Source organism: Georgenia alba (assembly GCF_042665525.1).
GTDB lineage: Bacteria > Actinomycetota > Actinomycetes > Actinomycetales > Actinomycetaceae > Allobogoriella > Allobogoriella alba.
The window spans coordinates 341076-397390 of record NZ_JBHTCQ010000003.1; the positions used below are offsets into that span (position 1 = coordinate 341076).

The 56315-nt window shown below is 73.1% G+C and carries 51 protein-coding genes and 1 tRNA gene (2 of these 52 cut by a window edge); 20 read left to right on the forward strand and 32 right to left on the reverse strand.

Annotation, left to right across the window (positions count from 1 at the left end):
* Both guaB and ACFQQL_RS15490 read right to left on the reverse strand, forming a co-directional pair.
* Positions 1-514, reverse strand: the beginning of a protein-coding gene (guaB, locus tag ACFQQL_RS15485; protein WP_382395990.1) for an IMP dehydrogenase. Its footprint begins 1079 nt before the window's first position; only the first 514 of its 1593 coding nucleotides appear in the window; it begins with the start codon at positions 512-514; the stop codon falls past the left edge of the window.
* Positions 515-592: 78 nt separating this feature from the next.
* Entirely contained in the window at positions 593-1615 is a 1023-nt protein-coding gene (locus tag ACFQQL_RS15490; RefSeq protein WP_382395992.1) for a MerR family transcriptional regulator, read from the reverse strand.
* A 241-nt stretch (positions 1616-1856) separates the two neighbouring features.
* Here ACFQQL_RS15490 and ACFQQL_RS15495 point away from each other — a divergent pair, with 241 nt between their 5' ends.
* Positions 1857-2159 (forward strand): WhiB family transcriptional regulator, encoded by a 303-nt coding sequence (locus ACFQQL_RS15495; RefSeq protein ID WP_382395994.1) that lies wholly within the window; start codon positions 1857-1859, stop codon positions 2157-2159.
* 163 nt (positions 2160-2322) lie between these two features.
* Here ACFQQL_RS15495 and ACFQQL_RS15500 read toward each other — a convergent pair whose 3' ends face one another.
* The 3 genes from ACFQQL_RS15500 to ACFQQL_RS15510 all read right to left on the reverse strand — a co-directional run bounded on the left by ACFQQL_RS15500 (position 2323) and on the right by ACFQQL_RS15510 (position 4625).
* The gene (locus tag ACFQQL_RS15500; protein ID WP_382395996.1) at positions 2323-3279 is read right to left on the reverse strand and encodes a metallophosphoesterase; all 957 of its coding nucleotides are present in this window, start codon (positions 3277-3279) and stop codon (positions 2323-2325) included.
* A 198-nt stretch (positions 3280-3477) separates the two neighbouring features.
* The gene (gene groES, locus ACFQQL_RS15505; RefSeq protein WP_382395998.1) at positions 3478-3774 is read right to left on the reverse strand and encodes a co-chaperone GroES; all 297 of its coding nucleotides are present in this window, start codon (positions 3772-3774) and stop codon (positions 3478-3480) included.
* A gap of 218 nt (positions 3775-3992) precedes the next feature.
* Positions 3993-4625 carry a hypothetical protein gene (locus ACFQQL_RS15510; protein ID WP_382396000.1) on the reverse strand — a complete coding sequence of 211 codons (633 nt, stop codon included), beginning with the start codon at positions 4623-4625 and terminating at the stop codon, positions 3993-3995.
* A 120-nt stretch (positions 4626-4745) separates the two neighbouring features.
* Here ACFQQL_RS15510 and ACFQQL_RS15515 point away from each other — a divergent pair, with 120 nt between their 5' ends.
* The 3 genes from ACFQQL_RS15515 (at position 4746) to ACFQQL_RS15525 (ending at position 8202) form a co-directional block, all read left to right on the forward strand.
* Positions 4746-5972 carry a class I SAM-dependent methyltransferase gene (locus tag ACFQQL_RS15515; protein WP_382396002.1) on the forward strand — a complete coding sequence of 409 codons (1227 nt, stop codon included), beginning with the start codon at positions 4746-4748 and terminating at the stop codon, positions 5970-5972.
* A 69-nt stretch (positions 5973-6041) separates the two neighbouring features.
* The gene (locus ACFQQL_RS15520; RefSeq protein ID WP_382396004.1) at positions 6042-6956 is read left to right on the forward strand and encodes an LLM class flavin-dependent oxidoreductase; all 915 of its coding nucleotides are present in this window, start codon (positions 6042-6044) and stop codon (positions 6954-6956) included.
* Positions 6957-7071: 115 nt separating this feature from the next.
* Positions 7072-8202, forward strand: a complete 1131-nt coding sequence (locus ACFQQL_RS15525; protein ID WP_382396006.1) for a glutamate--cysteine ligase — start codon at positions 7072-7074, stop codon at positions 8200-8202.
* A gap of 145 nt (positions 8203-8347) precedes the next feature.
* Here the strand turns inward: ACFQQL_RS15525 and ACFQQL_RS15530 are convergent, their stop codons facing one another.
* Complete coding sequence (locus ACFQQL_RS15530; protein ID WP_382396008.1) at positions 8348-11284, reverse strand: discoidin domain-containing protein; 2937 nt, start codon at positions 11282-11284, stop codon at positions 8348-8350.
* Between the two features lie 180 nt (positions 11285-11464).
* Between ACFQQL_RS15530 and ACFQQL_RS15535 the strand changes: the two genes are divergently transcribed.
* Genes ACFQQL_RS15535 through ACFQQL_RS15560 form a run of 6 tightly spaced genes read left to right on the forward strand, consistent with a single transcriptional unit; the run spans position 11465 to position 17856 of the window.
* Positions 11465-12988, forward strand: a complete 1524-nt coding sequence (locus ACFQQL_RS15535) for a sulfatase family protein (protein ID WP_382396010.1) — start codon at positions 11465-11467, stop codon at positions 12986-12988.
* Between the two features lie 41 nt (positions 12989-13029).
* The gene (locus ACFQQL_RS15540) at positions 13030-13938 is read left to right on the forward strand and encodes a carbohydrate ABC transporter permease (protein WP_382396012.1); all 909 of its coding nucleotides are present in this window, start codon (positions 13030-13032) and stop codon (positions 13936-13938) included.
* Positions 13935-14855, forward strand: coding sequence for a carbohydrate ABC transporter permease (locus tag ACFQQL_RS15545; protein WP_382396014.1), 921 nt, complete (start codon positions 13935-13937; stop codon positions 14853-14855). Before ACFQQL_RS15540 ends, ACFQQL_RS15545 begins: the two co-directional genes overlap by 4 nt.
* Positions 14855-15469 (forward strand): hypothetical protein, encoded by a 615-nt coding sequence (locus tag ACFQQL_RS15550; RefSeq protein ID WP_382396016.1) that lies wholly within the window; start codon positions 14855-14857, stop codon positions 15467-15469. The genes ACFQQL_RS15545 and ACFQQL_RS15550 overlap by 1 nt, the downstream gene beginning before the upstream one ends.
* 35 nt (positions 15470-15504) lie before the next feature.
* Positions 15505-16824, forward strand: a complete 1320-nt coding sequence (locus ACFQQL_RS15555; protein WP_382396018.1) for an ABC transporter substrate-binding protein — start codon at positions 15505-15507, stop codon at positions 16822-16824.
* Between the two features lie 3 nt (positions 16825-16827).
* Positions 16828-17856 carry a LacI family DNA-binding transcriptional regulator gene (locus ACFQQL_RS15560; protein ID WP_382396020.1) on the forward strand — a complete coding sequence of 343 codons (1029 nt, stop codon included), beginning with the start codon at positions 16828-16830 and terminating at the stop codon, positions 17854-17856.
* Here the strand turns inward: ACFQQL_RS15560 and tsaD are convergent.
* From tsaD to ACFQQL_RS15580, 4 genes are all read right to left on the reverse strand, one after another.
* Positions 17853-18896 carry a tRNA (adenosine(37)-N6)-threonylcarbamoyltransferase complex transferase subunit TsaD gene (tsaD, locus tag ACFQQL_RS15565; RefSeq protein WP_382396022.1) on the reverse strand — a complete coding sequence of 348 codons (1044 nt, stop codon included), beginning with the start codon at positions 18894-18896 and terminating at the stop codon, positions 17853-17855. The two genes, ACFQQL_RS15560 and tsaD, sit on opposite strands and share 4 nt — an antisense overlap.
* A gap of 121 nt (positions 18897-19017) precedes the next feature.
* Positions 19018-19761 (reverse strand): succinate dehydrogenase/fumarate reductase iron-sulfur subunit, encoded by a 744-nt coding sequence (locus tag ACFQQL_RS15570; protein ID WP_382396024.1) that lies wholly within the window; start codon positions 19759-19761, stop codon positions 19018-19020.
* The gene (locus ACFQQL_RS15575) at positions 19758-21794 is read right to left on the reverse strand and encodes a fumarate reductase/succinate dehydrogenase flavoprotein subunit (protein WP_382396026.1); all 2037 of its coding nucleotides are present in this window, start codon (positions 21792-21794) and stop codon (positions 19758-19760) included. The genes ACFQQL_RS15570 and ACFQQL_RS15575 overlap by 4 nt, the downstream gene beginning before the upstream one ends.
* Before the next feature lie 6 nt (positions 21795-21800).
* Positions 21801-22511 carry a succinate dehydrogenase cytochrome b subunit gene (locus ACFQQL_RS15580; RefSeq protein ID WP_382396028.1) on the reverse strand — a complete coding sequence of 237 codons (711 nt, stop codon included), beginning with the start codon at positions 22509-22511 and terminating at the stop codon, positions 21801-21803.
* 215 nt (positions 22512-22726) lie between these two features.
* Between ACFQQL_RS15580 and ACFQQL_RS15585 the strand changes: the two genes are divergently transcribed.
* A complete protein-coding gene (locus tag ACFQQL_RS15585) occupies positions 22727-23350 on the forward strand; it encodes a malonic semialdehyde reductase (RefSeq protein ID WP_382396030.1) in 624 nt (207 codons plus the stop codon).
* 31 nt (positions 23351-23381) lie between these two features.
* Here ACFQQL_RS15585 and ACFQQL_RS15590 read toward each other — a convergent pair whose 3' ends face one another.
* Genes ACFQQL_RS15590 through glmS form a run of 11 tightly spaced genes read right to left on the reverse strand, consistent with a single transcriptional unit; the run spans position 23382 to position 33440 of the window.
* A complete protein-coding gene (locus ACFQQL_RS15590) occupies positions 23382-23822 on the reverse strand; it encodes a DUF1801 domain-containing protein (protein ID WP_382396032.1) in 441 nt (146 codons plus the stop codon).
* A gap of 3 nt (positions 23823-23825) precedes the next feature.
* Positions 23826-24707, reverse strand: a complete 882-nt coding sequence (locus ACFQQL_RS15595) for a sulfurtransferase (RefSeq protein WP_382396034.1) — start codon at positions 24705-24707, stop codon at positions 23826-23828.
* Positions 24700-25242: a ribosomal protein S18-alanine N-acetyltransferase gene (rimI, locus tag ACFQQL_RS15600; protein WP_382396036.1), complete on the reverse strand. Its 543-nt coding sequence runs from the start codon at positions 25240-25242 to the stop codon at positions 24700-24702. The genes ACFQQL_RS15595 and rimI overlap by 8 nt, the downstream gene beginning before the upstream one ends.
* Before the next feature lie 3 nt (positions 25243-25245).
* A complete protein-coding gene (gene tsaB / locus ACFQQL_RS15605) occupies positions 25246-26004 on the reverse strand; it encodes a tRNA (adenosine(37)-N6)-threonylcarbamoyltransferase complex dimerization subunit type 1 TsaB (protein ID WP_382396038.1) in 759 nt (252 codons plus the stop codon).
* A 29-nt stretch (positions 26005-26033) separates the two neighbouring features.
* Entirely contained in the window at positions 26034-26780 is a 747-nt protein-coding gene (locus tag ACFQQL_RS15610; RefSeq protein WP_382396040.1) for a hypothetical protein, read from the reverse strand.
* Positions 26777-27280, reverse strand: coding sequence for a tRNA (adenosine(37)-N6)-threonylcarbamoyltransferase complex ATPase subunit type 1 TsaE (tsaE, locus tag ACFQQL_RS15615; RefSeq protein ID WP_382396042.1), 504 nt, complete (start codon positions 27278-27280; stop codon positions 26777-26779). The genes ACFQQL_RS15610 and tsaE overlap by 4 nt, the downstream gene beginning before the upstream one ends.
* A complete protein-coding gene (alr, locus tag ACFQQL_RS15620) occupies positions 27277-28479 on the reverse strand; it encodes an alanine racemase (protein ID WP_382396044.1) in 1203 nt (400 codons plus the stop codon). The genes tsaE and alr overlap by 4 nt, the downstream gene beginning before the upstream one ends.
* 22 nt (positions 28480-28501) lie before the next feature.
* Positions 28502-30079: an NAD(P)H-hydrate epimerase gene (locus ACFQQL_RS15625; protein WP_382396046.1), complete on the reverse strand. Its 1578-nt coding sequence runs from the start codon at positions 30077-30079 to the stop codon at positions 28502-28504.
* A gap of 40 nt (positions 30080-30119) precedes the next feature.
* A complete protein-coding gene (locus ACFQQL_RS15630; protein WP_382396048.1) occupies positions 30120-31202 on the reverse strand; it encodes an L-idonate 5-dehydrogenase in 1083 nt (360 codons plus the stop codon).
* Positions 31199-31570, reverse strand: coding sequence for a holo-ACP synthase (locus ACFQQL_RS15635; RefSeq protein WP_382396050.1), 372 nt, complete (start codon positions 31568-31570; stop codon positions 31199-31201). The genes ACFQQL_RS15630 and ACFQQL_RS15635 overlap by 4 nt, the downstream gene beginning before the upstream one ends.
* 19 nt (positions 31571-31589) lie before the next feature.
* On the reverse strand, positions 31590-33440 hold the full coding sequence (gene glmS / locus ACFQQL_RS15640; RefSeq protein WP_382396052.1) for a glutamine--fructose-6-phosphate transaminase (isomerizing): 1851 nt from the start codon (positions 33438-33440) through the stop codon (positions 31590-31592).
* 114 nt (positions 33441-33554) lie between these two features.
* Here glmS and coaA point away from each other — a divergent pair, with 114 nt between their 5' ends.
* Positions 33555-34520, forward strand: coding sequence for a type I pantothenate kinase (gene coaA, locus ACFQQL_RS15645; protein WP_382396054.1), 966 nt, complete (start codon positions 33555-33557; stop codon positions 34518-34520).
* A gap of 92 nt (positions 34521-34612) precedes the next feature.
* Here coaA and ACFQQL_RS15650 read toward each other — a convergent pair whose 3' ends face one another.
* Positions 34613-35473: a DedA family protein gene (locus tag ACFQQL_RS15650; RefSeq protein WP_382396056.1), complete on the reverse strand. Its 861-nt coding sequence runs from the start codon at positions 35471-35473 to the stop codon at positions 34613-34615.
* A 120-nt stretch (positions 35474-35593) separates the two neighbouring features.
* Positions 35594-36943, reverse strand: coding sequence for a phosphoglucosamine mutase (glmM, locus tag ACFQQL_RS15655; protein WP_382396058.1), 1350 nt, complete (start codon positions 36941-36943; stop codon positions 35594-35596).
* A gap of 179 nt (positions 36944-37122) precedes the next feature.
* On the opposite strand from glmM, the gene ACFQQL_RS15660 reads away from it, so the two are divergent.
* On the forward strand, positions 37123-37956 hold the full coding sequence (locus tag ACFQQL_RS15660) for an SDR family oxidoreductase (RefSeq protein ID WP_382396060.1): 834 nt from the start codon (positions 37123-37125) through the stop codon (positions 37954-37956).
* 239 nt (positions 37957-38195) lie between these two features.
* On the opposite strand, the gene rpsI is transcribed toward ACFQQL_RS15660, so the two are convergent.
* The 3 genes from rpsI to ACFQQL_RS15675 form a co-directional block, all read right to left on the reverse strand.
* Complete coding sequence (gene rpsI / locus ACFQQL_RS15665; RefSeq protein ID WP_382396062.1) at positions 38196-38687, reverse strand: 30S ribosomal protein S9; 492 nt, start codon at positions 38685-38687, stop codon at positions 38196-38198.
* Between the two features lie 42 nt (positions 38688-38729).
* Positions 38730-39173 carry a 50S ribosomal protein L13 gene (gene rplM / locus ACFQQL_RS15670; RefSeq protein WP_382396064.1) on the reverse strand — a complete coding sequence of 148 codons (444 nt, stop codon included), beginning with the start codon at positions 39171-39173 and terminating at the stop codon, positions 38730-38732.
* 225 nt (positions 39174-39398) lie between these two features.
* Positions 39399-41078 carry an ATP-binding cassette domain-containing protein gene (locus ACFQQL_RS15675; protein ID WP_382396157.1) on the reverse strand — a complete coding sequence of 560 codons (1680 nt, stop codon included), beginning with the start codon at positions 41076-41078 and terminating at the stop codon, positions 39399-39401.
* Between the two features lie 91 nt (positions 41079-41169).
* Here ACFQQL_RS15675 and ACFQQL_RS15680 point away from each other — a divergent pair, with 91 nt between their 5' ends.
* Both ACFQQL_RS15680 and fdhD read left to right on the forward strand, forming a co-directional pair.
* Positions 41170-41712 (forward strand): DUF5709 domain-containing protein, encoded by a 543-nt coding sequence (locus ACFQQL_RS15680; protein WP_382396066.1) that lies wholly within the window; start codon positions 41170-41172, stop codon positions 41710-41712.
* A 95-nt stretch (positions 41713-41807) separates the two neighbouring features.
* Positions 41808-42653, forward strand: coding sequence for a formate dehydrogenase accessory sulfurtransferase FdhD (gene fdhD, locus ACFQQL_RS15685; protein ID WP_382396068.1), 846 nt, complete (start codon positions 41808-41810; stop codon positions 42651-42653).
* Here fdhD and truA read toward each other — a convergent pair.
* The gene (truA, locus tag ACFQQL_RS15690) at positions 42650-43564 is read right to left on the reverse strand and encodes a tRNA pseudouridine(38-40) synthase TruA (protein WP_382396070.1); all 915 of its coding nucleotides are present in this window, start codon (positions 43562-43564) and stop codon (positions 42650-42652) included. The genes fdhD and truA overlap by 4 nt on opposite strands.
* A 252-nt stretch (positions 43565-43816) precedes the next feature.
* Between truA and fdhA the strand changes: the two genes are divergently transcribed.
* On the forward strand, positions 43817-45034 hold the full coding sequence (fdhA, locus tag ACFQQL_RS15695) for a formaldehyde dehydrogenase, glutathione-independent (RefSeq protein WP_382396072.1): 1218 nt from the start codon (positions 43817-43819) through the stop codon (positions 45032-45034).
* Positions 45035-45090: 56 nt separating this feature from the next.
* Here the strand turns inward: fdhA and nrfD are convergent, their stop codons facing one another.
* Genes nrfD through selD form a run of 4 tightly spaced genes read right to left on the reverse strand, consistent with a single transcriptional unit; the run spans position 45091 to position 51359 of the window.
* Positions 45091-46065, reverse strand: a complete 975-nt coding sequence (gene nrfD / locus ACFQQL_RS15700; protein WP_382396074.1) for an NrfD/PsrC family molybdoenzyme membrane anchor subunit — start codon at positions 46063-46065, stop codon at positions 45091-45093.
* Complete coding sequence (locus tag ACFQQL_RS15705) at positions 46062-47069, reverse strand: 4Fe-4S dicluster domain-containing protein (RefSeq protein ID WP_382396076.1); 1008 nt, start codon at positions 47067-47069, stop codon at positions 46062-46064. Before ACFQQL_RS15705 ends, nrfD begins: the two co-directional genes overlap by 4 nt.
* Entirely contained in the window at positions 47062-50358 is a 3297-nt protein-coding gene (gene fdh / locus ACFQQL_RS15710; RefSeq protein WP_382396078.1) for a formate dehydrogenase, read from the reverse strand. The genes ACFQQL_RS15705 and fdh overlap by 8 nt, the downstream gene beginning before the upstream one ends.
* On the reverse strand, positions 50358-51359 hold the full coding sequence (selD, locus tag ACFQQL_RS15715; protein WP_382396080.1) for a selenide, water dikinase SelD: 1002 nt from the start codon (positions 51357-51359) through the stop codon (positions 50358-50360). The genes fdh and selD overlap by 1 nt, the downstream gene beginning before the upstream one ends.
* 110 nt (positions 51360-51469) lie before the next feature.
* On the opposite strand from selD, the gene ACFQQL_RS15720 reads away from it, so the two are divergent.
* From ACFQQL_RS15720 to ACFQQL_RS15735, 4 genes are all read left to right on the forward strand, one after another.
* Positions 51470-51564, forward strand: a tRNA-Sec gene (locus ACFQQL_RS15720).
* 26 nt (positions 51565-51590) lie between these two features.
* On the forward strand, positions 51591-52907 hold the full coding sequence (gene selA / locus ACFQQL_RS15725; protein ID WP_382396082.1) for an L-seryl-tRNA(Sec) selenium transferase: 1317 nt from the start codon (positions 51591-51593) through the stop codon (positions 52905-52907).
* 1 nt (position 52908) lies between these two features.
* On the forward strand, positions 52909-54693 hold the full coding sequence (locus ACFQQL_RS15730; protein ID WP_382396084.1) for a SelB domain-containing protein: 1785 nt from the start codon (positions 52909-52911) through the stop codon (positions 54691-54693).
* A gap of 127 nt (positions 54694-54820) precedes the next feature.
* On the forward strand, positions 54821-55612 hold the full coding sequence (locus ACFQQL_RS15735; RefSeq protein WP_382396086.1) for an ROK family protein: 792 nt from the start codon (positions 54821-54823) through the stop codon (positions 55610-55612).
* 33 nt (positions 55613-55645) lie between these two features.
* Here ACFQQL_RS15735 and ACFQQL_RS15740 read toward each other — a convergent pair whose 3' ends face one another.
* Positions 55646-56315: the 3' portion of an SDR family oxidoreductase gene (locus tag ACFQQL_RS15740; RefSeq protein ID WP_382396088.1), read on the reverse strand. Its footprint extends 137 nt past the window's final position; 670 of the gene's 807 nt are visible here — the last part of the coding sequence; its start codon lies off the right edge, out of view; its stop codon occupies positions 55646-55648.

Sequence of the window (56315 nt, forward strand, 5' to 3'; positions counted from 1 at the left end):
GCAGGTCGCGGTTGGTGATGATGCCGATGAGGCGATCGTCGGCGTCGACCACCGGGAAGCCGGAGACCCGGTACTGCCCGGCCCGGGTGTCCAGGTCCTCCAGCGTCGCGTCGGCACCGATGGTGACCGGGTTGGAGATGATGCCGGTCTGGGTCCGCTTGACGAGGTCCACCTGGTAGGCCTGGTCCTCGATCGAGAGGTTGCGGTGCAGCACGCCGATGCCGCCCTGCCGCGCCATCGCGATCGCCATGCGGGACTCGGTCACGGTGTCCATGGCCGCACTGACCAGTGGCACGCGCAGGGTCAGCTCGCGGGTGAGCCGCGCGGTCGTGTCGATGTCCGCCGGCGAGAGGTCGGAGTACCCGGGCAGGAGCAGCACGTCGTCGTACGTGAGCCCGAGGCGCCCGAACGGGTCGTGGGCCTCGGCGGGCTCGGCGGGTCGCGGATCGGCCTGGGGCAGGCGAGGCTCCGCGGCGGGGGTGAATGCGCTCGACTCGGTCACCGTCTCTGCCATGTCACGATCGTACGCGGCACGGCGGGAGCGCCGTAGGGCGCGTCGGGGTGGCGACGGACACAGCCCCGACGCTCTGCGTCAGGCGGCGGCCCGGGCCGCTGCCGCGAGCTCCTCGACCGCGGCCGCGAGCGTGCGGACCCGGTGCACCCGCGGGAGCCACACCTGCGGCGTCTCGTCACCGAGCAGGTAGATCGTGAAGGCGTCCCGGTCCGACGCGGCACGGACGAGCTCCTCGGTGCCGGAGGCGTCGCCGAGGACGGCGAGCACGCCGGCACGACGGCGCTCTGCGGCACCCAGGATCTGGTCCGCGTCCGTCATGTCCTCCACCGCGAGCACCCGCGCGCGGACGCCGATCTCGGCGAGCCCTCCGGCCAGCACGTGCGCGGCGAGCCGCTCCGGCTGGGCCGCGCACAGCAGCACGAGGTGGGCACCGTCGTGGGTGGCCGACTCGGCCGCGTGGCGCACCGCCCCGAGCAGTGCCGCCCGCAGCACGGCCTCCGGTTCCACGCCCGGCAGGTCCGTCTTGTCCCGGCGTCCGAGCATGGCCAGGGCAGGTTCGGCGACGGTGGTCCACGCGCGCACGACGCCCTGGTCTGCAACCTCCTGCTCGAGCATGCGCTCGACGCGTTGCGCGTCCGGCTCGACGGCAGCGGCCGCGAGGGAGAGCGCGTCGACGAGGAGACGCTCGCGGCGACGCGGCTCGGGCGGCGGGGGCTCGGGGACCAAGGCCGTGGGGTCGGCCGGGTCGAAGGCGACGGCGGCGCGCGCGGCGTCCGAGGGCGCGACGCCCTGCAGGGTGAGCTGCCGCATCCGCTCCAGGCGTGCGACGTCGTCGGGGGTGTACTTGCGGTGCGCGCCGGCCACGTGCGCGGAAGGTCCGAGGCCGTAGCGCCGGTCCCACGTGCGCAGCGTGGACGCAGCGACCCCCAGCCGGCTCGCCACTCCCGCCACGGTCAGCGGTGCGGCCGGCGTCTGTCCGTTGTGCGGGCCCTCGAGACCCTCGGGCGCGTCGTCGCGTGTCGACCCCTCGTCCGCCGCACGGCCGTTCTGCGGGGTCGCGTCGCGTCGGGAGGGACCGACGTCGCCGCGTTCCGTCGTCATGGAAACGATCCTGACGCGATCACGCAACGGGTGCCAACAGGACGCGCCCAACCGCTTTCTCCCACGCCCCTCAGCACCCGCACGAACACCGCACGCCTTCCGCACGAGATTCTCCCGCGAAGAGGGGGTTGAACAAGCTACGCACCGGTTGCTAGGTTGTTCAGCACATTGTTCAACGCGTTGTTCAGCACGTTGTTCAGGTGCATGGCTTGTGCACCACCCGAACGAGAGGATCGGTGACATGGCTGAGCTGTCGAGACTTCCCGGACCCGTGATGGATCTCTGGGAGTGGCAGTACGAGGGTGCGTGTCGTGATGCCGACCCGGACCTGTTCTTCCACCCGGAGGGCGAGCGCGGCGGCACTCGGCGGCGACGTGATGCGGCGGCCAAGGCCGTGTGCGCCACATGCCCCGTCCTCGAGCAGTGCCGCCAGCACTCGCTCGCCGTCCGCGAGCCGTACGGCGTGTGGGGTGGCCTGAGCGAGGACGAGCGGCAGGAGATTCTCGCCCGACGCCCGGCGGTGAGCTACCCCGCCGCATCCTGACCCGCCGCGGGATCGTGCCGGCGGAGCGCCGGTGCCGTGGAGGGCCGGCGTCGTGAGATGACGTCGGATCGGCATCGAGCGTCGCGGCGCACGACGAGGCCCCGGCCGATGGCCGGGGCCTCGTGCTGCATGTCGGGCCCTGACCCGCTCGGGCCCGTCGCCGCTACCGCGGCTCGGCCGCGGGCCGCCCGTAGGGCAGCAGGCGGCTCGGCTCGCGGCCATGCCCCTCGACCACCAGGCCGTGGTGCCCCACCTCCACGGCCGCGAAGGAGTTGGAGTCGAGCTCGACCATGCCCTCGAACGTGACGAAGTGCGTCCCGCCCGCGAAGCCGTAGTTCCCGGCATGGTTGTGGCCGTTGAACCACGCCACGACGTTGTCGAACCCCGCGACCAGGTCGACCAGCTCGTGGTCGTTCCAGGCGTTGTGCTCGTTCGCCGGGTAGACGGGATGGTGCGAGCTGAGGACGACCGGTTCGCCACGGCGCCGAGCTCCCTCGAGCGTCCGCTCGAGCCACGCGAGCTGCTCGGCACCGACCGCGCCGTTCCACGTCTGGGCGTTCGGGGCGCCCTGCTCCTCCAGGCGGGCGAGCATCTCCTCGGCGAGAGCGTGCTTCTCGGAGCCGGCGGGATTGCCGTACGTGCTCACGTCGTTGGTGTCCACCACGACGAAGCGCCAGCCGTCGCGGCGGAAGTGGTGGTAGGAGGCCGGCATGCGCAGGGTCTCGAGCACCTGCTCGCGGGGCAGCATGAAGTCGTGGTTGCCCAGGACGTGGTACTTCGCCATGCGCAGCCGCTCGAAGATCGGGACCACGACGTCGAAGCTCTCCGGAAACTCGTCGATGAAGTCACCGAGGTGCAGGGCGAACCGCAGGTCGGCGTCGTTGAGGACCTCGACGGCCTCCTCGAGCTTGCCCACGGACGCGCGGTAGTGCCGGCTGCCGAGGTCGGGCTTGTCGGCGTACTGACAGTCGGCGATCACACCGAAGCGCAGTCGGTGGTGCCAGGCCTCGGCGGGTGCGGCGCTGCCGAGGGTCACGCCGGCGACGCCGAGCGCCCCCAGGCCGAGGACGGCACGCCGGCTCGGACTGCCGGCCGGGGTGGGGCGGGACGCGGAGGACATCACGGTCTTCCGGGACGGAGGACGGCCCTGAGGACGGCTCTGGCGCATGGCAGCCAGTTCATGGCAGCCGGGTGACCCCGAGCCGTCGTCCGCGGGACACCCGGATGAACACTTCTCGTCCATCGCGGAACGAGCCACACCCACGACGAAGCCCCGGCCCGCATCGGGCCGGGGCTTCGTGCTGCGAGTGCTAGCGCGTCACTTGTCGACGACGGCCAGGACGTCGCGCGCGGAGAGGATGAGGTACTCCTCGCCGGCGTACTTCACCTCGGTGCCGCCGTACTTGCTGTAGATGACGACATCGCCCTCCTTGACGTCGGGCGTGATGCGGTTGCCGTTGTCGTCGACACGACCCGGACCGACCGCCAGGACCTTGCCCTCCTGGGGCTTCTCCTTGGCGGTGTCCGGGATGACCAGACCGGACGCCGTGGTCTGCTCGGCCTCGAGGGTCTGCACGACGATACGGTCCTCGAGCGGCTTGATGGAGACCGACACTGCGGACCTCCCCTTCGCATGAGATGGGACGGACATGGGTACATCACCGTCGCCGTGCGGCCGCCGTCGCGGGTGTCGGACGCACCGTCTCGGTGAAGACTGCCGCGACCCGAGGGTCGCGCCGCCAGTAAATCTAGGCCGCCGTTAGCACTCGGTCAAGGTGAGTGCCAACGTGTCCCCGGGCGCCCGCCTCACGGCGAGGTCCCGCCGGTCGCCGGTCAGTCACCCAGCAAGCCGTCGCCGTCGATCAGCCAGTGGTGCCGCAGGCTCAGTGCCCGCTCGAGGGCGGCCAGCACGCCGGCCACGCCGAGTGCGGTGTTCAGCCATGCGGGCAGGGTCACCGGCGAGGTGAACGTGCCCAGGTGGTCCGCGACCACGGGGATCCGGCTGAGCTGCTCCATGGCCTGCGGCAGGCCCAGGAGCAACGCGGCTACCAGCACGACCACGGCCCCGGTCGCGAGCGCCCGGCTGAGGCCCGGCCTGCGCTCGGCCAGGCGGGCTCGCCACGCCTCGCCGGTCCGTGGCGCCGGATCGAGCTGCCGCTCCTGGCCCGAGGTCAGGACCAGATGTGCCCGCCGCATCCCGTAGGTGCTCGAGGCGGCCTCCACGGCGCCGTCCGGGACGGGGAAGGCGGCCGGCATCTCCGCCACTGCGACCTGCGAGCCGTCCCGGTAGAACCGTGCGCGGCCCTCGAGGTCGAAGAAGTCGACGTCGAGGGCGTACTCGTGCCCCGCGTGGTCGAGCGTGAAGACGGTCCGCCACAGCACGTGCCAACCGCGGTAGGGCTTGAGCGGGCTGCCGTCGCCCGGCTTGACCTTCTTCAGCTGCCACCTGCGCCGCCAGCCTCGCAACGGCCCTCCTTCCGTCTCCGGTGACCGTACGACGCCGGTCCGCCGCACCGGATCCCCCGAACGATGTACCACCCGGGCACCGCGTCGGGCGCGGGACCGCCCGGCACCTAGGATCGACCGGTGGACTCCGCAGCCCTGGCCGGTCTGAGGCGCCTGCTCGAGCCCGACGGCTGGGCGCTCCTCGAGAAGCTCCCGCCCTACTCCGAGGACTCCGCGATGCGACTGTCCGAAGGGCTGCGAGCGCGCGGGGTGGACCCGGAGCTCGTCGCGGCCGCGCTGACGCAGTCCCGCCTGCGCGCCCGTGCCACGGAGAAGTTCGGCGACTTCGCATCCGGCATGCTCTTCACGCAGGCCGGGCTGGAGCAGGCCACCCGCCTCAGCGTGGGCGCCCACCATGCCCGGCGCTACCGCGCGGCCGGCGTGAGCCTGGTCGCCGACCTCGGCTGCGGCCTGGGCGGGGACGCGATGGCGCTGTCCGCCCTGGGGATCCCCGTGCTTGCCGTCGAGGCGGACGAGGCGACAGCGGCCCTGGCCACCGTCAATCTCCGGCACTTCCCGACGGCGACGGTCCGGCACGGCGACGGCCTCACCCTGGACCTGGCCGCCGAGGGGGTCGACGCCGTGTTCGCCGACCCGGCCCGACGTGCCGGGGGTCGGCGGGTCTTCGACCCGGCCGCCTACGCGCCGCCGCTGCCGGAGGTGCTCGGGCTCCGGCAGGACGTGCCGGCGCTCGGGGTGAAGGTGGCGCCGGGCGTCCCGTACTCGGCGCTGCCGGGCGACGTGCACGCGCAGTGGGTCAGCGTGGACGGCGAGGTCGTGGAGGCGGGGCTGTGGTTCGGCCCGCTGGCCCCCGAAGGGCCCGGGCGTTCGGCCCTGGTGCTCGCGGGCGACGAGGCACACGTGCTCACCGAGTCCGGTGACGTCTCGGGCACCGCGTCCGGCGCGCCGGACGCGCCGGCGCGCTCCGCCGTCGTGCGAGAGATCGGCGAGTACCTGTACGAGCCCGACGGAGCGGTCATCCGGGCCGGGCTGGTCGCCCGCACCGCCGAGGACCTCGATGCCGGGGTGGTCAGTGACGGTATCGCCTACCTCACGTCCGACTCCCCCACCACGACGCCGTTCGCCACCGGCTACCGGGTGCTGGACCACTTCGTCTTCAGTCTCAAGCGGCTGCGCGCCTACCTGCGGGAGCGCGACATCGGGCGGCTGACGATCAAGAAGCGTGGGACCGCCGTCGTGCCGGAGAGGCTGCGCAAGCAGCTCTCCCTCGCCGGGGACGGCGAGGCCACCGTGGTCCTGACCCGGCTCGCGGGCCGGCAGAGCGTGCTGGTCGTCGAGCCGCTCTGAGCCACCGCGCACGTCCGGCCCGGACCACGCCTTGACCTCAAGAGTGCTTGAGGTACCACGCTGGCGCACATGACGCTCCAGGTCGGGACCGGGCTCCCGGCGGCGATGGGCACCGCCGGCTCCTGTAGCACGCCGTCCGTGGCGCAGGCCGCCCGCGCCGTCGAGCAGCACGGGTTCGAGTCACTGTGGGCCGCGGACGTCCTGATCGGGGACGGGACACCGTCCTTCGAACCGGTCCTGGAGCTCGCCGCCGCGGCCTCGGTCACCGAGCACGTCCGGATCGGCACCTCCGTCCTGGCGGCACCGGCCCGACCGCTGCCCTGGCTGGCGGTACAGGCGGCGACGATGCAGCACCTCTCCGGCGGCCGCTTCCTGCTCGGTCTGGGCATCGGAGGTTTCCCCGGGTCGCCGTTCTGGCAGAACCTCGGCATCGTGCCCCGTGGCCGCGGTCGTGCCCTGGACGGTGTGCTCGAGCGACTGCCCCGTCTGCTGAAGGGCGAGCCGGTCACCCTCGACCCGGACGTGCCTCCGCTGCTGATCGCTCCGTCCGCCTCGATGCCGACCGTGCTCCTCGGCGGATCCGCCCGCGCCTTCGACCGGATCCTGACGTACGGCACCGACTGGTTCCCTTCGCTGGTCGCACCGCAGGACCTGGCACCGTCGATCGCCCGACTGCACGCGCTGGCCGACGGTCGCGGCGTCGCGCGGCCGAGGGTCACCGTGGGCGGCCACTGCGTCATCGGCGAGGACGACGGCGCCCGCACCGCGTACGACGCCCTGGTCGCCAGCCTGGTCGAGGAGCACGGGATGCCGCCGGAGGTGGCGGCCCGTGTGCCGATGCACGCGCGGACGCCGCTTGAGCTGGCCGAGATCTTCGCCGCCTACGAGGCCGCGGGCGCCGATCGCGTGGTCACCGGCGCGGACAACGCGGGCTGGTTCGAGCAGCTCGAGTTTCTCGCCGAGGCCAGCTCCCATCTGCGCTGAGCCGAACGCCCGGGCATGTCGTCGTCGAGGCGACGCGGCCTCCCGGACGTCCCGGATAGCGACCGGCCGGGCGGCACGCCGGGCCGGTCGTCGCCGGGCGCTGCACACTGGGTGCGTGAACCTGGACTTCGCCCGGTCGCGGCGCTCGTCCGTCGGCATCGAGTGGGAGCTGCAGCTCCTCGACGCGGACGACGGCGACCTGCGCCAGGCCGCCGAGACGGTCCTCGCCGGGCTGTGCGGCCCCGATGGCGATCCGCATCCGCACGTGCACCCGGAGCTGCTGCTCAACACGGTCGAGCTCGTCTCCGGCGTGTGCCGCACCGTCCGCGACGCGGTCGATGACCTCGAGCGCGCACTCAGCGACCTGCGGGCGGTCACCGACCCGTTGCGCATCGAGCTGGCCGGCGGCGGCTCGCACCCATTCGCGCGACCGACGTTCCAGAAGGTCACCAACCGCGAGCGGTACGCCCGTCTCATCGACCGCACCCGCTGGTGGGGTCGGCAGATGCTGCTCTTCGGCGTCCACGTCCACGTCGGCATCGAGGACCGCACGAAGGTGCTGCCGATCATGCGGGCCCTGCTCACCCGATTCGCCCACCTGCAGTCGCTCGCCGCCGCCTCGCCGTTCTGGGACGGTCAGGACACTGGCTACGCCTCGAACCGCGCGATGATGTTCCAGCAGCTGCCCACCGCGGGTGTCCCGTACCAGTTCGACGCGTGGGAGGAGCTCGAGCACTACGTGGCGGACATGACCAAGACCGGGGTCATCGAGACGTTCTCCGAGCTGCGGTGGGACATCCGCCCGTCGCCGCACTTCGGCACGGTCGAGGTCCGGGTGTGCGACGCCGCCACCAACGTGCAGGAGCTCCGCGCCACCTCCGCGCTGACCCACTGCCTCGTGGAGCACTACTCCTCGATGCTCGACGCCGGGAAGGACCTGCCGACGGCACCGCGCTGGTTCGTCGTGGAGAACAAGTGGCGCTCGGCGCGCTACGGCATGGAGGCGCTGCTCGTGCGCGACTCCACGGGCGAGGAGGAGCCGGTCACCGACACGGTGGCCGGGATGCTCCGCGAGCTCGAGCCCGTCGCCGACCGGCTCGACTGCCTGGAGGACCTCGCGCTCGTCCAGCACATCCTCGACGACGGCGCCTCCTACCAGCGCCAGCTCCGCGTCGCCGAGCGGTCCGGCCTGGACGCGGTGACCGAATCGCTGGTGGCCGAGATGAAGGCCGGCCGGCCGCTCTGAGGTCCCGCAGCCTCCCAGCGCCCTCCGAGCGCTCCGGGGGCGTGCCTGCCCGAGTGACCCGATCCGCTCGTCGGCGCTCGCCCCACTCGGCTGGAACATTCGTCTTGAAGACCAAGACGAATGTTCCAGCCGAGCGCATGCGTGCCTACGGGGCGTGGCCCACGTTCAGCTCGGCGGCCGCCGCCACGCCGGCGGTGCCGTCCGTGGCAACCAACCGGACGTACCGGGCGGTGGTGGGCTCCCAGGTCGCGTGCTGCACGGTGCCGTTGCCGGGCCAGCGTCCCTCGGCCACCGTGACGAACTCGCCGGCGGCGGACCGGACCTGGACCTCGTACGCCGTGACGTGGCCGTTCTGGTTCCCGTCCTGGCGCGGCAGGTAGCCGAGCGCCTGGGTGCGGTACTCCCGCCCGAGGTCGAGCGTCACGGTGGCCGGCAGCGGGTCCTGGGCGCCGGGCGCCGAGTGCCACATCGTCGTCTCGTCCCCGTCGATCGCCCGGTCAGGGGTGTAGTTGGGCCCGTGCACGCTGCTGGCCTCGGCGCCCATCTCCTCCTGCGGGACCGTGTGGTCCATCTCCGGCGGAGGAAGGCACGGCGAGCGCTCCAGGCTCGGCGTCGGGGTCACGGCCGGCCCGGCGCCGCTCACCACGCCGATCTCGGCGGCGGTCGCCGTGGCGCTGCATGCTCCGTCGGCCGTCGCCTCCAGCCGCACGTAGCGGGCGGGCACCCGGTCCCAGGCGGCGACCTTCGTGGAGCTGCTGAGGTCCCAGACGCCCTCGGCCACGTCCGTGAAGGACGTCCCGTCCCGGCTGACCGAGATCCGGTGGTCGGTGACCATCCCGGAGGTGTTGCCGTCCAGCCGCGGCTGGTACGTCAGCCCCTGCACCTGCTGCACGGAGCCGAGGTCGACGGTGACCGACTGCGGCAGGCCCGGTGACGGGCCGAACCGCGAGCTCCACACGGTCTCCGGCCGGTCGTCCACGGCGTGCTCGGCGCCGTAGGTCCAGCCGCGGTCGAACCCGTGCTCGGTGGTGGCGGTCGCCGAGAGGCCGTCCCGGGGCACGAACCTGGGCCGCGGTCCGACCGGCCGGACGGTCACGTCGTCGAACTGCGCGTTGTCCCAGGCGCTGACCCCCAGCACGGCGTTGCCGGTGCGCTGGCCGTGGTCGTTCACGGAGCCCAGGCGCTCGCCGTCGAGGAAGGCGGTGAGCCGCTCACCGGCCATCCGCAGCTCCAGCTCGTGCCAGGTGCCGACGTCGAGGGACTCGGGCCCGGAGGTCAGCTCCGTCTCCAGGCGGGTGGCGTGGTCCCGGGAGACCAGCGCCCACCCGTCGGTCCCGACGCGCAGGTGGTACCCGCTGGCGGCGGTGCCCCACGACTGTCCGGACAGCCGGCCGCCGAGCTCCACGTAGCCGCCGTCGTCGCTCTCCTCCAGCAGGACGTCCGCGGACACCGCGTAGTCCCCCCACCACCGCGGGTCCCCGAACGCGGTGCTGAGCGGCACGTCACCGACCAGACCCCAGTTGATCGGCGCCTGCGAGACGATCTGCCGGTAGCAGGTGCCTGCTCGGCCGGCCCCGCACGGCTCGGCCTGGAAGCCGCCGCTGAGGTCCGAGAAGTATCGGGCGAGCCCGCCGTGCCGGACGTCCTCGAAGTCCTCCGTGAAGGCCATGTCCATCCGCTCGTGGACGGTGCCGCCCGGGACGCCTGCCCCCCGCCCCTGCCCGCTCGTGGTGGTCAGGCTGTACAGGTGCCCCGGCTCGAGGGTCAGGCGGATCTCGCCGTCGACGGGCGTGAGGGTCCCGACGTCGGCGAACGTCTCGCCGCCGTCCGCCGCGACGTCGCTGCGCCACAGGTGCAGATCCCCGGCAGGCAGGTCCTGCGGCCGTAGGGCGATCGTGGTGGGCTCGGTGACATCCATCGCCTCGACGACGGCGCTCCAGTCCTGCCCCGACGGCGAGGCGAGGCTGACGATCGAGGCCCCCGACTCGAGCCGCCGGCTCCCGGTGTCGAGGTAGCGCCACCCCGGCTCGACGAACTGCGTGGTGTGCGCGAAGGACCAGATGCTGCTCCCCACGTCGTAGAAGCCGGACCACGGCCACTCCGCGACCATCAGGCCGGTGTCCGCGAGCGGGAGGTTCGCGTACCAGGCCGAGATCGGCGACCACGTCATCAGGCCCGTCATCCGGCCGTCGATGTACATCCGGTTGAGCGCCCTGGCCAGCGGCGCCGCGCCGGCGTCGTGCGCCATCGAGCTCAGCTCCCCGATCCACAGCGGCTTGCCGAGATCCCGTGCCGTCTCGGTGCTGGGGCAGTCGCGGTACTCGGTGCGTCCCCCGCAGGGCGAGTGTGGGCTGAGGATGTCGACCGCGTCGTTGAACTGCGGGTTCTCCGCCATCGAGTCGGCCACCCGCCATCCGGCGTGCGGGTGGTCGTCCGCGGCGAGCACCTCGATGCCGGGGTGGTGCTCCTCGAGGGCGGCGGCCCACCGGACGTACCAGTCCTCGTCGTAGCCGCTCTCGTTCCAGCCGCCCATGTAGTCGATCTCGAGACCGTGCTGCTCCGCGCAGTCCAGCCAGGTGAGCAGGTAGTCGATGTTGTCCTGCGACCAGAAGCCGCCCTCGAACCAGCCGGGCGCGCCCCACTGCAGGCCGGCCAGCTTGATGTCCGGGTTGCGCTCGACCGCCTCCCGCATGAGCCACCACTGGTAGCCCCGGTCACAGTCGACCTGCTCGCGGGTCGGCATGTGGCTGGGCTCCGCGCCGGACGTCGAGTTGGTGTCCGCGCCGATCTCCACCTTGAGGATCTGCAGCGCCGCGCCGTAACCAGGACTGAACAGGTAGTCCAGGATCTCGGACCGTTGCGGCTCGGGGTAGTCATGGAGCAGGCGGGAGGACGCACCCGCGCTGACCGCCCCGGCGCCGTCGAACACCCGGCCGCCGCTGTCGCCATCGACGACGACCGTCTCCGACACCGGCGGGCCCTGCGCCGGTGCGTCCGTCGCGGGCGCGGGGCCGGCCAGCGCCACGGCGCAGCACAGCATCGTCCCCAGCGCGGCTGCCGTCGAGCCGAGCTTCTGTCGCATGGGCAGTCGTCCTTGACCGGTCGCCAGTGGTCTGACCTCTGATGTCTAGCCGACCCTTGTCCGGCTGTCAAGAATCGGCTCGGGTCCGCAGGGCTGCCGAATCCCTTGCCGCGCGCGCCAGCGCTCCGGTAGCGTGCGAAATGAAACGCTTCATTTGCGCGACGACGGGCAGACGACGGCATGGCACCAGACACGACGCACCAACCACCCAACGTCCTGTTCGTCATGACGGACCAGCAGCGGTTCGACACCATCGGGGCGCTCGGGAACGACCTGATCCACACCCCGAACATGGACCGGCTGGTGGCCCGCGGGGCCACGTTCACGAACGCCTACTCGACCTGCCCGGTCTGCGTGCCCGCCCGGTACACGATCCGCACCGGGTACGAGCCGCCCACCACCGGGCTGTTCGCGAACACCGAGGACCCTGCGACGCACGGCCGGGTGGCGCAGCAGTGCGGGGACTTCCTGCCGGAGGCGATGCGACGGCGCGGGTACCGCACCTTCGGCGTCGGGAAGTTCCACACCCAACCCTGGGACGCGCCCGTGGGCTACGACGTGCAGCTGCACAGCGAGGAGCTCTACACCACCGCCGGGCAACGCCGAGGTGATGCCTACGCCTCCTGGATCGCCGCCGAGCACCCGGAGTACGACTGGGTCGAGGCCCTCATGGGCGAGCGGACCGAGATGTACTACGCCCCGCAGATGAGCCCGCTGCCGGCCGCGCTCACCGTCGAGTCCTGGGCTGCCGACCGTGCGGTCGAGCTCATCGAGCGCGACGACGGACGGCCGTTCTTCGGCCTCGTCTCCTTCATCGGCCCGCACCCACCGCTTGCCCCTCCCCTGCCGTTCAACCGCCTGTACGACCCCGACCGGATGCCACCGCCGCAGCTCGGCGACATCGCCGTGGACCACCTCGACCAGCACATCCCCTGGATGAACCACGCGGTGTACGCCGAGGACGTCTCGGAGACCGCCGCCCGGGTTCTCAAGGCCCGGTACTACGGCGAGATCACCTACATCGACCAGTGCCTCGGCCGGATCCTCGACGCCGTGGAGGCACGGGAGGACGCCGAGAACACCGTGATCTGCTTCTTCTCCGACCACGGCGACCACATGGGCGACCACCACGCGTGGCAGAAGGAGAGCTTCTTCGAGGCCTCGACCCGGATCCCGTTCCTGCTGAGCTGGCCCGCGCGGGTGCCGGCAGGGTCCACCTCGGACAGCCTCGTGTGCCTCACGGACCTGTTCGGCATCGCGACCACGGCCGCCGGGCGGCCGGAGCTGCGCCAGGGCAGCGACGTGCTGGCGACGCTCCTGGACGGCGCGCCCGGCCGCGAGACTCTCTTCGGGTACTACGGGGAGCCGGGGACGGACCAGTTCAAGGCGATGGTCCGGACCGGGCGGCACAAGCTCATCTGGATGGCCAACGGCGGTCACCACCTGCTGTTCGACGTGGCGGCCGACCCGGGCGAGCTGCGGCCGCTGCAGGCCACCGAGCCGGAGGTCGCGGCGCACCTGCTCGACCTCCTCCGCCGGCACCTCGCCGCGCACGGGGTCGCCGCGGCCCTCGCGGACGGCGAGCTGGCCACCTTCCCGTACCGCGTCTGGCCGCGGGAGCGCATCCACCAGTTCGACCGCTCGCGCGGCGTCACGGGATTCCCCAGCCATCCACGCGACGTCCTCGCCGCGGTGGGGCCCTGAGCCGGCGGCGACAGCTCGCCAGGAGTGCAGAGGAGGAGATCGTGCCCCGGGACCGGCATCGCACCAGCCGTGGCTGGCACCGCCGCGAGGACGCGGTCGGCTACCTCATGCTGCTGCCCGCTTTCGTGCCCTACGCGATCTTCGCCGTCGTCCCGATCGCGTGGCTCGTGTACTACAGCTTCTTCCGCTGGAACGGCTTCACCGACCCGGAGTTCATCGGCGCCGAGAACTATGCCCGCATCCTCACCGACGGCGAGTGGTGGGCCTCGGTATGGACCACCCTGAAGTTCGCCGCCGGCCGGCTGCTCATCGAGATCCCGCTCGGCCTGGTGCTGGCCTACGTCCTCTTCCGCGGCGTCCGTGGCGGGCGGATCCTGCGCACCTTCTACTTCCTCCCGCACGTCCTGGCACCGGCCATCATCGGCGTGATCTTCACGTTCTTCCTCGCGGAGGTGCGCGGACCGGTCAACCAGATACTGCTGCGCCTGGGGATCATCGACGCGCCGATCAGCTTCCTCGGCGACGCCCAGAACGCCCTGGTGAGCCTCATCGGCGTGGGCTCCTGGACGAACGTCGGCATCATCATGCTGCTCTTCTTCGCGGGCCTGACCCAGGTTCCGCGTGAGCTCATGGAGAGCGCGGCCGTCGAGGGGGCCGGTGAGCGTCAGATCTTCCTCCACATCGTGCTGCCGCTCATCGCGCCGATGACCCGCGTCGTCGTCCTCATCACCATCATCGGGATCCTGCGCAGCTTCGACATCGTCAAGACGCTGACCGACGGCGGCCCGGCCGGGGCGACGGACGTGATGTTCACGCACATCTACCGGTACTTCTTCGACCCGCAGGCCGTACCGCAGATGGGGTACGCGTCCGCTCTCGGCGTCGCCGCGAGTGTCATCGTCGCGATCGCCGCCGTCCTGCACATCCGGCTCTCCCGGGGGCAGCGATGAGCAGCCCGCGAACCGCCTCGGCAACCACGCCCGCCGACGGGCGGGGCGGCGTCGGTGTGTCCGCGCGGCGGCGCAGCCCGTCGCGTCTCGTGCTGCGCACGGTCCGGATGGTGCTGCTCGTCGGGCTGGCCGCGCTGATGATGACGCCGCTGGTGTACTCGCTGCTCGCGTCCGTCACGCCGCTCGACCAGCTGCTCAGCCGGGCCGGGTCGCTGCTGCCGGAGAGGTGGGAGTGGTCGAACTACGTCGACGCCTGGACCCGCGGGAACTTCGCCCGCTACTTCCTCAACAGCGTCATCGTGACCACGGCACTCGTGGTCGCGGACACCATCGCCTCAAGCATGACCGCCTACGTCCTGGCCCGGCGCCGGCTGCGCGGTCAGCGTCTCCTCGAGGGGCTGTACATGGTGACGCTGTTCATCGGCATGACGACCGCGATGCTGTACCCGCAGTACCAGATCGCCCAGGCTCTCGGGCTGGACAACCTGGCGGGCATCACCCTGGTGGAGCTCGCCGGTGTCATGGTCGTACACATCCTGCTCATGAAGGGCTTCCTGGAAGGTCTGGGTCCGGAGCTGGAGGAGGCCGCCCGGCTCGACGGCTGCGGCTTCTTCGGGATCTATCGCCGCATCGTCCTGCCGCTCATGTCGCCCATCCTGGCGACGACGATCATCCTCGGTTTCCAGGCGTCGTGGAACAACTACCAGGTGCCGCTGACCTTCTCGCTCTCGGCGCCGGAGCTGCGCACGCTCGTCGTCGGTGTCAACGCCCTGCAGTACGACGCCGTCCAGGGCCTGGCGAGCTACAACACCGTCCTCGCCGGGGCGAACCTGGCGCTGATCCCGATCGTCGTCGTGTTCCTGCTTCTGCAGCGCCAGTTCGTGCACGGCTGGACCGAGGGCGCGGTGAAGGGCTGATGGTCGCCAGCGGGGTCTACCGCGTCCTCGACACCACGTGGACGCTGGCCCGCCTCGGCCTGGTCTGGTGGCTGTGCCTGCTCCTGATCGTCCCGGCGCCGGCGGCGACCGTGTGGCTGCTGCACGCCGCCCGCGGACAGCTCCGGGGGGAGGTCGCCCAGGACCTCGGGACCACGCTCCGGTACATCGCCCGCATGACGCTGCCCGCGCTGCGCCTCGGGCTCATCCACCTCGGCCTGGCCGTCGTCACCGTCTCCGCGCTGCTGGGGCCCTCACCCGGAGGGGTCCTCGACGTCGTGCTCCCCCCGGTCGCGGTCGGCGTGACCCTGACCTGGCTGCTGGTCCTCCCGTGGTCCTTCGTCGCGCTCGAGCAGGACCCGGGCGCGGGCGCGCTCGACGCGCTCCGGCACGCCTACCGGTGGGCGCTCGCGCACCTTCTGGCGGCCGCCCTGACCTGCACGGCCCTGGCCGCCGCCGCGCTCCTGATGTGGTCGGTGCCCGCCGAGGTCGTGCTGCTGCCCGGCGTGGCCCTGCCCGCCGTCCTCGCCCTGACCGTCCGCTCGGTGCAGGACCGGGCGGAGTCCCATCCGCACGCACGACGAACAAGGGTGTGAGAATCGTGAACCGGACAAGATCAGCCGCAGTACGCGTGGTCGCAGCCGCGGCCGGCGCGGCCGCGCTCCTGGCCGCATGCTCCGACGGCGGAGGTGGCGGTGGGGACGGCCCGACGGTCGTGACCGTGTGGGATCGAGCCGGTGCCGAGGCGGACGCCCGGCAGCCGTTCATCGAGGAGTGGAACCGGACCGTCGGCGCCGAGGAGGGCATCCGCATCGAGTACGTGCCCCAGGCGATCGAGCGGTATGAGGAGATCGTCCGGCAGGGCTTCCAGACCGACCGCGCCCCGGACGTATTCCACGCGCCGAGCGCCCTGATGGGCGGCTTCGTCGCCGCAGGGTGGGTGGCCCCGATCGACGACGTCGTCTCCGAGGACGTCCTGGCCCAGGCGGAGCCCTACCTGCAGGACACGAGCGAGCTGGTGTGGGGCGGGCGCCCGTACGGCATCCCGACCGTGCGCTCCAACGTCCGGATGATCATCAACCGCGAGCTGTTCGAGCAGGCGGGACTCGACCCGGACCAGCCGCCCGAGACCTTCTCCGAGGTGGAGGACGCGGCGCGGGCGATCACCGAGTCCGGCGGCGGGGACGCCTACGGCGTGGCGCTGCCGGTCGGCTGGATCGGGTTCAGCCAGTGGGTCGTGGACCTGGTGCCGATGGCGTCGAACCCGGACCTCGCCCAGAACGGCTTGTTCGACATCAGCACCGGTGAGTACGTGTCCCAGGACTACGAGCCGGTGGTCCGGCACTACCAGCGGCTCATCGACGAGGGCTGGGCCTACCCGGGCGCCACCGAGCTCGACATCGACACCGCGGCGTCCGCGTTCGCCGAGGGTGAGGTGGGCATGATCCTGCAGGGAGGGGCGTTCACCTCCGCCGTGGCCCAGCTGGACAGCGACGTCGAGATGTCCACCGGGCCGATCCCGGTGGCCGACGGCGAGGAGCTCGCCCAGGTGCCCATGAACGCGGGATTCCCGTACTCGATCTCCTCCACCGCCGAGGACCCGGAGGCGGCCGGGCGCGTGCTGGAGGTCTTCGCCGGCGAGGAGATGCAGTCGGCGCTGGCCGAGGAGGGCGTCCCACCGCTGGACGAGAACGCCTGGGAGGTCGCGGTCCAGGCCAACCCCTACCTCGAGCACTTCGCGCTGGACGATCTCGACACGCAGTGGCCCAAGCACCCCGGCGGGGTCATCGAGCTCGAGGGTGAGCCGGTCCCGGAGACCATCGAGCGCCTGGTGCTCACCCCGGACGCCGACGTGCCCGGGGAGCTGGACGGCCTGTCCCAGCGGTACCAGCAGGCGTTCGAGGAGGCGATCGAGAACGGGACGGTCGAGCGCGACGAGTTCGTCCAGTAGCGCATGGGTCGTCCGAGGAGGCCGAGCCTGGCGGACGTCGCGGCCCGTGCCGGGGTGTCGATCGGGACGGTCTCGCACGTCCTCAACCACCCGGAGCGGGTTCGCGCGGCGACCCGTCTCCGGGTGCGGGAGGCGATCGCCGAGCTGGGGTTCGTCCGGAACGCCAACGCCCACAGCCTGGCTGGCGGCGGTGCCCGGACGATCGGGCTCGTCATCCCGGACATCGGCAACAGCCTGTTCGTCGACATCGCCCGGGCGGCCCAGGAACGGGCTCTCGAGAACCGGACGAGCCTGCTGGTGGCGGACAGCAACAACGACGACGCGCTCCAGGACCGCCACCTGGAGTTCTTCGCCTCGGCCCGTGTCAGCGGCATCCTGCTCGCTCCGATGCGCGACCCGGGCATCGCGGTGCGGCGCGTCCGCCGGCTCGGCATCCCCGTGGTCCTCCTCAACTACGCCTGGGACGACGACGAACACTGCTCGGTCGTGATCGACAACCGGCGCGCGGGCGAGCTGGCCGCCCGGCACCTGCTCGAGCTGGGGCGGCGGCGGCTCGCGTTCGTCGGCGGGCACGACGAGCTGCAGCCGGTGCGCGACCGCCGCGAGGGCGTACGCTCCGTCGTCGCCGCCAGCCGCGGGCTCGCGACGCTCGTCGAGATCCCGACCGAGGACCTCGTCGCCACGGGCGGCGTCCACGCCGCCGCGGCGCTCCTCGGCCTGCCGGACCTGCCGGACGGCGTCATCGCGGTCACCGACCTGCTCGCCATGGGCCTGCTGCAGACGCTCGTCCAGCACGGCGTCGCCGTCCCGGACGACCTGGCCCTCATGGGATCGGACGACAACGCCAGCGCCTGGGGCGGCTCGGTGCCGATGACCAGCGTGCAGATGCACGGCCGCGCGCTGGGGGCAGCGGCGACGGCCCTGCTCACCGAGGAGATGACCGACGCCGACCACGAGCACCGGCGGGTCGAGGTCGCCCCGACGCTCGCCGTGCGCGAGAGCACCGCCGGTCGCGCGCCGGCGGATGCCTAGACCCGCACGGTCGCCAGCGGCATCCCGGAGTCGGTGGCCAGGTCGAGTGAGGAGGGTCCGGCACCGGAGCGCACCAGCGCCGACCCGAGCGCCGCGATCATGGCACCGTTGTCGGTGCAGTAGCGGATCGGCGGGATCCGGACCGTGATGCCGCGCTCGGCGGCACGCTCGGCGGCCAGCTCGCGCAGGCGGGAGTTGGCGGAGAACCCGCCGCCGACGACGAGGGTGTCGCAGCCGTTCCGCGCGCAGGCGTCGAGCGACTTGCTGACGAGGACGTCGGCGACCGACTCGGAGAAGCCCGCCGCGACGTCGGCCGCCGGCACCTCCTCGCCACGGTCCTCGCAGCCCTCGACGTACCGTGCGACCGCCGTCTTCAGCCCCGAGAAGGAGAAGTCGTACGCGTAGCGGTGCTTGTCCTTCCCGGCGCTGAGCCCACGCGGGAACCTGATCGCCTCCCGGTCCCCCTCCCGGGACAGCCGGTCGACGTGCGGCCCGCCGGGGTACGGCAGCCCCAGCAACCGGCCGACCTTGTCGAACGCCTCCCCCGCGGCGTCGTCGAGGGTCTGCCCGAGCTCGTGCACACCGGACGCGATGTCCTCGACCAGCAGCAGCGAGGTGTGCCCGCCGGAGACGACCAGCGAGACGAACCGTTCCGGGAAGGGCCCGTGGACCAGCTCGTCCACGGCCGCGTGCCCGACGACGTGGTTGACGCCGTACAGCGGCCTGCCCAGCGACAGGGCGAGCGCCTTGGCGGCGGCGACGCCGACGGTGAGCGACCCGACCAGGCCGGGACCGGCCGCGACGGCGATCGCGTCGACCTCCCCGAGGTCGACCTCGGCCCGCTCGAGGGCGGTGTCGAGCGTCGGCACGAAGGCCTCGAGGTGGGCGCGGGACGCGACCTCCGGGACGATGCCGCCGTACCGGGCGTGCTCGTCCATCGAGGAGGCCGTCACGTCCGTGAGGAGCTCCCGGCCCCGGACGAGCGCCACGCCGGTCTCGTCGCAGGTGGACTCGATGCCGAGGACGAGGGGTTCACTCACGGGGCCAGGCTATCCACGAGAAGGCACGGCGGAGAGGAGGTGTGGTGAGCCGGAGACCGGCTGGTGCTGGCAGGAGCGATCGGACGCCGACGGCGCACCACATCACCTCGGAGCACGAGACCTACTTGTTGCGGACCAGGGCCTTGCCGAGGTCCGCGTTGAGCGTGGAGATGACGTCCAGCGGGATCTCCTTGGGGCACACCGCGGCACACTCGCCGATGTTGGTGCAGCCGCCGAAGCCCTCGGCGTCCTGCTGCTGCAGCATGCTCACCACGCGAGCCTCCCGCTCCGGCTGCCCCTGCGGCAGCAGCCCGAGGTGGGTGACCTTGGCGGCGGTGAACAGCATCGAGGACGCGTTCGGGCAGGCCGCCACGCACGCGCCGCAGCCGATGCAGGCCGCGGCCTCGAAGGCGCGGTCGGCGTCGGCCTTGGGCACCGGGGTGGCGTGCGCGTCCGGCGCGGCGCCGGTGTTCACCGAGATGTACCCGCCGGCCTGGATGATCCGGTCGAAGGAGGAACGGTCGACCACCAGGTCCTTGATGACCGGGAAGGCGCTGGCCCGCCACGGCTCCAGGGTAATGGTGTCGCCGTCCTTGAAGGAGCGCATGTGCAGCTGGCAGGTGGTGGTGCGCTCCGGGCCGTGCGCCTGGCCGTTGATGACGATGCCGCACATGCCGCAGATGCCCTCACGGCAGTCGGAGTCGAACGCGACGGGGTCCTCCCCGCGCTCGGTGAGCTCCTCGTTGAGGACGTCGAGCATCTCGAGGAACGACATGTCCTCGCTGATGCCGACCAGCTCGTAGGCGACGAGGCGAGGCTCGGAGTCCGGGCCGGCCTGGCGCATGACCCTGAGGGTGATCTTCACTTGTAGCTCCGCTGCTTCATCTCGACGTACTCGTAGTTCAGGTCCTCTTTGTGCAGGATCGGATCACCGCCGGGACCACCAAATTCCCACGCGGCGACGTAGGCGAACTCGTCGTCGTGCCGCAGCGCCTCGCCGTCCTCGGTCTGGGACTCGGCACGGAAGTGGCCACCGCAGGACTCCCTGCGGTGCAGGGCGTCGATGCACATCAGCTCGCCCAGCTCGATGAAGTCGGCGACGCGGCCGGCCCGCTCCAGCGCCTGGTTCAGCTCCTCGTTCGTGCCGAGGACCCGCACGTCACGCCAGAACGACTCCTTCAGCTCCCGGATGCGCTCGATCGCGAGCTTCAGCCCCTCCTCGGTGCGCTCCATGCCGCAGTACTCCCACATGATCGTGCCGAGCTCGCGGTGGAAGGAGTCGACCGAGCGGGAGCCGTTCGTGCTGAGGAACCGCCTGATCCGGTCCCGGACGTTCTCCTGGGCCTCGACCACCGCGGGGTGGCTCTCCGGCACCTTCTCGAACGGGGCGTCCGCCAGGTAGTCGTTGATGGTGTTCGGCAGCACGAAGTAGCCGTCGGACAGGCCCTGCATGAGCGCCGAGGCACCGAGCCGGTTCGCGCCGTGGTCGGAGAAGTTCGCCTCGCCGGTCACGAACAGGCCGGGGACGGAGGACTGCAGGTCGTAGTCCACCCACAGGCCGCCCATCGTGTAGTGGACGGCCGGGTAGATGCGCATCGGGACCTCGTACGGGTCCTCGCCGGTGATGCGCTGGTACATGTCGAAGAGGTTGCCGTACTTGGCGGCGACGGCGGCCCGGCCCATCCGCTTGATGGCGTCGGCGAAGTCGAGGTAGACACCGCGACGGACCTGCCTGGTCGACCCGTCGGGCTGGACCTCCTCGACCGCCGGGCCGACGCCCTTGCCGTCGTCGCACTGGTACTTCGCGGCGCGCGAGGCGATGTCACGCGGCACGAGGTTGCCGAACGCAGGGTAGATCCGCTCGAGGTAGTAGTCGCGGGCCTCCTCGGGGATCTGCCGCGGGTCCTTCTCGGCGTCGGCCGGGTCCTTGGGCACCCAGATGCGGCCGTCGTTGCGCAGCGACTCCGACATGAGGGTCAGCTTCGACTGGTGCGAGCCGCTCTGCGGGATGCAGGTCGGGTGGATCTGCGTGTAGCAGGGGTTGCCGAAGAAGGCGCCCTTGCGGTGCGCCCGCCAGCTCGCGGTGACGTTCGAGCCCATCGCGTTCGTGGACAGGAAGAAGACGTTCCCGTAACCGCCGGTGGCGAGCACGACGACGTCCGCCAGGTGCGTCTCGATCTCACCGGTGACCATGTCCCGCGCGATGATCCCGCGCGCCCGGCCGTCGACCACGATGAGCTCGAGCATCTCGTGCCGGGCGTGGGAGGTCACGGCACCAGCGGCCACCTGCCGCTGCAGCGCCTGGTAGGCGCCGATGAGGAGCTGCTGGCCGGTCTGGCCGCGGGCGTAGAAGGTCCGCGAGACCTGCACGCCGCCGAACGAGCGGTTGTCCAGCAGCCCTCCGTACTCGCGGGCGAACGGCACGCCCTGTGCGACGGCCTGGTCGATGATGTTCGTGCTGACCTCGGCCAGCCGGTAGACGTTGGACTCCCGGGAGCGGAAGTCGCCGCCCTTCACGGTGTCGTAGAACAGCCGGTAGACCGAGTCGTTGTCGTTCTTGTAGTTCTTCGCCGCGTTGATGCCGCCCTGGGCGGCGATGGAGTGCGCCCGGCGCGCGCTGTCCTGGTAGAAGAAGACGTCGACGTTGTAGCCCGCCTCACCCAGCGTCGCGGCCGCGGAGGCGCCGGCCAGGCCGGTGCCGACGATGATGATGCTGAGCTTGCGCCGGTTGGCCGGGTTGACCAGCCGGGCCTCGAACTTGCGCTTCTCCCAGCGGTCCGCGAGCGGGCCGCCCGGCGCCTTGGTGTCCGCGACGGGCGCGCCCTCGCGGTACAGGCCCGCGACCAGCTCCTCGCCCTGGGTCTCGGTCGTCTGGGTCGGTGTGTCCGTCGTCGTCATAGGTCCTCAGTTCACGAATCCGAGCAGGATCGCCGTCGGGGGCAGCATGAATCCGACCAGCAGCGCCGCCGCGACGGCGTACGCGAGCCAGTTGAACGCCGCCTGCCGTGTGCGGTCCGAGGTGCCCAGCGTCTGCAGCGCGCTCCACACGCCGTGGCGCACGTGCATCGCCAGCGAGGCGATCGCCACGAGATAGGTGAGGTACACCCACCAGTACTCCGGCTGGAACGCGGTCACCAGGCGCTCGTACGGGCTCTCGAAGCTGCCGCCGACCTCGATGGTCACGGTCGTGAACTGCAGGATGTGGAAGACCACGAAGGCCAGCAGGATCACGCCACCCCACCGCATCGTGCGGGAGGCGTAGGTCTGTGCCGTGCGCCGGGTCTCGAGGTAGCGCTGCGGCCGGGCGGTGCGGGCGCGGCGCCACAGCGTGAAGGCGGCGCCGGCGTGCACCAGCAGCGCTCCGAGCAGCACGACCCGCTGGATCCAGAGGAATCCCATGTGCGGCAGGTACGGGTAGCCCAGGTCCCGCAGGCTCTCCGCGTACGTGTCGAACGCCTCCTGCCCGGAGAACGCCTTGAGGTTGCCATACATGTGCAGCAGCACGAAGAGGACGAAGAGGATCCCGGAGATCGCCATGGCCCACTTCAGGGCCACCGTCGTGTATCTCGCTCGCCGCGGCACCGTCGGCACCGGCGGGGCAGGGGTCGTGACCATGGCCTCGATCCTAGCGACGGCGCACAAACCGGCCGTGCACGCCCCGAGGCCCGACCGCCCCGCGACGAGCGCGTCAGGAGCCCACGTGCCCGTCGGAGCCGCAACGTGCTGCGGCGCCGAGGGGTTCCGTGACACGCGCCACCCAGGCCCGGGCGTGGCCCATCTCACGGCCCGCGCACGGATGGTCGGGACCCGGGCTGGTAGTTGTGGACGGCGTGACTGAGACGGAACAGCTGACCACACCCCTCGACGAGCAGGCCCGCCACGTGCTCTTCGCGGGTGCCCACACCACCAACACCTTCACCCCCGACCCGGTGGACGTCGAGGTCGTGCGGCGCGCCTACGAGGACCTGCGCTGGGCGCCGACGTCGATGAACATCCAGCCGCTGCGGATCACGGTCCTGTCGGACCCGGATGTGCGGGCCCGCGTCGTCGACCAGCTCATCGAGTCGAACCGGACGAAGACGCTGGCCGCACCGCTCAGCCTGGTGGCCGCCTACGACCCGGCCTGGCACGAGCACGCGCCGTTGCTCGCGCCGCACCGGGAGGGCATGCGGGAGTCCTTCGCGGGCAAGCCGGAGCTGCGGGACGCCATGGGCCGCACGAACGGGCTGATCCAGCTCGGTTACCTGCTCCTGGCGCTGCGGGCCCACGGGCTGCAGGTCGGGCCGATGACGGGTCTCGACCCCGCCGGCGTCGACTCGGTGGTGCACGCCCAGAACGGGTGGCGGACGCTTGCCGTGGTCAACGTGGGACATGCGCCGGACCCGCACGACGAGAAGGCTCAGCGGCCGCGGGCGGGACGGCTGGAGTTCGCCCAGGCCACCCAGCTGCTCTGAGCCGGAGGCGGACGGGTGACCCGCGCGCGGCTCACCCGTCCGCCTCCCGTGCGCGCGTGCCGAAGGTGCCGGCGGTGAGGGACTCGTAGGAGCGGCGCACGATGCTCTCCAGCACCGTGAGGTCGATCTGCGCGAGGTCCTTCAGGTACAGGCAGCCGACGCCCCTGCGGTGCGGGCCCAACCGCTCCAGGTCCGCCTCGTGCGCGCCGACGCCGTCCGAGAGGTACACGACCGTCGCCGCCTTCCGCGGCGCGAACCCGGCGGCCGGCGCGTCACCCTCGTGCCCGCTGGCGTACCGGTAGTGGTACTCCCCGAACCCGACGACGGACCCCGCCCACATCCGCGCCTCCTGGCCGGTGACCCGGCCGAGCAGGTCGAGCAGGGTGCCGGCGTCACGCCGCCGGACGGGGTTCTCGACCGCGGCGACGAACCGGGCGGGGTCGGTGTCCTCCCACCGGCTGCGCGGTGCCATGACTCAAGTATGGGTCTCGTCGCCGGTCGCCACCGGCCGGTCGGGGTCCGACGACCACTGCGACCACGACCCGGGATACAGCGCGGCGTCGACGCCGACCGATGCCAGGGCCGCGACCTGGTGGGCGGCCGTGACCCCCGAGCCGCAGTACACCGCGACCCGGGACCCGGCCGTGACACCGTGCGCGGCGAACCGGTCGAGCAGCTCCTCGGCCGGCCGGAACGCGCCCGCCGGGTCGAGGTTGTCCGTGGTGGGTGCGCTGCGGGCGCCGGGCACATGCCCGGCGCGCGGGTCGACCGGCTCGTGCTCGCCGCGGTAGCGCTCGCCGGCCCGGGCATCGAGCAGGACGCCGCCCTCGGACCACGCCGCGACCCCGTCCGCGTCCGTCGTCCTCATCGCGGGGGCCGCGCCGGCCGCGAGCGGCAGCACGACGTCGCCGGGCTCTGGCTGCACCGGCCCGGTCTCCAACGGCCCGCCGGCGGCCCGCCAGCCGGCCAGCGCGCCGTCGAGGATCCGGACCTCGCGCAGCCCCGCCCAGCGCAGCAGCCACCAGGCCCGGGCGGCCGAGGACCCGCCGAGGTCGTCGTAGACGACGACCGGGCGGCCCTGCCGCAGGCCCCAGCGACGGGCCGCCGCCTGCAGGGCGGCCGGCTCGGGCAACGGGTGCCGGCCCGCGGCGGCGCTCGGCGGTCCGGCGAGCTCGGTCGCCAGGTCCACGTAGACGGCGCCGGGCAGGTGTCCGGCCTCGAAGTCCGACCGTCCGTCCGGCCGCTGCAGCGACCACCGCACGTCCAGCAGGTGGGGCGGGTCGGCGTCGAGCTCCGCCCGGAGCGCGGCGGGCGCGACGAGCACCTCCGCGCGTGCGACGTCCTCGGTCTCAGGCATCCTCTGCTCCTTCCACCTGCTCGGCGCCGACAGGCCCGGGCCCACGGCGCAGCGGGGCACGCATCACGACGGCATCCTCGTGCTCCGCCTGGTAGTAGTTCGCCCGTCGTCCGATCGGGACGAACCCGGCGGCCGCGTACAGGCGCTGTGCACCCGTGTCGCTGGCGCGGACCTCGAGAAGGGCACTGCTCGACCCCTGCTCGCGGGCGGCGGCCAGCAGCGCGTCCAGCAGCAGGCCTCCGATGCCCCGGCGCCGGTAGGCCTCCTCGACGCCCACGGTCATCACCTGGGCCTCGTCCCCACCGGCCAGACCGGCGTAGCCCACCACGCGCTGCCCCACGACGGCAGCGACGTAGGTGCGGTCCGGCGCCACCGTCAGCTCCTCGACGTACGCCCCGCGGCTCCACGCACCACGCCCGAAGAGCTCCGCCTCCAGCTCCATGATGCGGTCCAGGTCCTCCAGCGTGAGGGGGCGGAGCCTGACCCCACCACCGGAGCGTCCGGGCCCGTGCGTCGCTGCGTGCGCGGCGGCCATCCGTCAGGAGACCCGCTTCGCGCCGCCGGGGACGTGCACGTCGGGGCGGCGCAGGTAGCGCGGCTCGAGGCCGAGCTCCGGGTCCTCGCCGCGATCGCGGCGGGCAAGCCGGGACAGCACGACTCGCGCCAGCACGGCGGGGTCGAGCGTCTCCGGCAGGTCCGGTGTCCCGGGCAGCAGCTCCGGGTAGAGCCGGGTGCCGGAGCCGGCGAGCAGGAGGCCGCCGACCAGAGCCTGGGCGTGCTGCTCGGCCACGGCGGCGGGGGGCGCCACCTCCGGGCCGGCGAGCCGTTCGACGTCGTCGGTGCCGGCAGCGCGGTAGCGCGCCCAGTAGACCTCGCGGCGCCGGGCGTCGGTGACGGTGAGGACCTCGGGGACCTCGCCGTCACCGGAGGCGGCACGGGCGTCGAGCGCCTGCCGCGCGAGCACGTCGAGCGAGGCGACCCCGTGCACCGGGATCCGTCTGCCGTGTGCGAAGGCCCGGGCGGTGACGATGCCCGCTCGCAGGCCCGTGAACGGCGCGGGACCGGTCCCGACGGCGACGAGGTCCACCGCGGTGCGGCCCTCGAGGAGGCCGGCGACGAGGGGGGCGAGCAGCTCCGCGTGCTTGCGCGGGTCGCGGCTGTCGGCGCGGCCGTGCACGGTCAGCGGGGCGAGGGCCGGGTCGCTCCCGCCCGGCGCGGTCCCGAACGGCCCGCCGGCCGTGGTCTCCACGAGGGCGGCGGCCGACCCGGCGGAGGTGTCGATGGCGAGGATCAGCACGCGCCCAGGTTAGTGCGCCGCCGGGGGTGTCAGGCGTTGTCGCGGCGCAGCCACACGATGAGGCCGGCCCACGCGAGCAGCACCGCGAGCACGGCGCCGACCCACGCGGCCGGCACCCAGCTCGGCCCGGCCGGGACCTGGACGACCTCCTCCTCGCTGTACCGCTCGGTGACGAACGGCTGGTAGAGCTCGATCGGCACCGTGCCGGCGAGCGCGTCCCGGGCCGCGTCATCCAGCGGGCCGACCTCCCCGCCTGAGACGGTGAACCAGGCGTCCAGCATGTCGTCGTGGACGACCGGGCCCGTCGGGGCGAGGCCGAGCATCGCGTCGGCCAGTCCGCCGGAGGCCTCGAGGCTCGTCACCTGTACCTGGCCGTCGTCGCCGAACGCGGCACGCAGCACGCCCACCCCCTCGCCGTCGATCCGCACGGGGGAGATCCACTCCTCCCGCGCGACGACGGGCGGGTCCAGGTCGGTGCCGGCAACGAGACCGGGCGACCAGGCCGAGACCGTGCGCACGAGGCCCAGCTCGGCCTCCTCGCCCTCCCCCGGTGCCAGGTCGAGGCGCGAGGTGGCCTGCTCCGCGAGCACGACCGACGCCGCGGTCTGGTACCAGGCGAGCACCTCGGCCGGGACACCGTCGACGGCCTCGGGCTGCGGCGGCGCCGTCCGCGCATCGGGCGTCGGTGTGCCGGCGGCGAACGTGGCGGCGGCGACCGTCACGACCAGCCCGAGCAGCGTCGTCGCTGCGGCGAGCAGAGCGGTGCGGAACCTCACGGCAGGAGCAGTCCCAGGTCGACGTCGGCCCACCGGTCGCCCACCCCGCGGAGGGTCGCCTCCCGCGGCGCCGGTGCGGCCAGCTCCTCGAGGCTCTCGCCGGAGGCGCCGTGCGGACGGTGCAGGTCGATCTCCAGGCGGTCGGCGGCGAGGCTCTCCACCTTGCCGGTCCCCCACTCCACGACGGTCACCGAGTCCTCCAGGGAGGTGTCCAGGTCGAGCGCGTCGACCTCCTCGAGGGAGCCGAGCCGGTAGGCGTCGACGTGGACGAGGTCCGGGCCGTCCCCGAGCGCCGGGTGGACCCGCGCGATGATGAAGGTCGGCGAGGCGACCTGTCCGCGCACGTCCATGCCGGCACCGATGCCCTGGACGAGCGTGGTCTTGCCCGCGCCGAGGTCTCCGGAGAGCAGCACGAGGTCGCCGGCCCGCAGCAGGGCGGCGAGGCGGCGTCCCAGGTCGCGGGTGGACTCGGCGTCGGCGAGGGTCAGCGTCACGGTCATGCCTCTGCGGCCTCCCTGCCGGGTCTTGCGGTGTCGACGTGCACGCGGGGCACCCGTGCGCCGATCCCGGAGACGATCTCGTAGCTGATGGTGCCCGCGGCCTCGGCCCACTCGTCGGCGGTGGGGCCACCGTCGTCCCCGGCGCCGAAGACGACCGCGAGGTCTCCCTCCCTCACGCCCGAGCCGGGGCCGACGTCGACGACCATCTGGTCCATGCAGATCCGTCCGGCCACGTGCAGCTTGCGGCCGGCGATGCTCACCGGGCCCGCGTCCGAGGCGGTCCGGGGCAGGCCGTCGGCGTAGCCGAGCGGCACGACGGCGAGCGTCGTCTCGGCCGTGGTGCGGGCGCGGTGCCCGTAGGAGATCCCGGTGCCCGGTGGGGCGGTCTTGACCACCGTGAGCCTGGCCTCGACACGCATCGCCGGCCGTAGGTCGAGGTCGGCAGAGGAGGCGACCGCCGGCGCGGGCGTCAGGCCGTAGGTGGCGATGCCCGGCCGGACGAGGTCGAAGTGGGCGGCCGGGTGGAACAGGGTGCCGGCCGACTGGGCGATGTGCCGCACCTCGGGCCGGATCCCGGCACGCCCGGCCTGGTCCAGGGCCGCGGTGAAGACCTCGACCTGCTGAGCGGTGACCGGGCTGTCCGGCTCGTCGGCGCAGGCCAGGTGGGACCAGATCCCGGCCACCTCGATCGTCCCGTCGGCGCGGGCCCGGGCGGCGGCGTCCAGCAGGTCCCCGAACGCCTCGGGGCGTGCCCCGCCCCGGGACATGCCGGTGTCGACCTTGAGGTGCACGCGGGCGGTGCGGCCGGTGGCGCGCGCGGCGGCGGCGATCTCCTCGATCGCCCACGGCGCCGAGGCGGAGAGGTCGATGTCCGCCGCGACCGCCGGGGCGAGGTCGGCGCCCGGTGCGAACAGCCAGGCGAGAATCGGCGGCCGGACGCCGGTGGCGTCCAGGCCCGCACGCAGAGGAAGGGCCTCCGCGACCTGGGCGACGCCCAGCCAGGTGGCCCCCGCCTGGAGAGCCGCGGTCGCGACCGGCAGCAGGCCGTGCCCGTACGCGTCGGCCTTGACCACGGCCATGACGGCCGAGGACGGTGCCGCCGCGCCGAGCGTCCGGACGTTGTGCCGGATGGCCGCGAGGTCCACGATGGCACGCGCGGGGTGGGTCGCGGGCCAGCCCGGCACGGTCATCTCGCTCATCGAGCCCAAGTCTGGCACTCGGTCAGTCCAGGATCGTGCTCAGCGCACCGGGCAGGGCGTCGGCGACGTCGCTCGCGGTGATCGGCACCCCGATCGGGCCGGCGGGGTCGTCGTCGGCGTCGAAGGGCAGCCCGGCCGCGAGGCGGGCGGCATGCCCGTGCGCCGAGGCGGCCGCGGCGGCGAGCGGCGCCAGCGACGCGGCCGGGTGGACGGCTTCGGCGATCGCATCCCCGTAGGCCGCCAGGAGCGCCCCGAGGACGCCGGCCAGCACGTCCCCCGCGCCGGCGGTCGCGAGCCACCCGGTGGCGTCCCCCTGGGCGTGGAGCGGTCCCTCCGGCGCCGCGACGACGGTCCGGGCGCCCTTGAGCAGCACGGTGCCGCCCGTGATCTCCGCCGCGAGGCGGGCGTGCCGCGCCGGTGCCGCCTCGACGTCGCGGCGGGGGGTGTGCTCGCCGCGCGCGGTGAGCAGCTCGGCCAGCTCACCGGCGTGCGGCGTCAGCACGGTCGGACCGGCGAGGTCGACGTCGTCGTGGAGCAGCGTCAGGGCGCCGGCGTCGAGCACGGCGGGCAGGCCCTGCCCGGCGGCCTCGTCGAGGTGGTCGGCGAGCTCCGCCGTCCGGGCCGCGTCCCGCGGGTCCACACCAGGCCCGAGCACCCACGCCTGGACCCGCCCGGGGACGGTGACGATCTCCGGGTGCGCGGCGCGCACCAGGCTCGTCGGCACCTCGGGACCGAGATAGCGCACCATGCCGAGCCCGGTCCGCAGCGCCCCCGCCGCGCACAGCACGGCGGCGCCCGGGTAGGTCCGGGACCCGGCCACCAGCCCGAGCACGCCCCGGGTGTACTTGTGGTCCTCCGGCCCGGGCACCGGCCAGAGCGCGGCGACGTCGGAACGGCCGAGCGAGCAGGCGGCCGGCTCGCGGTCGGCGAGCTCCGTGAGCCCGAGGTCGACCACCTCGAGGCGCCCGGCGAGGGCGGCGGCGGGCGGGAGGAGCAGCCCGGGCTTCGCCGTCCCCATGGACACCGTGACGTCCGCCGGAAGGACCGGGCCCGGCACGGTGCCGTCGTCGACCCCGATGCCGCTGGGGACGTCCACCGCCACGACGATCGGCTCGGCCAGCAGCGACGACCACGCCGCGCGCTCCTCCGCCAGCGCGGCCACGATCCCGGCCACCGGCTCCCGCAGCGGCCCACGCGCGCCGATGCCGGTGAGGCCGTCGACCCACACGTGGCAGCGGCCCGCGAGATCGACCACGGCGCCGGGCAGGTCCGGCGCGGCGAGGAGCTCGTGCACCCGGACGCCGGACGCGCGCGCGGCGGCCAGGCCGGCCTCGTGGGCACGGTCGCTCACCACGGCGGCGTGCACCTGGCAGCCGCGCCGCGCCAGGTGGGTGCCGGCGTACAGCGCGTCCCCGCCGTTGTTCCCGCCGCCGACCAGCAGCAGCACCACGGAGCCGGCGACCCGGCCGGTGCGGTCGCGCAGCTCCCGGGCGACGTGCGTGGCCAGCGCGAAGGCGGCGTGGGCCATGAGCGGCTCGCCGGCGGCGAGCCTGGGCTCCTCGACCTCCCGCACGGTGGCGGCGCTGTGCGCACGGATCATGGCCCCATGGTGCCGTGCATCACCTCGCTCCGCCGAGAGGTCACTCCTTCGCCGGGAGGTCACGTCCCGGGTGAGACGTCGTCTCCTCGGACGGACTGGTGGTGCGGACCCGCAGCATCACCTTGCTCGCGCCGGATGCACGATCAGCTGCCACGGCGAGGGCCTCGCCCGCCTGATCCAGGTCGAACTCGTGGGTGATCACGGGCGAGACGTCGAGACCGGCACCCATCGCGTCGATCGCCTCGGTGATCTCGTCGACGAAACGGTAAGCACCGACCCACGTGAGCTCCCGGGTGACCAGATCGCCCAGGACGGACTCGGCCGCGGTCCCGGGAAGGTTGCCGACCTGGACGATCGTGCCGCCCCGGGCCGTCGCCCGGAGCACGCCGCGAAGCGCCGCCGGCGAGCCCGACGCCTCGAACGTCACCTCGACATCCTCCGGGAGCTCGTCATCCTCGCCGAGCACGCGGACCTCGTCCGCGCCCATACGTCGTGCGACCTCCACGGCACCACGCGCAAGATCGCAGACGATGATCCGTCCGGCTCCCTCGTGCCGGGCAGCCGCCACGATGAGCGCCCCGATCGGGCCGCACCCGTTGACCAGCACCTCCCGCCCGTTCAACCCGCCCGCCCGTCTCACGGCGTGGAGGGCGACCCCGAGCGGCTCCGCGAGCGCCCCGTGGCGGGTGGTGACCTCCGGTGGCAGCGGCCGGAGCTGGTCGACGCGGACCCGCAGCAGCTCGGCGAAGCCACCGTCGGTGTGGGGGTCGAAGGCGGCCGACCCGAGATACCGGACCTCGGCATGGAGGTTCGTCCGGCCGGCGAGACGTGGCGGAAGCGGCTCGTGCGAAGGCGTGGCCGGATGGACGGCGGCACGCAGCCCCAGCGGGATCCCCGACACACCCCGACCGGTCGCCACCACGCTCCCGGCCACTTCGTGCCCGAGGACCATGGGCCTGCGTAGTCGGGCGGTGCCCGAGGCTCCGTGCCGCCAGTAGGACAGGTCTGAACCACACAGGCCGCCCCACTCGACGGCGAGCAGCACCTCACCGTCGTCCGGCCGCGGGTCGGGCATGTCCACCACGCGGACGTCACCGGGTCCGTGCACCGTCAGCGCCCTCAAACGGCGTCCTCGGACTGCGCACCCTCCGCGACCACCATGGCCGAGGCGATCCCGGCGTCGTGCGAGATGGACAGGTGCCAGCGGGTGATGCCGAGCTCACGCGCACGGGCGGCGACCGTCCCGCGCATCTCCACCTCCGGCGGGCCGCCGAGCACCCGGTGGACCGTGCAGTCGTGCCAGCGCAGCCCGGCCGGCGCCCCGAGTGCCTTGGCGACCGCCTCCTTGGCGGCGAACCGGGCGGCGAGGGAGGAGTCCGGGAGGTCCCGCTCGTCCTCGGTGAAGAGCTTCTCGCGGAGCCTGGGCGCCCGTTCGAGGCGGCTCATGAACCGTTCGACGTCGCACACGTCGATGCCGACCGAGACGATCACGCTGCGCCCGACCCGACGCTCACTCGACCGTCACGGACTTGGCGAGGTTGCGCGGCTGGTCCACGTCGAGGCCCTTCGCGGCGGCGAGGGCGCAGGCGAAGATCTGCAGCGGGACCACCGTGACCAGCGGCATCATGAGCGTCGGCGTGCGGGGCACGCGGAAGATCACCTCGGCCCACTGGTCGATGCTGTCGTCCCCCTCCTCCGCGATGACGAGGGTCCGGGCACCTCGAGCGCGGATCTCCTGGATGTTGGAGACCACCTTGTTGTGCAGCAGCGGACGCCGCGGGGTCGGCACGATGACGAAGACGTCCCGGCCCGGCTCGATGAGCGCGATGGGGCCGTGCTTGAGCTCGCCGGCGGCGAAGCCCTCCGCGTGGATGTACGCCAGCTCCTTGAGCTTCAGTGCGCCCTCGAGCGCCACCGGGTAGCCGACGTGCCGGCCGAGGAACAGCACGGCGTCAGTGTCCTTCATGGCACGGGCGACGTCCTTGACGTGGCCCTCGGCGTCGAGCACCTGCTGGATCTTCTCCGGAAGCCGGCCCAGCTCGTCGAGGTAGCCGGCAACCTCGTCCGGGTACTTGTAGCCGCGCAGCTGGGACAGGTACAGGCCCAGGAGGTAGCAGGCGGTGATCTGGGAGAGGAATGCCTTGGTCGAGGCCACGGCGACCTCGGGCCCGGCGTGCGTGTACAGCACGGCGTCGGACTCCCGCGCGATGGTCGAGCCGTGGGTGTTGACGATGGCGAGCACCTTGGCGCCCTGCTCGCGGGCGTGCCGGATCGCCATGAGCGTGTCCATGGTCTCCCCGGACTGGGAGATGGCCACCACGAGGGTGCGCACGTCCACCACCGGGTCGCGGTACCGGAACTCGTGGGCGAGCTCGACCTCCACCGGGATGCGGCACCAGTGCTCGACCGCGTACTTCGTCACGTGACCGGCGTAGGCGGCGGTGCCGCAGGCGACGACGATGATCTTGTCGACCGTCCGCAGCACCGACTCGTCGACGCGGAGCTCGTCCAGCACAAGGTTGCCGTCCTCGTCGTGACGGCCCAGGAGCGTGTCCGCGACGGCCTTGGGCTGCTCGTGGATCTCCTTCTCCATGAAGGTGTCGAACCCGTCCTTCACGGCGGCGTCGGCGTCCCAGTCGACGCGGAACCGCGGGGCCTGGATCTCCGACCCGCCAGCGTCGCGGACGCGGACCTCGTCCGCGGTGATGGTCACGACCTCGTCCTGGCCGATCTCCATCGCCTCCCTGGTGGAGGAGATGAAGGCCGAGACGTCGGAGCCGAGGAAGTTCTCGCCGTCGCCGAGCCCGACGACGAGGGGCGAGTTGCGGCGCGCGCCCACCACGACGCCCGGCTCGTCGGCGTGCACCGCGAGCAGGGTGTAGGCGCCCTCGAGGCGGCGGGTCACCTCGAGCATCGCGTCCGTCAGGTCGCCCGCGTACGCGCGGCCCAGCAGGTGCGCGACGACCTCGGTGTCCGTCTCGGAGGTGAACGGCACACCGGCGTCGGCCAGCTCGGAGCGCAGCGTCGAGAAGTTCTCGATGATGCCGTTGTGGATGACGGCGAGGCGCCCGTCCCGGCTGAGGTGCGGGTGGGCGTTGACGTCGGTGGGGGCGCCGTGGGTCGCCCACCGGGTGTGCCCGATGCTCGCGGTGCCCTCCGGGAGCGGGTGCTCCGCGAGCACCTGACGGAGGTTGGCGAGCTTGCCCGCCTTCTTCGCGCTCGACAGCCCTCCGGGGGTCACGACAGCGACGCCGGCCGAGTCGTAGCCGCGGTACTCCAACCGCGCGAGGCCGTCGAGCGCGGCGTCCAGCGGCCGCGTGCTCGGGGTGCCGGGGCCGACGTATCCGACGATTCCGCACATGAGAGGCAGCATAGGTTCCCCCAGCGGTGAGCAGTGCCGATGTGGCTCACCCCACCGCACGCGTCAACCACGCGGGTGCGTCGGTCGCGCGGCTCTGTGCGAGAGTATGGGGCCGTGTCCTCGCCACGCACCGTGTCCGCGCAGGCGCCACCCAACCCGTTCGTGGAGTTCGACCGCGCCTCGTGGTCGCGCCTGGCCGCCTCGACGCCGCTGCCGCTGACGGACGCGGACGTGGCCCACCTGCGCGGGCTGGGCGACCCCACGGACCTGGCGGAGGTGGACGCGGTCTACCGGCCGCTCTCGGCCCTCCTCCAGCTGTACGCGGGCGGCACGGGGCAGCTGCACCGGGCGACGTCGACGTTCCTCGGCGAGCACCCCACCCGCACGCCCTACGTCATCGGGATCGCGGGCTCGGTCGCCGTCGGGAAGTCCTCGACCGCGCGTCTGCTGCGCGAGCTGCTGCGTCGGTGGCCGCAGACCCCGCGGGTGGACCTCGTCACGACGGACGGGTTCCTCTACCCCAACGCCGAGCTGCGCCGCCGCGGGCTGCTGGAGCGCAAGGGGTTCCCCGAGTCCTACGACCGGCGGGCGCTGCTGCGGTTCGTCGCCGACGTCAAGGGCGGCGCCGAAGAGGTCACCGCGCCGCTGTACGACCACGTCACGTACGACATCGTGCCCGGGCGCCAGCAGGTGGTCCGCCGGCCGGACGTGCTGATCCTGGAGGGGCTGAACGTCCTGGCTCCGGCCCGCGCGACGACGGACGGTACGTCATCGCTGGCGGTGAGCGACTTCTTCGACTTCTCGATCTACGTCGACGCGCGCACCCGGGACATCAAGGCGTGGTACGTCGACCGGTTCCTGCGGCTCCGACGCACCGCCTTCGCGCAGCCCGACTCCTACTTCCGGACCTATGCGGGCCTGTCCGACGACGAGGCGGTGGCGCGGGCCGAGTCGATCTGGGAGTCCATCAACGCGCCCAACCTGCGGCAGAACATCCTGCCGACGCGTGGCAGGGCACGGCTGGTGCTGACGAAGGACGCGGACCACCGCATGCACCGCATGAGGTTGAGGAAGCTCTGACGAGCACGAGCGAGGGACGAGCGGAGTGCGAGGAAGAGCGCCATCCCACACCAAGCTCTGACGAGCACGAGCGAGGGACGAGCGGAGGACCCTCAGAGCTCGGCGGCACCCACCGGCTCATCCACGCCGTTTCGGGGCGGGCGCGCCCCGTCCGCGCCGCCTCGGCCAGGCGTCCCGGTACCCCGGTCGGCGGACGAGCTGCCGCCCTGGCCACTGCCGGGACGCGCACCGCCGTCGTCCCCGGAGCCGTCGTCGGACCCGTCCGGGCCGTCGGCGACCTGCATCTCCTCCTCCGGAGGCGGCACGTCGGGGAACCAGCGGCGGTGGACGAGCCCGAGCAGCTTGTCCACCAGGATGCCGGCAAGGACCCCACCGACGACCCCGACCGCGACCGCGACGAGCGGGTGCTCGTGGAGGAAGTGGCCGGCGCCGACCCCCATCAGCGTGGAGTACCCGGCCCAGACCACGGCGGCGATCGCCGCGATGATCACGAACCGGGGACGGGGGTAGCCGACGGCCCCGGCGGTCATGTTGACCGCGACGCGACCGATCGGCACGAACCGCGCCGAGAGGATGAAGACCGTTCCCCGGCGGGCGAGCGTGCGCTTGGCGCGCTCCAGAGCCGCGCTCCCGCGGGGGCCGCGGAACACCCGCATGTCGTCGACCGGGATCTTCGACCCGATCGAGTACGCGATGAGGTCACCGGCGAACGCGCCGATCGCCGCGGCCGGCACCAGGAGCCACAGCGACGGGCCGTCCCCGGCGACCGAGATCACGGCGACGGCGATGACGATGGACTCGCTGGGTACCGGCGGGAAGAACCCGTCGATCGTCGCGAGCACCACGACCGCGACGAGAACCCACGGAGAGGCGCCCAGAGAGAGGACGAAGCCCTCGATGGTGGCCATCAGCTCCATGGGGTGTCCCTTCTCGGTTCCGGCCCGGCGGGTCATGCCACGGTACGGCACCCCGGCGAGGCCGAGCATCGGGAATAGCCCTGATACGAACCCTGAAAACGATCCGGCGTGCGACCGGGTTCCATGCGGCTCCGACCGGCTGTGCCGGAACCGACGTCAGAGCTTGAGACGCTGCTCGACGACGTCGGCCAGGCCGTGCGCCACGACCTCGGCCTCGTCCAGCGTGGCCGCCTCGACCATGACCCGGACCAGCGGCTCGGTGCCGGACGGCCGGAGCAGGACGCGGCCAGTGTCGCCGAGCACGCTCTCCGCGCGGGTGACCGCCTCGACCACACCCTCGTCGTCGGCCGCCCGAGCCTTGTCCACACCCGGAACGTTGACGAGGACCTGTGGCATCCGGGTGACGACGGCTGCCAGGTCGGCCAGCGTGCGGCCGGTGGCGACGACCCGGGCGGCGAGGAGCAGCGAGGTGAGCACCCCGTCCCCGGTGGTGGCGTGCCGCGCGTTGATGATGTGACCGGACTGCTCCCCGCCGAGACCGTAACCGCCCGCGCGCATCGCCTCGAGCACGTACCGGTCCCCGACGGCCGTCTGCACGGTCTCGATGCCGGCCTCGCGCATGGCGAGGAGGAGCCCGAGGTTGGACATCACCGTGACCACGAGCGTGTCGGCGGCGAGTGTGCCGGCCTCCTTCATCGCGGTGGCGAGCAGACCCAGGATCTGGTCGCCGTCGACGAGCGCACCGGTGTGGTCCACGGCGATGCACCGGTCGGCGTCGCCGTCGTACGCGACGCCGAAGGCGGCGTCCGAGGCGACCGTGACGGCCTGGAGCTGCTCGGGGTGCGTGGAGCCGCACTTCTCGTTGATGTTCCGGCCGTCCGGCGAGGCGTTGATGACGACGACGTCCGCGCCGGCCTCACGCAGGGCCAGCGGGGCGATGTCCGACGCCGCGCCGTTCGCGCAGTCCAGCGCGATGCGCAGGCCCTGCAGCGGCTGGTCGGTCGCGGCGACGAGGTGGTCGATGTAGGTGCGGTCGGCGAAGGTGGAGTCCTCGGAGATCCGGCCGACGGCAGCACCGGTCGGGCGCTCCCACGTCGCTCCCAGCCCTGCCGCGATCTCGTCCTCGACGGCGTCGGGAAGCTTGAAGCCACCGCGTGCGAAGAACTTGATGCCGTTGTCCGGCATCGGGTTGTGCGACGCCGAGATCACCACGCCGAGGTCCACGTCGGTGCTCGCCGTCAGGTGCGCCACGCCCGGTGTGGGCAGCACACCGACGTCCGTGACGTCGACGCCGGCGCCGGCGAGGCCGGCGGCGATCGCCGAGGAGAGGAACTCCCCGGAGATGCGGGTGTCTCGTCCGACGACGGCGCGCGGTCGGCGCTCGGTGGTCTCCCGCCGCGCCACGAGCACCCGGGCGGCTGAAGCGCCGAGGTCGAGGGCGAGCTCCGCCGTGACATCACGGTTCGCGAGCCCGCGGACACCGTCGGTGCCGAACAGTCGTGCCATGTCTTCCTCTCCGTCCGCGGACCATCGTGCCATCCGGGAGGTCTCGACGCGGAAGAACTCGACGCTGCCGTCCTCACACTGCTTGACCTCAACATTGCTTGAGGTTAGAGAGTGGCTCCCGGGCCGGGACCGGCCCTCCGGCGGCGCCGGGGCAGCACGCACTCGAGGGAGCACATCACATGGACCAGCCGATCCTCGTCACCGGTGCCACCGGGCACACCGGACGTCACGTCGTCGCCGGCCTGCTGGCGGAGAACGTCCCGGTACGGGCGCTCGTCCGCGACCCGGCCTCGGCGGCCCTGCCCGCGGGCGTCGACGTCGTCGTGGGCGATCTCACCGACGCCGACGCGGTGGCCCGGGCGGCCGAGGGCACCGCCGCCGCCTACCTGCTGTGGCCGGGCTTCGACCCCACGGGAGCCGCTGCGACCATCGCCGCGCTGGCCGCCCGCACGCCCCGCATCGTCTACGTCTCCGCATCCGGGGCGCCGGAGGAGCCCGAGACCGTGTGGGGCCAGGTCGAGGCCGCCGTGCGCAGCTCGGCCCGCGAGTGGACGTTCCTGCGCGTCACCGGCCTGGCGACGAACACCCTCGGCTGGGCCGAGCAGGTGCGTTCCGGCGTCGTGCGCGGACCGTACGGCGGCGCGACCCGCTCGCTGGTCCACGAGCGCGACGTCGCCGCGACAGCCGTACGCGCGCTGCTGGACGACGGGCACGACGGCCACGCCTACGACGTCACCGGGCCCGAGGCACTCCCCCAGTCGGAGCAGGCACGCCTGATCGGCGAGGCCATCGGCCGGCCCGTGCGCTGGGAGGAGCAGCCCGAGGCCGAGGCCCGGGCCCAGCTGACCGTGGAGATGGGCGCGGACTTCGCAGAGGCCGGCATGGCGGCGTGGTCGGCCATGGTCGACGCGCCGGAGCCGGTCTCCTCCGACGTGGAGAAGGTGACGGGTCGCCGCGCGCTGACGTTCGCCGAGTGGGCACGCGAGCACGCCGACGACTTCTCAACCGCCTGAGACCGCTGAGACGCCGACGGCCCCGCACCGGATGGTGCGGGGCCGCCTCGCGTTCTTGCGTCCTTCGTCAGCGCTGTGCCGTCTGACGCGCTTCCTCACACTCCGGCTCCGGCGGGTCCTCGTACCTCGGACCCACACTCCGCCTCGCGTTCGTCAGCGCTGCGCCGTCTGACGCGCTTCCTCGGACTGGCCGTGGCCCGGCGCTCGTTCCTCGCGCCGGCCCACGTCTGCGTCCTTCGTCAGCGCTTGGAGTACTGCGGCGCCTTGCGGGCCTTCTTCAGGCCGGCCTTCTTGCGCTCGACCGCGCGGGCGTCGCGCGTGAGGAACCCGGCCTTCTTCAGGGCGGGACGGTTCGACTCGGCGTCGATCTCGTTCAGCGCCCGGGCGATGCCCAGACGCAGCGCGCCGGCCTGGCCGGAGATACCACCGCCGCTGATGCGGGCGATGACGTCGAACCGGCCCTCGATGTCCAGCAGCGTGAACGGGTCGTTCACGAGCTGCTGGTGCAGCTTGTTCGGGAAGTACTGCTCGAGCGGGCGACCGTTGATGGTCCACTGGCCGGAGCCCGGAACCAGCCGGACGCGCGCGACGGCTTCCTTGCGGCGTCCGAGCGCCTGGCCCGGCGCGGTCAGCGAGCTGCCCTGGCCGGCGGCCGGGGCGTCGGACTCGCTGGTGTAGCTGCTCGGGACGTTCTCGTCCTCGAGGTCGATCTCGGGAGTGGTCTCAGCCACAGTTCTCCTTCAGTCCTTGTCCGTGAGCCCTCGCCGCGGCGATTACTGGGCCACCTGCGTGATCTCGAAGGTCTGCGGCTGCTGTGCCTTGTGCGGGTGCTCCGCACCGGCGTAGACCTTCAGCTTGCGGAGCTGGGCGCGCCCCAGGGAGTTCTTGGGGAGCATGCCGCGAACAGCCTTCTCCACGGCGCGCTCCGGGAACTTCTCGAGGAGCTCGGCGTAGTTGGTGGCCTTCAGCCCGCCGGGGTAACCGGAGTGGCGGTACGCGATCTTCTTCTCGCGCTTGGACCCGGTGAGGGCGACCTTGTCAGCGTTGACGACGATGACGAAGTCCCCGTTGTCCACGTGCGGGGCGAAGGTCGGCTTGTGCTTCCCACGGAGCAGGGCCGCGACCTGGGTCGCGAGCCGGCCGAGGACGACGTCGGTAGCGTCGATGACGTACCAGTTCTTCGTGACGTCGCCGGGCTTCGGTGAATACGTGCGCACGGGCGTAGCCTTCGTTTCTTTCAGCGTCTCTCGGGGCAGCGATGGCTGCGCTGCGACCCATGGTCAGGTACTGCTGTTGCCGGCGTCGGCGCTCGAGAACCGGCGAGTGGGAGGCACCGGCGAGCGCACGCATGACGCACAACGCCTGACCAGACTACCGGCACGGCCCTCCTGCGGCAAAGAACCGCCGAGACACCGAGGAGGTGAGACCCGCCACGTCCGCGCTCAGCGCGCCCGCGCCGTGTCGTCCGCCCACACCGGCTCCGGCGTCTCGAGCACGCTCCCGTCCGCCCGGACCTGCAGGAACCTGTCGAAGGACCGCGTGAACCATCGATCGTGCGTCACCGCCAGCACGGTTCCCTCGAAGCCTGCCAGCGCCGCCTCCAGCGCCTCGGCGGAGTGCAGGTCGAGGTTGTCTGTCGGCTCGTCCAGCAGCAGGAGCGTGGCACCCGAGAGCTCGAGGAGCAGGATCTGGAAGCGGGCGGCCTGGCCGCCCGAGAGCGTCTCGACCCGCTGCTCGGCCGCCCGTGCCAGCTCGTACCGGTCGAGCATCCGGCCCGCCTGCTCGCGGCCGACGCCCGGCCGGGAGCCCTCGCCGCGGTGCAGGACCTCCAGCAGAGTCCGCCCGGCGAGGTCCGCGCGGACGTCGGTCTGCGAGAACCAGCCCGGCCGCACCCGCGCACCGAGCCGCGCCACCCCGGCGTGCGGCACCGCCTCGACCGCCCGGCCGTCGGCGGGCGCGTGCCCGCGCTCGGGATCGGTCCCGCCCGCGGCGAGCAGCCGGAGCAGGTGTGACTTGCCCGTACCGTTGGCGCCGAGCACGGCGACGCGCTCCCCGTACCAGACCTCGAGGTCGAACTCGCGGGTCAGCCCGTCCAGCGCCACACGCTCGCACACGACCGCCCGCTTGCCCGTGCGTCCGCCCCGCAGCCTCATCTCCACGTGCTGCTCGGCGGTGACCGCCTGCGGCGGCCCCGCCTCCTCGAAGCGGGCGAGCCTGGTGCGCGCGGCCTGCAACCGCGCCGCCATGTCGGAGTTGTACGACGCCTTCTGCTTGTACATCTGGACGAGCTGGCGCAGCTTGGCGTGCTCCTCGTCCCAGCGACGGCGCTGCTCGGCGAGGCGGCTCATGCGCTCGGCACGGGCGGCCGGAAACGTGCGGTAGGACCCGGTGTGCACCCAGGCCGTCGATCCCGCGGCCCCGGGCTCGAGGGAGGCGACGTGGGTCGCCGTGCGGGCGAGGAGCTCGCGGTCGTGGCTGACGTACAGGACACCCTTGGGCGTCTCGAGCAGCCGCTCCTCCAGCCAGCGCTTGGTCGGCACGTCGAGGGAGTTGTCCGGCTCGTCGAGGATGAGCAGCTCGGCCGGTGAGCGCAGCAGGGCACTGAGCACGATCCGCTTCGCCTCGCCGCCGGAGAGCGAGGTCACGGCACGATGCTGGGCACGGTCGTAGGGCTGGGCGAGCACGTCCTCGGTGATCTCGTCCCACTCGGCCTCGACGCCGTAGCCGCCGACCTCGGCCCAGTCGGCGAGCGCCTGGGCATACGCGAGCTGCGCGGCCGTGTCGTCCTCCGTCATGACGGCGAGCTCCGCGGCGGTCAGCCGCTCGGCGACCTCCCGCAGCCGGGTCGGCGCGTGCTCCACGAGCAGGTCCCGCACCGAGCCGTCGTCCTGGACGCGTCCCACGAGCTGGTCCATGAACGCGAGACTGCCCGAGCAGGTCACGCTGCCGCGGTGGGGCGCGAGGTCCCCGGTCACGATGCGCAGGAGCGTGGTCTTGCCCGCCCCGTTCGGTCCGACCAGAGCCACCCGGTCGCCCTCCGCGAGCCGCATGGACACGTCCGCCAGCAGGCCGCGACCGTCCGGGAGGTCGTAGCCGACGCCGGCGAGGTCGAGATGCGCCACGGTCTCACCATCGCGGTCGCCGCGCAGGGTGTCCACGGGATTCTCCCGCCTCACCGTGCGAGGGCGCGGGGCCGGTGCCACGCTGGCGTGCATGAGCACCGACCACACCGATCCGACGACAGCCGGCCCCGGCGAGGACCAGTACGTCCCGGACGAGTCCTGGCAGCCGGGTGAGGACGACGACATCGTGGACCGCCCCTCCGAGGACGTGCTCGACGAGGGCATCACCGCACCCGACGACGACCCGCTCGCGGGGATGGACCTGACCGAGTCGGGCCAGCGGGAGGGCGAGACCCACGACGACCGGCTGGCGCGCGAGGAGCCCGACGTCTGGGAGGACGAGCCCTCCTCCGACGACGACCCGGACGCCTCCCCCTACGCCGCGCCGGGCCCGGCCGGCGAACCCGCACCGGACGGCGCCACGGACACGGCCGCCGGCCGCGTCGTCGCCGAGCCGGACGACGACGACCCCTCCGACCTGCCGGGTGAGACCCAGGACGTCTACGCGACCGACGTCGGACGGGACGGGGCACGCTTCATGCCCGAGGAGGCGGCCATGGAGGTGACCGACGACGCGAGCGGCGACGTCGCGGTCGACGAGGGCACCTCCGTCTCGCCCGACGAAACCGAGTAAGCCCGGAGCGCCCCTGACCCCGGCGCGAGTCGACAATCCTGTGCCGAGTCAGCGGGAGGGGTGGGTCGGGCACGGCGGCCGGGCAGGATGGAGCCATGGCACGAGTGACGCAGCGCCGCCCGGTGCTTCGGCTGAGCCTGGACGGCGAGCCCCGGCAACGGGCGGACCGGGTCGCCGGTGAGGAGCCGCTGGAGATCCGCATCGGCGAGACGTCCTGGAGCGTCACGATGCGCACGCCGGGGGACGACTTCGAACTGGCCGCCGGCTTCCTCGTCTCGGAGGGCGTGCTGACTCGCCGCGACGACGTCGTGGAGATCGGTTACGGCCCGGGGGTGAACCCGGACGGCACCGCGAGCTACAACGTCGTGGACGTCCGGCTCGCGCCCGGCGTCCGCCCGCCGGACCCGGATCGTGCCCGCCAGGTGTACACCTCGAGCTCGTGCGGGATCTGCGGCACGGCCTCGATCGACGCGGTGCGCCAGACCTCTTCCTTCGACGTCGCAGCGGACCCGATGCGGGTCGCGCTCGGTGAGCTGCTCGCGCTGCCGGACCGGCTGCGCGCGGCCCAGCGGGTCTTCGACACGACCGGCGGGACGCACGCCGCCGGTCTGTTCACGATCGACGACGACGGTCGGGCCGAGCTGGTCTGTGTCCGCGAGGATGTCGGTCGCCACAACGCCGTCGACAAGGTCGTCGGCTGGGCGGTGCGCGAGGACCGGCTGCCGTTGTCCCGCACCGTCCTCCAGGTGAGCGGGCGGGCATCCTTCGAGCTCGTCCAGAAGGCGTGGATGGCGGGGATCCCGGCGCTGGCTGCGGTGAGCGCCCCGTCCTCGCTCGCGGTCGAGCTGGCCGCGGAGGCCGGGCTGCTGCTGGCCGGGTTCAGCCGGGGCCGGAGCCTCAACGTCTACGCGGGTGGCGAGCGCGTGCTCACGTCGGCCTAGCTCTCGTCCCCGAGGGTGCGCACACGACGGGCGGCGCGCGCCCGTGCCGCGAGATCCTCCAGGGGCGGGTAGGACACTTCCTCGAGGGTCAGGCCGTGTGCCGGGGCGACGGTGACCGCGGGGTCCCGCACCGCGGCGGCGAGGACCTCCGCAGGCCAGTCCGGGCCACGCCGCCCCTCCCCCACGGCGAGGCAGGCGCCGACGAGGGCCCGCACCATCGAGTGGCAGAACGCGTCTGCTCGCACCTCCGCGGCCACCAGGCCGGCGTCCGGCGCGAAGGGGGGGATCCTGCGCCACTGGAACTCCAGCAGCTCGCGGATCGTCGTCGCCCCCTCGCGCGGTTTGCAGTACGCGGCGAAGTCGTGCTCGCCCAGCAGGCCCCAGGTGGCCTCCTCCATGGCGGCGACGTCGAGCTCCCGATGGTGCCGGACCACCTCGCGGCGCCGGAGCGGGTCGGTGGCCTCCGGCCGGTCGCTGACCCGGTAGACGTACCGGCGCCACAAGGCTGAGAAGCGGGCGTCGAACGCGGGCGGGACCTCGGTGGCGCGGCGCACGACGACGTCGGCGGCGCCACGCGGCTCCTGCTCCCGCCCGAGCACACCCGCGAGCCGGCTGACCAAAGCCTCGGCAGGGCGGCGGTCGCTCCGGCCCACGACGGCGTCCCAGGCGGCGCGCGGCACGTCGAGGTGAGCCACCTGCCCGCGGGCGTGCACCCCGGCGTCGGTACGTCCGGCGACCGTCAGGCGGGCGGGCTGCGGTAGCCGGAGGACCGTGGTGAGGGCGTCCTCGAGCACACCCTGGACGGTGCGCAGACCTGGCTGGGCGGCCCAGCCGGAGAAGTCGGTGCCGTCGTAGGACAGGTCGAGCCGGACCCTGACGGATTCGTCCGGTGCGATCGTGGTCGTGCTCACGGGGTGCTCACGTGCCGGGCGGGGTGCGGCCCTCGTGGACGCTCCGGAGCTGACGCATGACCATGGGAATGAGCCTATCGGCCGCATCGGGGACCGGAGCCGGTGCGGGCGCCGCAGGCGGGCCCCTCACCCCACGGTTCACCAGATCTTCACCCCGATCCGCGGTTGCGCACGGAACCGGCCATGGCAAGGTGGGGAGTCCCGGGTCCGGCCTGGGCTCGGGTGTGTCCGTACACACAAGGAGGCTCGACGGTGAGCAACAAGGCAGTCAGCTACGCCGGTCCCGGCAAGGTCGAGGTCGTCGACATCCCGTACCCGGAGTTCGAGCTGAAGGACGGGCCGGGCGTCAACCCGGCGAACGTCGGGCGCAAGGTCGACCACGGCGTCATCCTCAAGGTGGTCTCCACGAACATCTGCGGCTCCGACCAGCACATGGTCCGCGGCCGGACCACGGCACCGGAAGGCCTGGTGCTCGGGCACGAGATCACCGGCGAGGTCGTCGAGGTCGGGCGCGACGTCGAGTTCATCAAGAAGGGCGACCTGGTCTCGGTCCCGTTCAACATCGCGTGCGGCCGGTGTCGCAACTGCAAGGAGCGCAAGACCGGCATCTGCCTGAACGTCAACCCCGACCGGCCCGGCTCGGCGTACGGCTACGTCGACATGGGCGGCTGGGTCGGAGGCCAGGCCGAGTACGTCCTGGTCCCCTACGCCGACTGGAACCTCCTGAAGTTCCCGGACAAGGACCAGGCCCTGGAGAAGATCCTCGACCTGACCATGCTCTCGGACATCTTCCCCACGGGTTTCCACGGCGCGGTCAGCGCCGGCGTGGGGGTCGGCTCCACCGTGTACGTGGCCGGAGCGGGGCCGGTGGGGCTCGCGGCCGCGACCTCGGCCCACCTCCTGGGCGCCGCCGTGGTCATCGTCGGTGACCTGGTCGAGGACAGGCTCGCCAAGGCCCGCAGCTTCGGCTGCGAGACCGTGGACGTCTCGAAAGGCGACCCGAAGGACCAGATCGAGCAGATCCTCGGCGTCCCCGAGGTCGACTGCGGCGTCGACGCCGTCGGCTTCGAGGCCCGCGGGCACGGGGACAACGCGCAGACCGAGGCACCGGCCACGGTGCTGAACTCGTTGATGGACATCACCATGGCCGGCGGCAGCCTCGGTATCCCCGGGCTGTACGTGACCGGTGACCCGGGTGCCGCGGAGCCCGCCGCACGTGAGGGCTCGCTGTCCCTGCGCTTCGGACTCGGCTTCGCCAAGTCCCACGTCTTCGTCACCGGGCAGTGCCCGGTGATGAAGTACCACCGCGGGCTGATGCAGGCGATCCTGCACGACAAGGTCAGCATCGCGAAGAACGTCAACGCGACGGCGGTGTCCCTGGACGAGGCCCCGAAGGCCTACGCGGACTTCGACGCCGGCGCGGCCAAGAAGTTCGTGCTCGACCCGCACGGGATGGTCAAGGCCGCCTGACCACGCGTGATGTGCCGAGGCGTGCCGTGCGCACGTCTCGGCACATCGACGCCGGCTCAGCCGCGGTACCGGACCGGCTCGCCCCGCTCCAGTCGCTCCCGCTGCGGTCCGACGGTGTACTTCGGATCCTTCGCGGAGTCCATCCCGGCCTGGAAGACACCGAACCGGGTGCACACCGACCCGGCGACGAGGGCCGCGCCCGACGCGACCGCGGCCACCCGGCTCCGGCCGGCCACCAGACTCAGCGCGGCCCCGGCGGCGGTCAGCGCCCGCGCCGCGCGCATGAGCTTCCCGCCCGTCCCGGTCCGGAGCGGCTCGGCGAGCATTCCGAGCCGGTGCTCCATGCGGTGCTCCGCGACCAGCTCGGCCACGGCGCCCCCCAGGGCGAGACGCCGTGCCGGGCCGGCCTGGGACATCGGCACGAGGGCGGTGGCGAGGCCTCCCGCGGCCGCCGCGGCCGAGCCGCAGAAGACGAACGGGAGCTCGCGGTAGGACTCGTGCCAGGTCGGTGCCGCCGTGTCCGACAGCAGGACGGCGGTGTATCCCGCCACGGGCGGTGCGGTGACCGCGGCGGCGATCCCCGCCGGGCGTCCGAGCGCGGCCAGCAGCCGGAAGGGCCCCCGCCGCAGCCCGAGCGCCGCGGAGGCCTCGGCCGCCGCGGCGATCCCGGCGGGCAGCCCGTAGCCGGACAGGATCCAGGTCCCGACGGACATCGGTGACGTCAGCTTCACGGTGCGCAGCATGTTGAGGAAGCGCGCGGGCCGGCCCAGGTCGTGGACCAGGGCAGCCATGGAGAAGCCCAGGGCGCCGAGCGAGGTCAGCCGCCCGACCCGGCGCAGCGCGGGCCGGCCCGTCAGGTCCGCGCCCGCGGCAAGCAGGGAGGACCCGGCGGCGAGCCCGCCGGCGAACATGTAGGCGGGGATGTCGTGCTCCCAGGGCGGTGCCTTGACCACCGGGCGGCCGTAGTACGACGCGCGCTCGGCATGCGTCCCGCCGGCGGGCCCCTTCCCGGAGGGCACGGTGCCGCTCACCGGCGACCTCCCAGGAACGCGGCCGCGGCGCCGGCCAGCAGGGCGAGTCCGGCGAGCCCGGCACGGTTGAACATGGCCGGCAGGTCCTTGGTCGTGACCACGGGGTCCGGCGGCAGGCCGTACACCTCGGGCTCGTCGAGGAGCAGGAAGAACGCGCCCGCTCCCCCGACGCCGTCGTCCGGGTCGTGGCCGTACAGCTGGGCGCGGTCCTCGCCGTCGGCGCGGACCTCCTCGAGGCGCCGCTCGGCTCGGGCACGCAGCTCCTCGACGTCGCCGAACTGGATGGAGTCGGTCGGGCACGCCTTCGCGCAGGCCGGCTCCATGCCGGCGCCGAGCCGGTCGTAGCACAGGGTGCACTTCTGGGCGATGCCGACGTTCCGCGTGCCCTCCGGGCCCCGGCGCCGCTCGATCACGCCGTAGGGGCACGCGGCCACGCAGTAGCCGCACCCGTTGCACACGTCGTCCTGGACGACGACCGTGCCGAACTCGGTCCGGAACAGGGCGCCGGTCGGGCAGACGTCGAGGCAGGCGGCGTGGGTGCAGTGCTTGCACACGTCGGAGGACATCAGCCAGCGGAAGTCTGGCTGCTCGTGCTCCGGCGCCCCGGTCGTCCGGCCCGCGGCCGCGAGCGCGTCGACCTGCTCATGCCCGCTGACCGGCGGGGGCTGGGACGGGCCCTGCGGAGCGGGGGCTGCGGCCGTGCCGGCCGTCCCGGACGGCGGACCCATGCCCGGCATCCCGAGGTCCGCGCGCCGGCCGGGCTGCTCGACGAAGGCGACGTGCCGCCACGTGCTCCCCCCGAGGGCCCCGGTGTTGTCGTAGGAGGACCCGAGCAGGTCGAAGCCGTCGTCGGGGATGAGGTTCCACTCCTTGCAGGCCACCTCGCAGGCCTTGCAGCCGATGCACACGGAGGTGTCGGTGAAGAACCCCTTGCGCGGCGGCGGGTCCTCGTACCCGGTCTCGCGGGCCGGGTCCACCGGCCCGAACAGCCTGTTGCTAGTCATCGGTCCCCTCGGTCCTGTCTCGCGCCCCCTCCGAGCCCTCCGGGCCGCCGGCGGAGCGTGCGGTGACGATCGGCGTCGCGTCGTCGTCCATGCCGGCCCGACGGCGATGCTCGGCCACGTAGGCCAGGAGCGCCGGCCCGCGCGGTCGCCGGCCCGGCCGGACGTCGCAGGTCCCGGCCTTGGTCTCCTGGATGAGCACGTTGGGCTCGAGGGAGATCCCGAAGAGGTCGTTGGCGGCGTCGCCGGTGACCAGTCCCCGCGCTCCCCAGTGGTAGGGCAGCCACACCTGGTGGACCTGCCGCCCGTCGATCCGCAGCGGCCGGAGTCGCTCGGTCACCATGACCCGTCCCTCGACGGCGGACCGGCCCGTGATCACGTGGCACCACCCCATGTGCTCCAGCCCGCGTTCCGCCGCCAGCTCGGGACTGACCTCGACGAACATCGCCGGCTGCAGCTCGGAGAGGTACGGCAGGAACCGGCTCATCCCGCCCGCCGTGTGGTGCTCGGTCAGCCGGGAGGTGGTGTACACGTACGGGAACACGTCCGAGCTGTCGGGTCCGGGGTTCAGCGGGTTGTCGTGGCGGCGGTACTCGATGCGGGTCGGGTTCGCCTGCTGCCCGTACAGGGGGTTGCGGACGTGGGACTCCACGGGCTCGTAGTGCGTCGGCATCGGCCCGTCCAGCAGGCCCTGGGGCACGAAGAGCGCGCCCTTGCCGTCGCCCTGCATGATGAACGCGTCGTCTCCCGCGAGCGCGGCGACGCCCTCTGCGTCCTCCGGCGGCCGGTAGCTCGGCGGCTTTGTCCGCTCGAAGTCGGGGACGTCGTGACCCGTCCAGGAGGCAGTCTCCTCGTCCCACCAGACGTACGCCTTGCGCGCGCTCCAGGGCCGCCCCTCCGGGTCCGCGGACGCGCGGTTGTACAGGATGCGCCGGTTCGCCGGCCAGGCCCAGCCCCACTCGGGCGCGACATAGGACTGTTCGGACCCGGGCCTGCGGCGGTTCGCCTGGTTCACGCCGTCGGCGTAGACACCGCAGTAGATCCAGCAGCCGCCGACCGTGGACCCGTCCGCCTTGAGCTCGGTGAAGCTGGACAGCGGCCGGCGGGTGGCGACGTCGTAGCCGTTGATCTCCTGCAGCACCGCCTGTGCGCTTGGCTCGTCGTGCCGCCCCTCCGTCGGGTAGTCCCAGGCCAGGTCGAGGACGGGCCGGTCCCGTTCGTCGCTGGACCCCGCCAGGCGCTCCTTCACGAGCCGGCCGAGGTGGTAGAAGAACCACAGCTCCGACCGGCGGTCGCCGATCGGGTCCACGGCCTTCTCCCGCCACTGCAGCAGGCGCTGGGTCTGGGTGAAGGTGCCCTCCTTCTCCACGTGGGACGCGGCCGGAAGCAGGAACACCTCCGTGCGGCACTCCTCGGGGACGATCTCGCCGGTGGCGATCTCCGGCGAGTCCTTCCAGAAGGTCGCGGACTCGATCTCCACGAGGTCGCGGACGACGAGCCAGTCGAGGTTGGCCATGCCGAGCCGCTGCGCGCGTCCGTGCGCGGAGCCCACGGCGGGGTTCTGGCCCAGCAGGAAGTAGCCCTTGACCTTGCCGTCGATCATGTCCAGGACGCTGCGGTAGGTCCCGTGGTCGCCGGTCAGGCGCGGCAGGTAGTCGTAGCAGTAGTCGTTCTCCGCCGTCGCGGCGTCCCCGAAGTAGGCCTTCAGGAGACTGACGGCGTACGCCGGCGCGTTCTCCCAGAAACCCTTCGCACCCGGGTGGCGCACGCTGTCCACCCAGGACGTGAGGTCGGGGTGAGCGTCCACCCGAGGCATCGGCAGGTAGCCGGGCAGCAGGTTGAACAGGGTGGGGATGTCGGTCGATCCCTGGATCGAGGCGTGGCCACGCAGGGCGAGGATGCCGCCGCCCGGGCGTCCCATGTTGCCCAGCAGCAGCTGGAGGATCGCGCCGGTGCGGATGTACTGGGCACCGACGCTGTGCTGGGTCCAGCCCACCGAGTACACGAGCGCCGTCGTGCGGTCCCGCCCGGAGTTCTCGACCCAGGCGCGGGCCACCTTCTCGAACTCCTCGCGCGGGACACCGCAGGTCGCCTCCACGAGCTCGGGCGTGTACCGGGCGAAGTGGCGTTTGAGGATCTGGTAGACGCAGCGCGGGTGCTGCAGCGTCTCGTCCCGCTGGGGCTCGCCCGAGACCTGCATCCCGTGGGTCTCGTGCTGCATCGGCGTGGCGGTGCCCCGCTCGCGGGCGGCCTCCTCCTCCCCGCTGCCCTCCTCCGACCGGCTGCCCGCGTACTGCCAGGAGCTCGTGTCGTACGTCCGGGTCTCGGGGTCGAAGCCCGAGAACAGCCCGTCGAGGTCCTCCGCGTCGGCGTAGGGCTCGTCCACGATCGAGGCGGCGTTCGTGTAGGCCAGGACGTACTCGCGGAAGTCCAGGTCGTTGCTGAGCACGTAGTTGACGATCGCCCCGAGGAAGACGATGTCGGTGCCCACCCGCAACGGCACGAACTGGTGCGCGAGCGCCGAGGTGCGCGTGAACCGTGGGTCGACGTGGATGATCCGGGCGCCGCGCCGCTTGGCCTCCATGACCCACTGGAAGCCCACCGGGTGGGCCTCGGCCATGTTCGAGCCCTGGATGATGATGCAGTCCGCGTTCGCGAGATCCTGCTGGAAACCGGTGGCGCCGCCCCGGCCGAAGCTGGTCCCCAGACCGGGGACCGTGGAGGAGTGTCAAATCCTCGCCTGGTTCTCGATCTGGATGGCGCCGAGCGCCGTGAAGAGCTTCTTGATGAGGTAGTTCTCCTCGTTGTCCAGCGTCGCGCCACCCAGGCTGGCTATGCCCATGTTCCGGCGCAGCGGGCGGCCCTCGTCGTCGGCGTCCTGCCACGTCTCGGCGCGGGTGGCGAGCACGCGGTCGGCGATCATCTCCATGGCCTGCGCGAGCGGGATCTCCTCCCACTCGGTGGCATAGGGCCGTCGGTACTTGACCGTGGTGAGCCGCTGCGGGTTGTTGACCAGGGAGGTGCTGGCCGAGCCCTTGGGGCACAACCGGCCGCGGGAGATCGGGCTGTCCGGGTCGCCCTCGATCTGCACGACTCGCTCGTCCTTGACGTAGACGCGCTGGCCGCAGCCGACGGCGCAGTACGGGCAGACGCTGCGCGCCACCCGGTCCGCGGTCTCGGTGCGGGCCACCTTCGCCTCGGTCCCCGGAGAGCGGACGGCGGGGCCCCGTCCGAGCGGATCCTTGCCGGTGAGCTGCCGCAGCACGGGCCAGCCGAGGAACGTCGAGCCCATCAGCGCACCTCGATCCTGCTCGGGCCCTCGGCCGGGAGGAGCTCGCCGATGACGGGGTGGCCCGGCAGCTCTCCTGCGACCAGCAGCCCTCCGGAGGTCTGCGCGTCGGCCAGCAGCAGCAGCTCGTCCTCCCCGACCGTGGCGTCGAGGTGCGGGCGGACCCAGTCGAGGTTCCGGCGGCTGCCGCCCGGCACGTACCCGTCGGCCAGCGCGGCGCGTGCACCCTCGACGTACGGGACGGCGGCGGCCTCGACGACGGCGCTGACGCCGCTCGCCCGGACGAGCTTGTACAGGTGGCCCAGCAGCCCGAACCCGGTGACGTCGGTGGCGCACCGCACGCCGGCGGCCAGCGCGGCGCGCGAGGCCTCCTCGTTCAGGGTGGTCATCACGACGACGGCCTCCTCGAACCGCTCCCCCGTCGCCTTGTGCCGGTTGTTGAGGACGCCGAGACCGAGCGGCTTGGTGAGCGTGAGCGGCACCCCCGGCCGGCCGGCGTCGTTGCGCAGCAGCCGGTCGGCGTCGCCGAGGCCCGTGACGGCCTGGCCGTACTTGGGCTCCGGGTCGTCGATGCTGTGTCCGCCACCGACCAGCACCCCCGCCGCCGCACACACCGCGGCGCCGCCGCGCAGGACCTCGGTCGCGAGCTCGAACGGCAGCGTGCCGCGTGGCCACGACAGCAGGTTGACCGCGACGAGGGGGCTGCCACCCATGGCGTAGACGTCGGAGAGGGCGTTCGTGGCCGCGATCCGCCCCCAGTCGTACGGGTCGTCGACCACAGGCGTGAAGAAGTCGGCGGTGGCGATCACGGCCCGTGAGCCGTCGATCCGGACGGCGGCGGCGTCGTCGCCGGCCTCGACGCCGACGAGCATGTTCTCGGCGACCTCGCCGACCGGCCCCGGCAGCGACGCGACGATCTGCTCCAACTCGCCGGGCGGCACCTTGCACGCGCATCCCCCGCCTGCTGCGTGCTGCGTCAGCCGCACCGGCGAGGTGAGTGTCACAGGCGTCACACTAGTGGCGGTCCCCGGGCCTTGGCATCAGGAGATGTCGCCAGGTGGAACACCGCCCGGACCTGGGCCGGTGCGGCGGTGCCGGCGCTAGGGTGAGTCGCGGAGGCGTACCTCGTCTGGTGACGGGCGCGGTCTTCAAAACCGTTGTGGCCGGGTATCCCGGCCAGGCGGGTTCGATTCCCGTCCGCCTCCGCCATCGTTCACCGTCGAGGAGACGCAACGTTGCCCGATCCCCGCCGCGCGGTGCCCCGGACCGACCGGGTGCTGGCCGACGACCGTCTCGTGCGGGCACGCGGCCGCCTGGGCGACCGGCTCGTGCGTGACGCCGTCCGGACCGCGCAGGAGGCCTGCCGGGCCGGCACCGTCTCGCCGGAGGACGTGGCCGGGCTGGCGGTCGCGTCGCTGCCGTCGGCCGCCACGTCGCTGCGGACCGTGCTGAACGCCACGGGCGTCCTCGTCCACACCAACCTCGGCCGCGCCCCGCTCTCCCGGGCGGCAGTCGAGGCCGCGGCACTGGCGGCGGGCCCCACCGACGTGGAGCTCGACCTGGCGACCGGTCGGCGCGGCCGGCGCGGGGCGGGCGCCCTGGACGCGCTGGCGGCGGCCGTGCCCGACGCCGGCGGTGTGCACGTGGTCAACAACGGGGCCGCGGCGCTCACGCTCGCCGCGCTGGCCCTGGCGGCCGGCCGCAGCGTGGTGCTCGCCCGCGGCGAGATGGTCGAGATCGGGGACGGCTTCCGGGTCCCGGAGCTGCTGACCTCCGTCGGCGTCGAGCTGCGGGAGGTCGGGACCACGAACCGGGTCCGCCTCGAGGACTACGCCGACGCCGTCGACGAGGACACGGCCTTCGTCCTGAAGGTCCACCCGTCCAACTTCCGGGTCAGCGGCTTCGTCTCCTCGGTCGACGTCGCGGATCTCGCGACCCTGCCGGTGCCGGTGGTCGCCGACATCGGTTCAGGGCTCCTGGCGCCGCACCCCCTGCTCCCCGAGGAGCCCGACGCCGCCACCGCGCTGCGGGCCGGCGCGGACCTCGTCACCGCGTCCGGCGACAAGCTCCTCGGCGGGCCGCAGGCCGGGCTGCTGCTCGGCGACGGGGCGCTCGTCCACCGGCTCCGTCGCCACCCGGCCGCCCGCGCGCTGCGCGTGGACAAGCTCACCCTCGCGGCCCTGGAGGCCACGCTCGTCGGCCCCACCCCGCCGGTTCCCGCCATGCTCGCGGCGGACGCGACAGACCTCCGGCGACGGGCGGAGTCGCTCGCGGACACGCTCGGCACCGACCTCGGCGACGACGTGGCCGCGGTCGACTCGACCGCCGCGGTCGGCGGTGGCGGCGCACCCGGCGTCGAGCTGGCCAGCGCGGCGGTGGCCGTGCCGGCCCGCCTGGCCGAGCCACTGCGTCGGGGTGAGCCGGCCGTCGTCGGCCGGGTCACCGACGGGCGGCTGCTGCTCGACCTGCGCACCGTCCCGCCGCGGGACGACGCACGGCTCGTGGAGGCGGTGCGCCGGGCCGCCGCCGGCCCGCCGTCCACGGGGTCCTGAGGTGCACGTCGTCGCCACCGCCGGTCACGTCGACCACGGCAAGTCCACGCTGGTGCGGGCTCTCACCGGCACTGACCCGGACCGGCTGCCCGAGGAGCACCGCCGCGGCCTGACCATCGAGCTCGGCTTCTGCTGGACCCGGACCGCCGACGGCGAGGAGGTCGCCTTCGTCGACGTCCCGGGCCATGAACGGTTCCTGCCCACGGCACTCGCCGGCATGGGCCCCGTCCCCGTGGTCCTCCTCGTCGTGGCGTCCGACGAGTCCTGGATGCCGCAGACGGCCGAGCACGTGGCGGCCCTCGACGCGCTCGGCGTGCGGCACGGGGTCGTCGCCGTCACCCGCTCCGACCTGGCCGACCCCGGCCCTGCCGGCGAGCGCGCCCACGCCGAGCTGCGCACGACGTCGCTCGCCGATGCCCCGGTGGTCGCCGTCAGCTCGCGCACCGGGAGCGGGCTGGTGGAGCTGCGCCGGGCGCTCGAACGGGTGCTCGCGGACGTGCCGGCTCCCGACCCGGACGCCGAGGTGCGCCTGTGGGTGGACCGGCGCTTCACCGTCCGCGGCGTCGGCACGGTCGTGACCGGGACGCTGCCTGCCGGGCGCCTCGCCCCCGGTGACCGGCTGGAGGTCGCCGGCGCCCCGGGTGTCGTGGTCCGGGTCCGGGGCCTGCAGTCCCTCGGCCGGGACGTCCCGGAGGCCCGGGGGGTGGCCCGGGTCGCCCTCAACCTGGTGGGTGACGTCGAGGCGGTGGCACGCGGCAGTGCACTGGTGGCGCCGGACGCATGGCCGGCCCCGGAGGTCCTCGACGTCCGGTTGCGCGGTGTGCTCGGACCCGCGGTCCCGCCGGACCGGCCCGTGCTGCACGTCGGCTCCACCGCCGTCGCGGTCCACCACCGTCCGCTCGGGGAGGACGCCGGCGGGACCCGGCTCGCCCGCCTCTCCCTCGACCGGCGGCTCCCCCTGCGGATCGGCGACCGCGCACTCCTGCGCGACCCGGGCGACCGGGCCCTGTGGGGAGTCCACGTGCTCGATCCGATGCCGCCCCCACTCGGTCGCCGCGGCGCCGCCGCACGCCGCGCCGCCCAGCTGCGCGAGGTGGACGGCCCGGACGCTGCCGGCGAGCTGCGCCGCCGGGAGGTCGCGGACCTGGGCCTGCTGCGGCGCATCGGGGCTCCTGTGGGGCCCGGCACCGTGCCGGGCGCCGTGGTGGCCGGCGGCGTGGCGGTCTCCGGTGAGCGTGCCGCCCGCGCGGCCGACGCCGCGTTGCGTCTCGTGCGCGAGCACGACGCCGCCGACCCGCTCGAGCCCGGCCTCCCCGTGCCGGCGCTCGCGGACCGGCTCGGGCTGCCGGAGGCGGCGGTCCCCCACGTTCTCGCCCCGCCGCTGCGGGTCGACGAGGGCCGGGTGCGTCTCGAGGCGACGAGCGCGCTGCCCGAGGAGGTCGAGCGCGCCGTCGCGAGCCTCGGGCTGCGCGACTTCTCGGCGCCGACCGCCGACCGTCTCCGCGAGGCCGGCCTCGACGAGCGCGCCCTCGCCGCTGCCGCCCGCGCGGGCCGGCTGCTGCGTCCCGCGCCCGGGATCGTGCTCCCTCCGGACGCCGCGGACCGGGCAGTGCGCGTGCTGGCGGGCCTGCCGCAGCCGTTCACCACCAGCGAGGCGCGGACGGCCCTGGCGACGACCCGGCGGGTGGTCCTGCCCCTCCTGGACCACCTCGATCGGGCAGGGATGACCCGGCGGCTCCCGGACGACCGCCGCGAGATGGTCGCCCACCGCCGGGACGGTGCCTGAGACCGGCGAGCACGCCTGCCGGAGCCCGCGCCCGCGGTGCGGGGCGTCGTCCGGCCGGTAGTCTCGCCAGGATGGAGGCTCGGAGGCTGACCAGCGCAGACGCGGACGCCACATCCGGGACCGTGCGATGAACGAGCGGATCCCGGACGGGGAGGACGGGGACGGCCGCGGCCGGACGCTCGCGGTCGACTGTGGCGGGGGCGGCATCAAGGCCTCGGTGCTGGACGCCGCCGGCACGATGCACGCCCAGCCGGTGCGGACCGCGACGCACTACCCGCTTCCGCCGTCCCGCCTGGTCAACACGATCACCTCCCTCGCGGAGCAGCTCCCCCCGGCGGACCGCGCGACCGTCGGCATGCCGGGCATGCTGCGGCACGGCGTGGTCATCCACACCCCGCACTACATCACCCGGTCCGGCCCACGGACGCGTGTGCTGCCGGAGCTGGAGCTGCACTGGTCGGGCTTCGACATGAAGAGTGCCCTCGAGGAGGCGCTCGGGGTCCCCGTGCTCGTCCTGAACGATGCCGAGGTGCACGGCGCCGGCGCCATCACCGGCGCCGGGCTGGAGATGATCGTGACCCTGGGCACCGGGCTCGGCAACGCCGTCTTCGACGGGGGCGTCCTCGCCCCGCACGTCGAGCTCAGTCAGGGTCCGGTCAAGTGGGGGCTGACGTACGACGACTACATCGGCGAGCACGAGCGGTTGCGGCTCGGCGACGCGATGTGGTCCCGCCGGGTCCGGGCCATCGTGGAGGCGCTGCGGCCGATGTACTGGTGGGACCGGCTCTACCTCGGGGGCGGGAACTCCCGCCGGATCACCCCGCAGGCGCTCTCCCGGCTCGGCGACGACGTGGTCATCGTGCCGAACTCGGCCGGCATCATCGGCGGCGTCCGCGCGTGGGACCTGCGGATCCGGTAGCCCGCGGCCCGGTCTCGTCGGCACCCGGTCACGTCAGCTGCGCCGGAACCCGCCCTCCGTGTTGAGCACCTGACCGACCATCCATCGACCCTCGTCGCTGACGAGCCACGCGATCAGACGTGCCGGGTCGTCGGGCCGGCCGACCCGGCCGGTCGGGAACCGTGACTCGATGTCATCGAGCACCTCGTCCGGCAGCCACACCCCGCGCCCGAGGTACCCGGTGTCGACAGGGCCGGGATTGACAGTGTTGAGGATGATGCCGCGGTCGATGAGCTCGTCGGCGACGGTGGCCGTCAGACCGGCCAGGGCCGCCTTGGAGGCGCCGTAGGCGATCTCACCGCGCAGCGGGCCGAGCTGCTGACCGGAGGTCATCCAGATGACCCGGCCGCCCTTGCGTCCGTCGTGGCGGCGGGCGAAGGCCTGCGTGAGCAGGAGGGTGGCGCGGGTGTTGACGTGCCAGTGTCCGTCGAGCTGGTCGGCGTCGATCTCGGCGAGCGGGCCGTCGCCGCCGGACCTGGCGTGGTTGCACACGAGGATGTCGAGGTGCCCGCTCCACGCGGCCGCCTCCTCGATCACGCGGGCCGGCTCCTCGGGATCGGCGAGGTCGGCTGCGACGTCGTGCAGCGACGCCCCCTCGGAGAGGTGCTCGCCGAGCGCGGCGCGGACCGCGGCGAGATCGTCCCGACCCCACGGCTGTTCGTCG

Excerpts from the sequence above, each read along its gene's own strand:
- ACFQQL_RS15550 (WP_382396016.1), top strand. The coding sequence starts at position 14,855 with ATGGTCGCCAGCGGGGTCTACCGCGTCCTCGACACCACGTGGACGCTG.
- ACFQQL_RS15580 (WP_382396028.1), bottom strand. The coding sequence starts at position 22,511 with ATGGTCACGACCCCTGCCCCGCCGGTGCCGACGGTGCCGCGGCGAGCG.
- ACFQQL_RS15490 (WP_382395992.1), bottom strand. The coding sequence starts at position 1,615 with ATGACGACGGAACGCGGCGACGTCGGTCCCTCCCGACGCGACGCGACC.
- ACFQQL_RS15560 (WP_382396020.1), top strand. The coding sequence starts at position 16,828 with ATGGGTCGTCCGAGGAGGCCGAGCCTGGCGGACGTCGCGGCCCGTGCC.
- ACFQQL_RS15595 (WP_382396034.1), bottom strand. The coding sequence starts at position 24,707 with ATGCCTGAGACCGAGGACGTCGCACGCGCGGAGGTGCTCGTCGCGCCC.
- glmS (WP_382396052.1), bottom strand. The coding sequence starts at position 33,440 with ATGTGCGGAATCGTCGGATACGTCGGCCCCGGCACCCCGAGCACGCGG.
- fdhD (WP_382396068.1), top strand. The coding sequence starts at position 41,808 with ATGGCACGAGTGACGCAGCGCCGCCCGGTGCTTCGGCTGAGCCTGGAC.
- ACFQQL_RS15545 (WP_382396014.1), top strand. The coding sequence starts at position 13,935 with ATGAGCAGCCCGCGAACCGCCTCGGCAACCACGCCCGCCGACGGGCGG.
- glmM (WP_382396058.1), bottom strand. The coding sequence starts at position 36,943 with ATGGCACGACTGTTCGGCACCGACGGTGTCCGCGGGCTCGCGAACCGT.
- ACFQQL_RS15535 (WP_382396010.1), top strand. The coding sequence starts at position 11,465 with ATGGCACCAGACACGACGCACCAACCACCCAACGTCCTGTTCGTCATG.
- alr (WP_382396044.1), bottom strand. The coding sequence starts at position 28,479 with ATGAGCGAGATGACCGTGCCGGGCTGGCCCGCGACCCACCCCGCGCGT.
- ACFQQL_RS15520 (WP_382396004.1), top strand. The coding sequence starts at position 6,042 with ATGACGCTCCAGGTCGGGACCGGGCTCCCGGCGGCGATGGGCACCGCC.
- ACFQQL_RS15650 (WP_382396056.1), bottom strand. The coding sequence starts at position 35,473 with ATGACCCGCCGGGCCGGAACCGAGAAGGGACACCCCATGGAGCTGATG.
- ACFQQL_RS15530 (WP_382396008.1), bottom strand. The coding sequence starts at position 11,284 with ATGCGACAGAAGCTCGGCTCGACGGCAGCCGCGCTGGGGACGATGCTG.
- ACFQQL_RS15495 (WP_382395994.1), top strand. The coding sequence starts at position 1,857 with ATGGCTGAGCTGTCGAGACTTCCCGGACCCGTGATGGATCTCTGGGAG.
- ACFQQL_RS15575 (WP_382396026.1), bottom strand. The coding sequence starts at position 21,794 with ATGACGACGACGGACACACCGACCCAGACGACCGAGACCCAGGGCGAG.
- ACFQQL_RS15590 (WP_382396032.1), bottom strand. The coding sequence starts at position 23,822 with ATGGCACCGCGCAGCCGGTGGGAGGACACCGACCCCGCCCGGTTCGTC.
- ACFQQL_RS15735 (WP_382396086.1), top strand. The coding sequence starts at position 54,821 with ATGAACGAGCGGATCCCGGACGGGGAGGACGGGGACGGCCGCGGCCGG.
- ACFQQL_RS15705 (WP_382396076.1), bottom strand. The coding sequence starts at position 47,069 with ATGACTAGCAACAGGCTGTTCGGGCCGGTGGACCCGGCCCGCGAGACC.
- ACFQQL_RS15500 (WP_382395996.1), bottom strand. The coding sequence starts at position 3,279 with ATGTCCTCCGCGTCCCGCCCCACCCCGGCCGGCAGTCCGAGCCGGCGT.
- tsaE (WP_382396042.1), bottom strand. The coding sequence starts at position 27,280 with ATGACCGTGACGCTGACCCTCGCCGACGCCGAGTCCACCCGCGACCTG.
- rimI (WP_382396036.1), bottom strand. The coding sequence starts at position 25,242 with ATGGCCGCCGCGCACGCAGCGACGCACGGGCCCGGACGCTCCGGTGGT.
- ACFQQL_RS15625 (WP_382396046.1), bottom strand. The coding sequence starts at position 30,079 with ATGATCCGTGCGCACAGCGCCGCCACCGTGCGGGAGGTCGAGGAGCCC.
- ACFQQL_RS15660 (WP_382396060.1), top strand. The coding sequence starts at position 37,123 with ATGGACCAGCCGATCCTCGTCACCGGTGCCACCGGGCACACCGGACGT.
- ACFQQL_RS15680 (WP_382396066.1), top strand. The coding sequence starts at position 41,170 with ATGAGCACCGACCACACCGATCCGACGACAGCCGGCCCCGGCGAGGAC.